The sequence below is a fragment of the Pontibacter anaerobius genome (assembly GCF_026241195.1).
GTDB lineage: Bacteria > Bacteroidota > Bacteroidia > Cytophagales > Hymenobacteraceae > Pontibacter > Pontibacter anaerobius.
In genome coordinates this window covers 115,344-173,014 of sequence record NZ_JAPFQO010000008.1, presented here as the reverse complement: position 1 = coordinate 173,014, position 57,671 = coordinate 115,344, and the positions used below count along the sequence as shown (strand labels likewise).

Annotated in this window: 46 protein-coding genes (2 of these 46 cut by a window edge); 36 read left to right on the top strand and 10 right to left on the bottom strand. The window is 48.1% G+C overall.

The features are described from left to right. Positions 1–188, top strand: partial view of an MBL fold metallo-hydrolase gene (locus OO017_RS12975; protein WP_266052927.1) — the 3' portion only. It extends 643 nt beyond the left edge of the window; 188 of the gene's 831 nt are visible here — the last part of the coding sequence; the start codon falls outside the window, past its left edge; it ends in the stop codon at positions 186–188. Positions 189–363: 175 nt separating this feature from the next. Further along, entirely contained in the window at positions 364–963 is a 600-nt protein-coding gene (locus OO017_RS12970; RefSeq protein ID WP_266052926.1) for a hypothetical protein, read from the top strand. A gap of 249 nt (positions 964–1,212) precedes the next feature. On the opposite strand, the gene OO017_RS12965 is transcribed toward OO017_RS12970, so the two are convergent. Both OO017_RS12965 and OO017_RS12960 read right to left on the bottom strand, forming a co-directional pair. Then, entirely contained in the window at positions 1,213–3,399 is a 2,187-nt protein-coding gene (locus tag OO017_RS12965) for a glycoside hydrolase family 97 protein (protein ID WP_439651312.1), read from the bottom strand. Positions 3,400–3,632: 233 nt separating this feature from the next. Next, positions 3,633–4,589, bottom strand: a complete 957-nt coding sequence (locus tag OO017_RS12960; protein WP_266052925.1) for a phosphatase PAP2 family protein — start codon at positions 4,587–4,589, stop codon at positions 3,633–3,635. 172 nt (positions 4,590–4,761) lie between these two features. Here OO017_RS12960 and OO017_RS12955 point away from each other — a divergent pair, with 172 nt between their 5' ends. The 7 genes from OO017_RS12955 to OO017_RS12925 all read left to right on the top strand — a co-directional run bounded on the left by OO017_RS12955 (position 4,762) and on the right by OO017_RS12925 (position 10,686). Then, positions 4,762–4,944, top strand: a complete 183-nt coding sequence (locus tag OO017_RS12955; RefSeq protein WP_266052924.1) for a hypothetical protein — start codon at positions 4,762–4,764, stop codon at positions 4,942–4,944. Between the two features lie 27 nt (positions 4,945–4,971). Then, positions 4,972–5,535: a Crp/Fnr family transcriptional regulator gene (locus OO017_RS12950; protein WP_266052923.1), complete on the top strand. Its 564-nt coding sequence runs from the start codon at positions 4,972–4,974 to the stop codon at positions 5,533–5,535. 71 nt (positions 5,536–5,606) lie between these two features. Then, positions 5,607–6,890, top strand: coding sequence for an MFS transporter (locus OO017_RS12945; RefSeq protein WP_266052922.1), 1,284 nt, complete (start codon positions 5,607–5,609; stop codon positions 6,888–6,890). Positions 6,891–7,110: 220 nt separating this feature from the next. Beyond that, entirely contained in the window at positions 7,111–8,037 is a 927-nt protein-coding gene (locus tag OO017_RS12940; RefSeq protein WP_266052921.1) for a hypothetical protein, read from the top strand. 387 nt (positions 8,038–8,424) lie between these two features. After that, a complete protein-coding gene (locus OO017_RS12935; protein ID WP_266052920.1) occupies positions 8,425–9,294 on the top strand; it encodes a TIGR02587 family membrane protein in 870 nt (289 codons plus the stop codon). Positions 9,295–9,306: 12 nt separating this feature from the next. After that, positions 9,307–9,756 carry a hypothetical protein gene (locus OO017_RS12930; protein ID WP_266052919.1) on the top strand — a complete coding sequence of 150 codons (450 nt, stop codon included), beginning with the start codon at positions 9,307–9,309 and terminating at the stop codon, positions 9,754–9,756. Between the two features lie 33 nt (positions 9,757–9,789). Then, positions 9,790–10,686 (top strand): cyanophycinase, encoded by an 897-nt coding sequence (locus OO017_RS12925; RefSeq protein ID WP_266052918.1) that lies wholly within the window; start codon positions 9,790–9,792, stop codon positions 10,684–10,686. A 164-nt stretch (positions 10,687–10,850) separates the two neighbouring features. Here the strand turns inward: OO017_RS12925 and OO017_RS12920 are convergent, their stop codons facing one another. Next, complete coding sequence (locus OO017_RS12920; RefSeq protein WP_266052917.1) at positions 10,851–12,968, bottom strand: copper-translocating P-type ATPase; 2,118 nt, start codon at positions 12,966–12,968, stop codon at positions 10,851–10,853. A 513-nt stretch (positions 12,969–13,481) separates the two neighbouring features. Between OO017_RS12920 and OO017_RS12915 the strand changes: the two genes are divergently transcribed. The 11 genes from OO017_RS12915 (at position 13,482) to OO017_RS12865 (ending at position 25,046) form a co-directional block, all read left to right on the top strand. Further along, positions 13,482–14,408: a cation diffusion facilitator family transporter gene (locus OO017_RS12915; RefSeq protein ID WP_266052916.1), complete on the top strand. Its 927-nt coding sequence runs from the start codon at positions 13,482–13,484 to the stop codon at positions 14,406–14,408. A 156-nt stretch (positions 14,409–14,564) separates the two neighbouring features. Continuing rightward, positions 14,565–15,509, top strand: a complete 945-nt coding sequence (locus tag OO017_RS12910) for a manganese catalase family protein (RefSeq protein WP_266052915.1) — start codon at positions 14,565–14,567, stop codon at positions 15,507–15,509. Between the two features lie 20 nt (positions 15,510–15,529). After that, complete coding sequence (locus tag OO017_RS12905; RefSeq protein WP_266052914.1) at positions 15,530–16,342, top strand: DsbA family oxidoreductase; 813 nt, start codon at positions 15,530–15,532, stop codon at positions 16,340–16,342. Positions 16,343–16,353: 11 nt separating this feature from the next. After that, complete coding sequence (locus OO017_RS12900; RefSeq protein ID WP_266052913.1) at positions 16,354–16,659, top strand: hypothetical protein; 306 nt, start codon at positions 16,354–16,356, stop codon at positions 16,657–16,659. Positions 16,660–17,225: 566 nt separating this feature from the next. Further along, a complete protein-coding gene (locus OO017_RS12895) occupies positions 17,226–18,581 on the top strand; it encodes a PQQ-dependent sugar dehydrogenase (RefSeq protein ID WP_266052912.1) in 1,356 nt (451 codons plus the stop codon). A gap of 153 nt (positions 18,582–18,734) precedes the next feature. Further along, the gene (locus tag OO017_RS12890) at positions 18,735–20,357 is read left to right on the top strand and encodes a PQQ-dependent sugar dehydrogenase family protein (protein WP_266052911.1); all 1,623 of its coding nucleotides are present in this window, start codon (positions 18,735–18,737) and stop codon (positions 20,355–20,357) included. Between the two features lie 325 nt (positions 20,358–20,682). Then, positions 20,683–21,024, top strand: coding sequence for a hypothetical protein (locus tag OO017_RS12885; RefSeq protein ID WP_266052910.1), 342 nt, complete (start codon positions 20,683–20,685; stop codon positions 21,022–21,024). An 11-nt stretch (positions 21,025–21,035) separates the two neighbouring features. Then, the gene (locus tag OO017_RS12880) at positions 21,036–22,661 is read left to right on the top strand and encodes a DUF4396 domain-containing protein (RefSeq protein WP_266052909.1); all 1,626 of its coding nucleotides are present in this window, start codon (positions 21,036–21,038) and stop codon (positions 22,659–22,661) included. Next, complete coding sequence (locus OO017_RS12875; protein WP_266052908.1) at positions 22,658–23,896, top strand: hypothetical protein; 1,239 nt, start codon at positions 22,658–22,660, stop codon at positions 23,894–23,896. The genes OO017_RS12880 and OO017_RS12875 overlap by 4 nt, the downstream gene beginning before the upstream one ends. Continuing rightward, the gene (locus tag OO017_RS12870; RefSeq protein WP_266052907.1) at positions 23,893–24,210 is read left to right on the top strand and encodes a hypothetical protein; all 318 of its coding nucleotides are present in this window, start codon (positions 23,893–23,895) and stop codon (positions 24,208–24,210) included. The genes OO017_RS12875 and OO017_RS12870 overlap by 4 nt, the downstream gene beginning before the upstream one ends. Positions 24,211–24,212: 2 nt before the next feature. After that, positions 24,213–25,046 (top strand): formate/nitrite transporter family protein, encoded by an 834-nt coding sequence (locus tag OO017_RS12865; protein ID WP_266052906.1) that lies wholly within the window; start codon positions 24,213–24,215, stop codon positions 25,044–25,046. On the opposite strand, the gene OO017_RS12860 is transcribed toward OO017_RS12865, so the two are convergent. Together OO017_RS12860 and OO017_RS12855 are read right to left on the bottom strand one after the other, a co-directional pair. Next, the gene (locus OO017_RS12860) at positions 25,043–25,282 is read right to left on the bottom strand and encodes an SHOCT domain-containing protein (RefSeq protein WP_266052905.1); all 240 of its coding nucleotides are present in this window, start codon (positions 25,280–25,282) and stop codon (positions 25,043–25,045) included. The two genes, OO017_RS12865 and OO017_RS12860, sit on opposite strands and share 4 nt — an antisense overlap. 416 nt (positions 25,283–25,698) lie before the next feature. Then, the gene (locus OO017_RS12855) at positions 25,699–26,685 is read right to left on the bottom strand and encodes a potassium channel family protein (RefSeq protein WP_266052904.1); all 987 of its coding nucleotides are present in this window, start codon (positions 26,683–26,685) and stop codon (positions 25,699–25,701) included. A 477-nt stretch (positions 26,686–27,162) separates the two neighbouring features. On the opposite strand from OO017_RS12855, the gene OO017_RS12850 reads away from it, so the two are divergent. The 3 genes from OO017_RS12850 (at position 27,163) to OO017_RS12840 (ending at position 31,193) form a co-directional block, all read left to right on the top strand. Next, on the top strand, positions 27,163–29,646 hold the full coding sequence (locus OO017_RS12850) for a multicopper oxidase domain-containing protein (protein ID WP_266052903.1): 2,484 nt from the start codon (positions 27,163–27,165) through the stop codon (positions 29,644–29,646). 91 nt (positions 29,647–29,737) lie between these two features. Next, positions 29,738–30,544 (top strand): PepSY domain-containing protein, encoded by an 807-nt coding sequence (locus OO017_RS12845; RefSeq protein ID WP_266052902.1) that lies wholly within the window; start codon positions 29,738–29,740, stop codon positions 30,542–30,544. A 40-nt stretch (positions 30,545–30,584) separates the two neighbouring features. Continuing rightward, positions 30,585–31,193, top strand: a complete 609-nt coding sequence (locus OO017_RS12840) for a DUF2911 domain-containing protein (protein ID WP_266052901.1) — start codon at positions 30,585–30,587, stop codon at positions 31,191–31,193. A 365-nt stretch (positions 31,194–31,558) separates the two neighbouring features. Here the strand turns inward: OO017_RS12840 and OO017_RS12835 are convergent, their stop codons facing one another. After that, on the bottom strand, positions 31,559–32,050 hold the full coding sequence (locus OO017_RS12835; RefSeq protein WP_266052900.1) for a hypothetical protein: 492 nt from the start codon (positions 32,048–32,050) through the stop codon (positions 31,559–31,561). A gap of 480 nt (positions 32,051–32,530) precedes the next feature. On the opposite strand from OO017_RS12835, the gene OO017_RS12830 reads away from it, so the two are divergent. Continuing rightward, a complete protein-coding gene (locus OO017_RS12830) occupies positions 32,531–33,649 on the top strand; it encodes a serine hydrolase domain-containing protein (RefSeq protein ID WP_266052899.1) in 1,119 nt (372 codons plus the stop codon). A 225-nt stretch (positions 33,650–33,874) separates the two neighbouring features. Here OO017_RS12830 and OO017_RS12825 read toward each other — a convergent pair whose 3' ends face one another. Further along, positions 33,875–34,804, bottom strand: coding sequence for a DUF808 domain-containing protein (locus tag OO017_RS12825; protein ID WP_266052898.1), 930 nt, complete (start codon positions 34,802–34,804; stop codon positions 33,875–33,877). A gap of 918 nt (positions 34,805–35,722) precedes the next feature. Beyond that, on the bottom strand, positions 35,723–36,676 hold the full coding sequence (locus tag OO017_RS12820; protein ID WP_266052897.1) for a calcium/sodium antiporter: 954 nt from the start codon (positions 36,674–36,676) through the stop codon (positions 35,723–35,725). 1,089 nt (positions 36,677–37,765) lie between these two features. On the opposite strand from OO017_RS12820, the gene OO017_RS12815 reads away from it, so the two are divergent. The 6 genes from OO017_RS12815 (at position 37,766) to OO017_RS12790 (ending at position 47,236) form a co-directional block, all read left to right on the top strand. Next, complete coding sequence (locus OO017_RS12815) at positions 37,766–38,638, top strand: CREC-EF hand family protein (RefSeq protein ID WP_266052896.1); 873 nt, start codon at positions 37,766–37,768, stop codon at positions 38,636–38,638. Between the two features lie 540 nt (positions 38,639–39,178). Next, the gene (locus OO017_RS12810; protein ID WP_266052895.1) at positions 39,179–40,093 is read left to right on the top strand and encodes an Ig-like domain-containing protein; all 915 of its coding nucleotides are present in this window, start codon (positions 39,179–39,181) and stop codon (positions 40,091–40,093) included. Positions 40,094–40,552: 459 nt separating this feature from the next. Continuing rightward, positions 40,553–41,992 carry a TolC family protein gene (locus OO017_RS12805; protein WP_266052894.1) on the top strand — a complete coding sequence of 480 codons (1,440 nt, stop codon included), beginning with the start codon at positions 40,553–40,555 and terminating at the stop codon, positions 41,990–41,992. Positions 41,993–42,022: 30 nt separating this feature from the next. Continuing rightward, entirely contained in the window at positions 42,023–43,222 is a 1,200-nt protein-coding gene (locus OO017_RS12800; protein ID WP_266052893.1) for an efflux RND transporter periplasmic adaptor subunit, read from the top strand. Between the two features lie 4 nt (positions 43,223–43,226). Further along, positions 43,227–46,355, top strand: a complete 3,129-nt coding sequence (locus OO017_RS12795; RefSeq protein ID WP_266052892.1) for an efflux RND transporter permease subunit — start codon at positions 43,227–43,229, stop codon at positions 46,353–46,355. A 437-nt stretch (positions 46,356–46,792) separates the two neighbouring features. Beyond that, a complete protein-coding gene (locus tag OO017_RS12790; RefSeq protein WP_266052891.1) occupies positions 46,793–47,236 on the top strand; it encodes a cupin domain-containing protein in 444 nt (147 codons plus the stop codon). A gap of 179 nt (positions 47,237–47,415) precedes the next feature. Here the strand turns inward: OO017_RS12790 and purL are convergent, their stop codons facing one another. Then, complete coding sequence (gene purL, locus OO017_RS12785) at positions 47,416–51,099, bottom strand: phosphoribosylformylglycinamidine synthase (RefSeq protein ID WP_266052890.1); 3,684 nt, start codon at positions 51,097–51,099, stop codon at positions 47,416–47,418. 840 nt (positions 51,100–51,939) lie between these two features. On the opposite strand from purL, the gene OO017_RS12780 reads away from it, so the two are divergent. The 3 genes from OO017_RS12780 (at position 51,940) to OO017_RS12770 (ending at position 54,281) form a co-directional block, all read left to right on the top strand. Then, positions 51,940–53,046 (top strand): NAD(P)-dependent alcohol dehydrogenase, encoded by a 1,107-nt coding sequence (locus tag OO017_RS12780; protein WP_266052889.1) that lies wholly within the window; start codon positions 51,940–51,942, stop codon positions 53,044–53,046. Between the two features lie 47 nt (positions 53,047–53,093). After that, positions 53,094–53,828, top strand: coding sequence for an SDR family NAD(P)-dependent oxidoreductase (locus OO017_RS12775; protein WP_266052888.1), 735 nt, complete (start codon positions 53,094–53,096; stop codon positions 53,826–53,828). Positions 53,829–53,951: 123 nt separating this feature from the next. Beyond that, complete coding sequence (locus OO017_RS12770; protein ID WP_439651311.1) at positions 53,952–54,281, top strand: (R)-mandelonitrile lyase; 330 nt, start codon at positions 53,952–53,954, stop codon at positions 54,279–54,281. Between the two features lie 201 nt (positions 54,282–54,482). Here the strand turns inward: OO017_RS12770 and OO017_RS12765 are convergent, their stop codons facing one another. Continuing rightward, positions 54,483–55,373 (bottom strand): helix-turn-helix domain-containing protein, encoded by an 891-nt coding sequence (locus OO017_RS12765; protein WP_266052886.1) that lies wholly within the window; start codon positions 55,371–55,373, stop codon positions 54,483–54,485. 161 nt (positions 55,374–55,534) lie between these two features. Here OO017_RS12765 and OO017_RS12760 point away from each other — a divergent pair, with 161 nt between their 5' ends. The 3 genes from OO017_RS12760 to OO017_RS12750 all read left to right on the top strand — a co-directional run. Next, positions 55,535–55,936: a DUF983 domain-containing protein gene (locus tag OO017_RS12760; protein ID WP_369426431.1), complete on the top strand. Its 402-nt coding sequence runs from the start codon at positions 55,535–55,537 to the stop codon at positions 55,934–55,936. 444 nt (positions 55,937–56,380) lie between these two features. Further along, positions 56,381–57,211, top strand: a complete 831-nt coding sequence (locus tag OO017_RS12755; RefSeq protein ID WP_266053062.1) for a helix-turn-helix domain-containing protein — start codon at positions 56,381–56,383, stop codon at positions 57,209–57,211. Positions 57,212–57,307: 96 nt separating this feature from the next. Beyond that, positions 57,308–57,671, top strand: partial view of a nuclear transport factor 2 family protein gene (locus tag OO017_RS12750; RefSeq protein WP_266052885.1) — the 5' portion only. Its footprint extends 503 nt past the window's final position; the window shows 364 of its 867 coding nt (coding positions 1–364); it begins with the start codon at positions 57,308–57,310; its stop codon lies beyond the right edge, outside the window.

Genomic DNA, 57,671 nt, shown 5'->3' with positions numbered 1-57,671 from the left:
ACCTGTCTAAAGACAATAACTGTCCGAAACTGGTCGAGGCGCTTTTCAGGCTGCACGCAGACGGAGCAGAGGTAGTGGTGGCATCCCGCTTTGAGGAGACACCGGTTTATACTATCAGTAATTTACCAGTTGCCCCAAAAAGAAGTATAGGCCGGCAGATCAGCCTGTTTGATGCTGTCGTTGAATAATCCTCTTCCGATAGGTTTATCGTATAGTTGCTTAATAACGCAAGTAGCTACTGCAGGTATTTATACTTCAAAAATACTATCTTTAAATCAGGAAGTACGTTAGGTAACGTATGGCCTGGTAGGGTTAGCCTACTGCAGGCCGCATGTTTAATCTTCACTTAAACCACTTACTGATATGAATGTAACTCTCTCGATTGCACTACTTGCACTATTTGGTTTCAGCGCCCAGGCCCAGACGAGCTCACAGGCAGCTCCGTCTGCCGATGCCCAGATAAAGGCCGCTGTACTGGCCGCACCCACTGATATGCGCGACGGTGCCGCCGTGTATGGCTATGACCGCAACGGTAAGTTTGTTATGCTGCGGAAGGGTACGAATGAGATGATCTGTCTGGCGGATGACCCTGCCCAGGAGGGACTTTCGGTGTCCTGTTACCACAAAGACCTGGAGCCGTTTATGGCGCGTGGGCGGGAACTGAGAAAGGCCGGAAAAGAGTCGAAGGAGATTTTTGAAATGAGAGAGCAGGAGGCTAAAAGTGGGAAGCTGAAAATGCCGAAACAGCCGACCACACTTTTCGTGTATACTGCCGATGCCAATAATTTTAATGCCGCCTCCGGCGAGGTAAAGGATGGCTACCTGCGCTATGTGGTTTACATCCCATATGCTACCTCCGAAAGCACCGGGCTACCCCTGAAACCAAGCGGCCCGGCCATGCCCTGGATCATGTACCCCGGTACGCACGGCGCCCACATCATGATCAACCCGCCCCGCGACTAAGTATAAAGTATAAAATAAAAAAGGCCGGCTTCTCTGAACAACAGAGAAGCCGGCCTTTTTTATTGGTTGAAGTATGAGAGGAAGCCTGCTTAGGCTTTGGTAGTTGCCTCCGTGTTATGCATTACTAAGGCGAGGCATTCTTAGCTGTAGATACGGCAACGCAATGTATAAGTGGTGGCAACTACCTCAAACAAAAAAGCGCGATGCATTGCTGCACCGCGCTTTTCTATACTTCAGAATCATCCCAGGCTATAGTTTTTTCAAGCCTTTCATGTCCTGCTTGCTGCCTTCGTGCACGCTTACGGCTACACCGCCTCCTGGCGCCATGGCCTGCTTCAGCACACTTTTCGAGTTAACGAGCACCTTGCGGATGGTGTATTTCTGCGGGTTCTTGTTCCAGCTGGCATCCTTTGCATCGGCGTAAATTGTGGCGATGTAATTTTTGCCTTTTGGCAGGAAGTCGAAGCGTACGGTGGCGGTGCGGGCGTTCTCATCGGTAACACCACCCACATACCACTCGTTTTTCCCTTTGGCCTTACGGGCGATGGTTACATAATCGCCTGGCTCAGCTTCCTGCACCCAGGTGTTGTCCCAGTCCAAGGCTACATCCTTAATGAACTGGAACGCGTCTGGGAAGCGCTCGTAGTTCTCTGGCAGGTCGGCGGCCATTTGCAGTGGGCTGTACATGGTTACGTAATAAGCCAGTTGCTTCACAAGGGTTGTATTTACACGCTGGTTGCTGCCGGTGCCATAGAAAGAAAGGTCTGTCTGGAAAATACCAGGAGTATAGTCCATTGGGCCACCCATCAGGCGGGTGAATGGTAGAATGGTGGTATGGTCCGGGGCCAGGCCGCCCATAGACTCAAACTCAGTGCCACGTGCCGACTCCTGCGCGATCCAGTTCGGATAGGTGCGGTGCACACCCGTAGGGCGAACAGCCTCATGGCTGTTGATCATAATTTTATACTTTGCGGCAGTTTCAGCAACGTGTATGTAGTGGTTTACCATCCATTGGCTGTCGTGGTGCTCACCGCGGGGAATGATCTTGCCCACATAACCCGTCTTCACGGCGCTGTAGCCATGGTCCTGCATAAACTGGAAAGCCTCGTTCAGGCGGCGCTCATAGTTGGTGGCAGAGCCCGATGTCTCGTGGTGCATCATAATCTCCACACCTTTGTCAGCGGCATATTGCTGCAGCTCCTTTACATCAAAGTCAGGGTATGGCGTTTTGAAATCGAACACGTTCTCTTTCCAGTTACCGAACCAGTCTTCCCAGCCAATGTTCCAGCCCTCTACCAGCACCGCGTCAAAACCGTGCTTGGCGGCAAAGTCGATGTGCTTCTTCACGTTTTCGGTAGTAGCCCCGTGGCGGTTGTTTGGCGTCAGCTCGTTAAAGTCGTCGCTCAGTTTTACGTTCGTCTCTGTGCCGTAAGCCCAGGTGCTCTTGCCTGCCACAAAGTACTCCCACCATACACCGATATACTTTACAGGCCTGATCCAGGAGGTGTCCTCGTATTTGGTTGGCTCGTTCAGGTTCAGGATCAGCCTTGACTCCAGGATGTCAGTGGCTTTGTCGCTTACCACAATGGTACGCCAAGGCGTGTGGGCATCGGTTTGCACATAGCCTTTGTTGCCCACAGCGTCAGGTGTCAGGTGCGAACTCATTTTATAGTTCTTAGGGTCCACGTTCAGGTGCATGGCCGGGTAATTTACAAGCGCCGCTTCGTGGATGTTGATGTACAGGCCATCAGCCGTTTTCATCATGGACGGTGTCTGTACCGACAGGGTGTCAATCGGGTACTGGGCGTGCACATCGTGCGTGGCTTTCTCGATCAACTGCGGGATCTCAGAGATGTTCGAAGTAGTATAGGCATACTCGTTTGTGTCGTAGTCGCCCCTGATCCAGAAGATCTTGTGGTCACCGGCAAGATTAAACTCCGTTTTTTCCTCCTTTATGATGAAATAGCTCAGCTCCGGCTGCTCCGGGAACTCGTAACGGAAGCCCAGGCCATCGTTGAACAGGCGGAAACGGATGTTGATGTGGCGGCCTTTCTGGTCTTTCTGGGCCAGGGTAACAAGCAGTTCGTTGTAATGATTGCGGATGGTTTTCTCCTCACCCATAATTGGCTCCCAGGTATTGTTTACAGTGGTCTGCTTTGTGTCTGTCACTGTAAAACCTTCCATAAAAGAAGAAACGTCCTGTGTCTCCAGGCCCAGTTTACTTTGCTTGATAACCGGCTTCTTCTTGTAAGTCAGTTGGTAGGTCGGCTCACCGTTTTTGGTCAGCTCAAACTTCATTGTAAAGTTTGTGTCGGGGGAGGTGATAACCTGTGCCTGTACCAGCGCGGTGAAAGTACAGAGAAATAGGACTAAAAACATCCTGCGCACCGAGTGGCGTGTCCGCCTTGCGCGTGTTGTGGCTTGTTTAAGGTTCATGTTATACGTAGTGTTCATTGATTTTACACTTGGTTCAGGAAAGGGCGTTCCGCTGTGGGCTTGTATCTGTTGCCCTTTTCCCTTCGCAAATTACGCTAAAAATCGGGTTTTTTCATGTCCCAATTTCCATGCAGGTTGCTGCTGTTGCCGTTTCTACGTAGCGTCAAGGCTTTAAGCGAAGTATAAAGTCAAAAAGCTCCCCTGTTTTGCAGGAGAGCTTTTAAGGCAGGCGGTCAGCAGGTCAAATTAGACTGCAAGTGTAGGGTTTTGTAAAGTATAAAACGGCTGCTATTATATTTACAAGTACGAAGTGCAGTGGCGTTGGCTTCCCATTCTGCAACAGCAGCTTTCAGGTCGGCCTTAAACTGTTTGTTGTTGAAGTAGGCGATGAGCATGCGGTGGGCCAGCAGGCGCGCAGTCTCGTTATCGCTTGGGTAGTGTATGCCCATTATCTCGCGCGATTTGCGGATCTCGTCAGCTACTGCCAGGAACGCCCCGCGCTTTTCAGGGTTTATCTCGCTCCAGATGTACGCCTGTAGGTAAGCCCACAGCGTATGGCCGCTTGCAAAGGCCGGTGAGCTCATCTTAGCCATCGCGTTCAGCTGTGGCTCCAGGTGGTAGGGGCGCGGGCGCAACTGCTGGTACTTCACGGTAAACTCCATCAGACGCATGTCCTGCATGGCACCCTGCAGTAATTTAGAGATGGCCGGGAAATTGGCCGCTGTAACCCCGTCGCCATGCACCTCCCGGCTCACGAAGAACAGGTGTTTCAGGTTCTCCTGGTAAAAAGGGTGGTTCGGCAGGAGGTTAACTTGTGGCCAATACCCGATTTCTCCCAGCATGGCAACACGCTTCTCCTGTTCGGGTGTGCGTCTCTGTTGCAGTTCCAGCAGGTAATTCAGTTCAGAACGTGTCTGGTCGGAGCTGTTGGCCGGGGCCTTAACGCTTTGGCTTATCTGCCGGAACTGCTGATCGGTAAGGTAATGCGGCTTTGCCAGCAGAAAAGTAATGGAGCTGCCGTAATCCGCTCCCGGGTACTGTACCGTATCCATCCAGCTCCGCGCCGGGTTTATACTTGTGCTGTGCGCTTGCAGGGTTTTGTAGTGTTCCGCTGCGGGTTCTTGTTTATGTTGCGCCTCAACGGCAATCCAGGCGAACAGCAGGGGCAGTAAAAGTAATTTTTTCATCATGGTTAGTTTGCTTAAATTTGATTACAAACCGATGACGGAGCGCGGGCCATAAAGACGCAGCTCGGAAAAAATATTTCAAAGTACAACCGGCCCTACCGGTAGCGCATTGACCCGGTATGAAATTAAAAAGCTACTGCTAAGGTTATCAGGCTGAGTTTATACTTAAAGAGGTATGGAAATGACGGAAGAGGAGTTTAAGGCGAAGTATAAGGAGGCGCTGGATGCCGTGATCGCAGCTATGGCCGAGGAACAGGAGATAGACCCAGGTAAGTTTTACAGTATGGTTTGTGTGCTGGAGAACCTGAGTTTTTTCAGCCCGGTGCTGTACGGCGCCCTCCGTAGCAAAAAAGATTAAAACATGGGGCATCGTTGCCCTCAACGTATGGACGAGTTATTTCAGTTTTTCAAGGCCTTTTACCCCATCTCTCCGGCGGCGCAGGAAGCCATTACCGCCATTTCCACCGAAATCTCCATGGCCCGCAACAAGGACCTCCAACCGATCGGCCACTCCTGCAAAACAATCTACTTCCTGAAAAAGGGCATCGCCCGTATCTACTACTACAAAGATGGCATTGACGTCACGGAGAGCTTTGAGTTTGAACATTCCATTGTAGCTCGGGTGGAGAGCCTATTTAGCGGCAGGCCCTCTCGCAAAGGCATTCAGATTGTAGAAGATGCCGAGCTGATCGCTATAGACGCTAACAAGCTTTTCAAACTTTACGATGCATTTCCGGAGATTGAGCGGCTGTTCCGGAAGATCTTTGAGGCGGCACACGTTAACCTGGTGAACCGCCTGGAAAGCCTGCAGTTCCATACTGCCGAGGAGCGCTACAACGACCTCATCAAGGAGTCGCCCGAGATCCTACAGCGTGTCCCCCTCAAGCACATTGCCTCTTATTTGGGCATTACACAGGTGAGCCTGAGCAGGATCAGGGCGAAGCGGTGATTATTTAACATATGTAAAAAGAATCGGGTAATGTGCTGGTTATCTTTGCTATGAGTATAAATAGCAGCGATATGGAGCACATTAAACTTGGGTTAAAGGAAAACTGGCGGCAGTTCGCGCTGCTGGTTCTCATCAACGGCTTTGTGGGAGGCATGGTAGGCCTGGAGCGGTCCATACTTCCGCAGATCGCGGAGCAGGAGTTCGCCATCGCGGCCAAAACGGCTATCCTTTCCTTCATCATTGTTTTCGGTATTGTAAAGGCCCTTACCAATTACTACGCGGGTGCACTGGCTAACCGCTACGGCCGGAAAAACCTGCTGGTGGCCGGTTGGGTGATTGGTATTCCCATTCCCTTTATACTGATGTTTGCCCCCGACTGGAGCTGGATTATTGCGGCAAATGTGCTGCTCGGCATCAACCAGGGCCTTACGTGGTCGAGTACGGTGGTGATGAAGATTGACCTGGTGGGGGAGAAGCAGCGCGGTTTTGCCATGGGCCTGAATGAGTTTGCCGGCTACCTGGCGGTGGCCGTCGTCGCTTTCCTCACAGGCTGGATTGCGGGGGAGTACGGCATCCGCCCTTATCCTTTTTACCTGGGTATCGGCCTGGTCTTTTTCGGACTGATCGGGAGTTGGTTCTGGGTGAAGGACACACGCCACCATGTTGCCAAAGAAACGACCTCAAGCATTATTCCAAGGCTGCAAAGTGTCTTCTGGGACACCACCTGGAAAAACCGCAACCTGGGCTCCGTTACGCAGGCAGGCCTTATTAACAACCTGAACGACGGCATGGCCTGGGGTATCTTCCCGATCATGCTGGCCGGCAAAGGCTTTACGCTGGAGCAGATCGGCATCGTAACCGCTGTTTACCCTGCGGTTTGGGGCATCGGGCAGCTTTTCACCGGAAAAATGGCTGACACGTTCTGTAAGAAGAACATGCTGTTTATTGGTATGCTGCTGCAGGCGGTGGCACTTCTCGCCCTTGTCTGGGCAAGCTCTATGCTGCACTTTGTGGCTTTGTCTACTATACTTGGCTGGGGCACAGCCATGGTTTACCCTACTTTTTTGGCTACTGTGGCAGAAAACACAAACCCGCAGGACAGGGCACAAAGCATCGGTATCTTCAGGCTGTGGCGCGACCTGGGCTATGCCATCGGGGCCATACTGACAGGCGTCATCGCAGACCTGCTAAGTATAAATGCCTCTATTCTGTTCATTGCTGCACTTACGTTTTTATCAGCAGGAATCATCTTTTACAGGATGAGGTGCTATGGCACACGCAGCGCAAACCAATGTTCGGAGAAAGATAGAACGAAAGCAGTGTTTAATCAGGCAAGTATAAAAATGCTTAGCTAACAAAGCTGAGCAGTACTCCCGATGAGGCTCTTTAAGTAATCTGAAGGATGGTTTAGCAACCTCATCGTGGCATGTACTCTATCAATCAAGGCAATACGCTTAAGTATAACACGAACTCCCCGGGCAAACATTTTACAGTAAGCTTGTGTATGATTTGTAAAAGTATGGGGTCCGCTAGAGGAAGTATGCAGTTGCAGCGGCTCCTGGAAAAACAGATTGTATGCATGTAATAACTGTAAAAGCCCCTGAAGGGCAAGGCGAGAATATTGCAGCGGTTGCGTTTCGTTCGGGTGTAAGCCAGGTGTCCGTTCAACAGGCCAGGCAGCAAAGCCCTGACCGTGCTGCAAGGATGCTGGATGTGGTAGAGATTGAAGCAGCCACGCCTAAAACTAAAAAGTTTATAGAAGACCTGATGGCTGCGCCTTACTTTGATCCTCAGACATTTTCCTTCTCCATTCTAAAGTCAGAATCTCAATTCGCGTCTGAGTCGCCCGGCAAAGAAACACATCCGATAGCAAGGCCCAGCACCGATGTGTATGAAGAGCTTTGGCAGTTTGTGAAAGTAACGGTCAGCCTGGCGGGCCGCGTTTTCCTGTCTTCTGTATTGCTGGCGTATGGCATGGTGGAAAACATGCTGCCCCTGATCATAGCCGGCTTGTTGTTTCTGCCCTATCATCATCACATGCTGGCGGTTGGGCTGGGCGCTTGTCTTAAAGAGTGGCGCTTTTTTAGGCAAGGCATACTTGCGCTGTGTGTTTCTACGCTCCTGATTTTTCTAGCTGGTGCCTGTGTGGCGTTTTTCACCGAACCTCCTATCGGTTTCCAGGAGTTGGGCACACCGCTTTCCGGGTTTATACTTGCAATGGTTATCGGGGTGGCAGCGGCCTTAGGTGCTATGGTTGATGCAGGGCGAAGGGAGCTGATCGGGCTTGCAGCAACCGCACACATTTCCATTTTCCCAGTCTGGTTCGGCCTGAAAGCCGTATTTGGTTTTGCTGCCTCTGACAAAGTATGGGAACACCTGGTAACATTCGGCGCAAACATTACATCCCTCACTGTAGCCGCAGCAATAACCTTCGCCGTGATAGGCATGCGGGGAGATGGCATTCGTAGGTTTATCAAGGGCGTTAGCAAGGCCAGGCTTTAACCAGACCATTAGCCCAGACGCCCCTTTCCCTTTAAGTGCTAAAGCCAGTGATTCAATACTGCGGAGTTGTTTTATACTTCTCCCCCTACACTTTTATTGCTAAGCCACCACTGCATCTAAGTATAAAACAGGCACGCTGGGGAGCTAACTTCTTACGTGTAAAATATCAGTGTATGCGATTTATACTTATAAGTGTTGCCTATCTCCTAAAAAACAGCCAGCATGTAGCCTTTCCTTTTTCAATTCGTATTTAGAGCGCTGAACCTTACAAATATTATTAGTCTATCAATTATTTTTTGGCGTAGACGGTAGCAACTTCAAAGGCACAGCTCAGATACAAAGCAAAAAGGCTGGAGGAATCCTTAATTAAAATTAAAAAAGCAACACGTGACTGATAGTGAGCAGGATAAAAACGAAAGGCCTGTCCGGAAATCTCTGAAGGAGTATGCCCGCGGTATTGCAGGAGGGCTGCTGTTCAGCTTTCCGCTGCTGTACACCATGGAGGTATGGTGGGCCGGCTTTATTGCAAAACCCGTGGACCTGATCGTGCTGGTAATCGTTACCTACCTGCTCTTGCTTGGCTATAACCGTTTTGCCGGCATGCACCCGGACGCTTCCTGGGAAAGTGTTTTTATAGATTCTGTGGAAGAGATGGGCATCGGCTTGTTGCTCTCATTCGCCGTGCTCCTGACCCTGAATAGGATACAGCTAACCGGCATGAGTACCGATGAACTGATGGGAAAAGTTATTATTGAGGCTATGGCCGTTTCTATCGGGGTGTCTATCGGTACAGCTCAGCTAGGGGCCGAGGAGCAGGAGGAAAAGGAGGAAAAAGAGAAACAGGAGCGGGAATCCAGGGGGCGCGGCTCTAAGCTGGGCCTTTTCGTGCTGGGCCTTTGCGGGGCCATCATCATCGGGGGCAACGTAGCGCCTACCGAAGAGGTTATCCTGATAGCTGTGGAGGCTAAGCCATCCCATATATTAGCCATGGCTATACTTTCGCTTTTACTTAGTGTGGTGGTGGTGTTCTTCAGTAATTTTAAGGGAACCGCAGGGCCATCTTCCAATAACCTTCTCTACGATATTACCTTCGATACATGCATGAGCTATCTTACGGCCCTAGGCGCTTCTGCTTTTGTACTGTGGTTTTTCGGGCGCTTTGATGGCGTAAGTTTCTGGGTAGCTTTTTCGCAGGTAATCGTGCTGGGCGTACTTTCGTCCCTCGGTGCCTCTGCAGGCCGCCTCTTGATCAAGTAAATATGCTTTGAAATGGAAAAGAACAATGAAATGCAGGAACAGTCAGGAAATAACCAGAAACTGGCTGTAGAAAACCGGCATGAGGAGAAAAAGAACTGGCTGGAGTGGTCTGTTTTTGCTTTAAGCATTGTGCTTGTACTTGGAATATTGGTTTACCTGGCTTATCAGGCTTTTACGCATAAAGCATCAACACCTGATTTGTATGTACAGGTTTGGTCTGATCCATCGGCCAACGCGCCTAACCGTTATCATATCCTGCTGGAGAATAAAGGTGGGGCAACGGCTGAAGAAGTAACTATTGAGTTGGTGCTGGTGCAGGGCGGGAAAGAAGTGGAGAAAGCCCAGTTGCAGATTCCTTTTGCTCCCCAGGAGTCGAAGCGGGAAGGGTGGGTGAACTTTACAAATAACCCCATCAAGGCAGATACAATAGTATCCAGGGTAGTGAGTTATAAGAAACCCTGACTTACATGTTTAAGTGATTATCAGAAGCTGGAAATGGCAAAACAAAAAGTATCGGGCAAGTATAAACAGCGCAAAGGGGCACCAATGCCAAAGGGGCGCCTACTAGCCATTGGCGGCCACGAAAACAAAGGGAATGGCGAAGCGCTAAAAGATGAGCAATCCCGGAACATAGACTTTGAGAGTGAGGAAATCCTGAAGTTTTTTATATCAGAGATAAAAGGCGATAACCCGCTAGTGGCTGTTATCCCCACTGCCTCTTCTATTCCTGAAGAAATGGGCAGGGAGTATATAAAGGTATTTAAAAACCTGGGAATAAAACGTGTGGAGGTATTGGATATTCGCTCCCGCGACGATGCCAATGACCCCAGCCATTATGATGTGATTAAGCGAGCTGCGGCGATCTTTTTTACAGGTGGCGACCAACTGCGACTGACATCCATTTTAGGTGGTACCCCGTTGCTGCAACTGATGAAAGAACGCTTCACGTACGACGATATCCTGATAGCCGGTACCAGTGCCGGAGCCACTGCTTTATCTACGCCCATGATCTATGAAGTGATGACGCATGGTGGTTTTCTGAAAGGGGATGTGCGCATTACCACGGGTCTGGAGTTTCTGAAAAATGTGGCTGTTGATACCCACTTTATAGAACGGGGGCGCATTGTGCGCATGAGTCAATGCATCGTAACTAACCCGGGTTGCATCGGCATGGGTTTGGAAGAAGACACGGCAGCTTACATAACCGAGGGAAAGGAAGTAGAGGTAGTTGGCAGCGGACTGATGACCATAGTGGATGGCATGGATATGACCTGCACAGATATATACAAGATAGGTACTGGTGAGCCTTTCTCTGTGCGCGGCCTGCGCGTGCACCTGCTCTCAGGCGGCGAGAAGTACACCATCCCTACCTACGACCAACTGCACCTTTAAGCGAAAGCGGTGGCCTTTAATTGTCAGGCAAATTTCGTATACCCGGTGTAAGAACTCATACTTTAAAGAACTAAGCTATCGCTTTATGGTGCGCAGTTATATAAACGTTAAAATAAGGAGATTACATTTTGCCTGATTCCTGATAGGAGCATACTTGCAGTGCGCTACTTAATTTCTTTCCGCAGCAGCTGTGCGTTTATGGCCACGATCACCGTACTTAAACTCATCAAAGCGGCTCCCACGGCTGGCGAAACCATAATCCCTTGGCTATAGAGCACACCGGCGGCAAGTGGCAACGCGATCACGTTATAGCCTGTGGCCCAGATCAGGTTCTGTATCATCTTTCGGTAAGTGGCTTTCCCAAACAATATTAGCGATGCAATGTCCTGCGGATTGCTATTCACAAGTATAATATCGGCTGTCTCGGCGGCTACGTCTGTGCCTGAACCAACGGCAATGCCTACATCGGCCTGTGCAAGGGCAGGGGCATCGTTCACACCATCGCCGGTCATGGCTATGAATTCCCCTTTCTCCTGGAGTTCCTTTACCTTCTCCTGCTTTTGGTGCGGCAGCACATTGGCCAGGTAGCCGTCCATCCCCAGCTTGTCGCTCACGCTTTTGGCAACACGTTCATTATCGCCGGTAAGCAGCAGGTTTTTGATGCCGTTCTCCTTCAGCACCCTTATCGCTTCGGCAGATTCTTCCCGTATCTGGTCGCGCATGGTGATGTAGCCCACAGGCTCTTTGTTAAGAAGCACATAAACCACAGTTTCCACGCCTTCCTCTGCAGTACTGGCCGGCACCTCAATCTCAAATTCTTTGATGTAGTTTGGCCCCACCACCTTAACGTCTTTGCCTTCTACCGTACCTTCCAGTCCTTTCCCGGGCAGGTAGTTAAAGGTTTGGGAAGGGGGTACGATTACACCTTCTTCTTTCGCTTTCCTAAGTATCGCCTGTGAGATAAAATGCTCAGAGTTCTGCTCTATACCGGAGGCCAGGCGCAACATCTCCCGTTTCTCCATAACACCATTAAAAGTTTCAACTGACGCGATTTCGTGGGAACCGCGGGTAAGCGTGCCTGTTTTATCGAAAATAACGGTGGTGATTTTTCGTGAGTTCTCGAAGGCGGTGCGGTTACGGATGAGCAACCCGTTGTTTGCTGAGACAGCCGTTGAAATTGCCACCACCAGCGGCACGGCCAAGCCTAAGGCGTGGGGGCAGGAAATAACCATCACGGTAACCATGCGCTCCAGGGCAAAGGAGAACTCCTGGCCTAAAATTAACCATACGGTTAACGTTCCGAAGCCTGCAGTAAGGGCAATGTAGGTAAGCCATTTGGCAGCACGGTCGGCCAGGCGCTGTGTCTCTGACTTTGTTTTCTGCGCCTCCTGCACCAGATTAATCACCTTGTTTAGGTAACTCTCTTTTCCGGTATGCTCTACCCGTACCCGCAGCGAGCCGTTACCGTTAATGGATCCGCCTATCACATTGTTGCCTTGCATTTTCTTTACCGGCTTGCTCTCACCGGTTAGCATACTTTCGTTCAGGTGACTTTCTCCGTCTTCAACCACTCCGTCGGCGGGTACTTTCTCGCCTGGCTTCACCAGTATAAGGTCGTTTCTTTTAAGATCCTCAATGCGGACTCTTACTGTTTCCCCATCCCTTATCAGCATGGCTTCTGCGGGCATCATACTTACCAGCAACTCCAAAGCTTTTGAGGCACCGAGTACCGAGCGCATTTCAATCCAATGGCCCAGCAGCATGATCACGATCAGGGTGGCCAGTTCCCAGAAAAAATCCATGCCCTCCAGGCCAAACACGGTTGCGGTGCTGTAAACATAGGCCACTGTTATAGCCACCCCGATCAGGGTCATCATGCCGGGAGCCCCTTTCTTTACCTCATCTGCCAAACCCGTTAAGAAAGGCCAGCCACCATAAAAGTAAATGATCGAGGAGAGTGCAAAGGCAATATACATGCTGTAGGGTATGTCCAGCGAGAAGCCCAGGATATGCTGCACCATCGGGCTAAGTATGATCACAGGCACGGCCAGCACCAGCGACACCCAAAAACGCTTCTTAAAATCTTCGATCATCATGCGGTGATGGTCGTGCCCGTGTTCTCCGTGCGGTGGGTGCCAGGTAGTATCCTTGTGCATGGCGTGCTCGTGGCCGTGCAGTGTTTTTTCCTGCAACTTTTCCTCCGTGCGGTCAATTTTTGCATCTGCATTTGCTTTGGGGCTATGTTGCTGGTGCAGATTATGCTTATGGTCGTGTTCCTTCATGTTTTAGAGAAATACCTTCTGTTACTGCCGTTTCTATAACTTCCTTAATCCTAAAACCCTAAACGATAATTGGGTAAATAAGGATTACCGCCCCGAATTATGCAAAACAAGGTAGGGCATCAATGTCTGAAATAAATACTCAGCCTTTGTTATGCACTTACAGCTAAACAAATTATATGAACTACAGCAAAAGACCATAACAGCCGAGGGTACGGCCTGGGTGTTTCTCCAAGAGTCAGGGAAGCAGCGTTTTGTTAGTTGGGCGATGTATGAAGTATAGCAGAAGCAAACCCGCCCGGCCAGCAAGGTATTTAAGTAAGAAGTTCTCAAACCACGTAAGCTATACCACAGCCTGATTGGGCATGGCAGGTAGTCCTTTACAGCGCCTTGCAACGTTAAACAGGGTGCTATAATCTTTCATTTTTAGCCATGCAGGAGCAGCTGCTGTAAATCTTCCTGCCTTATAACCGTAGGCTAGGGAGAAATTATGTTTGATCAAAAGTATAAAGCTATATGAATGTTAAACCGTCAAAGCTTCCGCTTTATGGTGCGCTGGCTGCCAACCTGGCTATCGCCATCATGAAGTTTATCGCAGCTGGCTTCAGCGGAAGCTCCGCAATGCTCTCCGAAGGAATCCACTCTTTAGTTGATACCGGAAATGCACTGTTACTACTATTAGGGTTAAAGAAAAGTCAGAAACCTGCCGATGCCTCGCATCCCTTCGGGCATGGCAAAGAGTTATACTTCTGGTCACTGATTGTAGCTATCCTGATCTTTGCCGTTGGTGGGGGCATGTCTATTTACGAAGGCATCGCTCATTTAAACCACCCGAGCCCGTTGCAGGACCCGACGCTGAGTTACATCATACTTGGAGCGGCGATGGTTTTTGAAGGTATAGCCTGGGCCGTAGCCTATAAAAGCTTCTCCAAAACAAGGGTAGATAAGAATTTCGTTCGTGCCTTACGAGCCAGTAAAGATCCCGCCACTTTCACCGTGTTGTTCGAGGATTCAGCTGCCATCATGGGTTTGGCCGTCGCATTCCTTGGTGTGTTTCTGAGTCATCAGTTCAACAACCCATATTTTGATGGTATCGCTTCCATTGCGATCGGATTAATACTGGCTAGTGTGGCTGTGTTCCTGGTGGTAGAAAGCAAAGGTCTTTTAATAGGGGAAGGAGCAAATAAACTGACTGTAGAAAGTATAAGTAACATCGCCAACGCAGACCCAGCCGTGGAAAGGATCGCACCACCGCTAACCATGCACTTGGGGCCATTCGAAATTCTCTTGGCTATGGACATAAAGTTTAAAAGCCAACTTGCCTCTGGGGAGGTTGAGGCCGCCATAGTGCGCCTGGAAAAGAGATTACTGGAGCAGCACCCGGAGGTGAAGCGCATTTTTATTGAGGCAAGGTCCATCACATCGAAGGAGCCAAATGCTTAAGGCATAGGATACTACAGTGGCAGCGCTTGTTGCACTTCAAATAAAAGGCCTGGCCGCAGATTTTATCATTGTTTGCCCTATATAGGAAACTGCTATTTAGGCACTCCGTTTTAAAGAGTTCTTGAATAAATGTTTAAACTAAAGAAAGGAGGACAAATGTTCTATCACGTAAAGGAGCTACAGTTCAACGCACGCGTGTCCGGACCTGACCCAGCTTTTGCCAGCCTGCTGCTGGAGCAGTTTGGTGGGCCAAACGGGGAGCTTAAGGCAGCGATGCAGTACTTTACACAAGCCTTTGCCATGCGGCAGCCCCATCCCGACAAGTATGATTTGCTGATGGATATTGCCACAGAGGAGTTCAGCCACCTGGAAATTGTGGGTGCTACTATTCAGATGCTGCTCGGAGGCATAAACGGAGAACTGAAAAACGCAGCCGATCAGGCCGAAATTATGCAGCTGTTGGATGGTAAGGCAACGAAAGAAGACTTCATCCATAACGCCATGCTCAATCCGCAGTTCCTGGTAGTAAGCGGCGGAGGCCCTACTGTTACCAACAGCCAGGGAGTGCCGTGGTCAGGCTCGTACGTTACAGCCAACGGAGACCCAACCGTAGACCTGCGCTCCAACATTGCGGCGGAGTCAAGGGCCAAGATCGTGTACGAGTACCTGATGAAGTTCACTGACGATCCTTATGTAAAAGAGACGCTGAACTTCCTGATGACGCGCGAGGTGGCGCACTTCCAGATGTTTGAAGCGGCTCTGGAAACCATACAGCCAAACTTCCCGCCAGGCATCCTGCAAAGCGACCCGCGCTACAGCAACAGTTACTTTAACATGAGTAACGGTGCCGATGCCAAAGGCCCCTGGAACGAAGGCAAGAGCCCAGGGCTTGGGGAAACCTGGCAGTACATCCATGAGCCATTTGAACATGTGGTGGAAACCAACGGTATGCTAAACCATGGTTCTAGAGGCACAGACCGAACAAAAGAAAGTGTGGCACGAAAAGACAAAGAATTAAGCCAGGAACGTAGCAAAAAAGTAAAAGCTGCCGTACCAAGTGGAGAAAACCAATGGTGCGAATATCCTCAGAACAGCATGTAAGCTGGGGGTAAAAAAGGCTTATGACTAACAAAGAGAGCAAACTAAAAACGAAAAATGAAGCAGGGTCGGTAGAGATTGAGTTCTATACCGACCCTCTTTGTTGCTGGAGCTGGGCGCTGGAGCCGCAGTGGCGCAAGCTGCGCTTTATGTACCGAGGCAAAATAAAATGGCGCTACCGCATGGGTGGCCTCATTCCTAACTGGAACAGCTTTCAGGACCCGATCAATAGTATAAGCCGCCCGCTGCAGATGGGGCCTTTGTGGTTGGAGGCAAAGTATAAATCCGGCATGCCCATACAAGACAGGGTGTGGTATGAAAATCCTCCAAAATCATCTTACCCGGGCTGTATTGCGGTAAAGGCAGCAGCACTGCAATCACCAGTGGCGGCAGAGGCTTACCTAAGGAGGGTGCGGGAGGCGGTAATGCTGCACGGTAAAGACGTGTCAGACTGGGAGGTGCTGCAGCAAATAGGAGAGGAGCTGAGCCAGGAAAACAGTGATCTACTAGATTTTGAAAGGCTGCAACAGGGCATGGGAAGCCAGGAAGCACGCAAAGCTTTTGAGGAAGACCTGTTGCAGGTGCGGCTGCACAACATAAGCAGGTTCCCGGCCCTGACGATGAAGCGTGAAGGAGAAGGCAAGGGCGTATTGATTGTGGGCTACAGACCTTACGAAGCGCTGGAAGCCGCCCTGTTAGAGGTGGCTCCTGAACTAGAACCTATTCAGCATACAACCGACGAGGTGGAGTACAGAAGGTACTGGGGCAGCATTACAGAGCGCGAACTAAAGGAAGCATTAAAGCAAGAAACGAAAGAGCACCCCATGTCCGATTAAATATTAGAAGTATGAAATCTATACAACTTACCGAAGCAAACGCCACATTACGCCTGGAAGGAGACGAAGCCACCAGAAGTATGGACATCAGAAACGTAGAGGTCAAAGAATGGCCATCCTCAGGTGGCGGTATCAAATTAACCGTGTTTGACGAAAAGGACATTCCCATTTACAACCAGGTTATGAAGCAGGGGAAAGCGAAGGATGATGGAGCCATTACGGTTGACAAACGCTTTGTCTTCTATGACCATTTGGCCGTTCGTTTCGAAGCCGAAAAGCCTGAGAGTAAATTTACGCTGGTTATCAATTTTGATTAAGCAAGTTTAAACCGCCGGCTCCAGGAATGTTATTGCCTCAGGCTATACTTAAAACATGGTATGGTAACTATAACGTACTGATAGCTGTAAGTATAGCTATCAGTGCAATTTGAGAAGTATTAACTTGCTTTCGAATTTGCATTCCGAAAGCAAGTTAATACCAGGATTTGCAGTCTTTACACCCTGCCGGCTGTTAGGTTGGGGCTTAAAGTAAAGAGTTCAGGTTGCCGTTGCTTAAATATCCTGGAATAGAGGCAAATTCCCTCTTCAGAAGGTGCAAAGTCCGTCTCGCAAAGGGCAATTTCCCCTCCTCGGAGGGGTTAGGGGTGGGTTTATACCTTAGTAGGCAAAGGTAGAGAACCAATGCCGTTGACATAATTAAAAAACTATCTGTGGTGTCATTTCGAACTGGGGGTAGGGACCCTCATCTAGTGAGAAATCTATCCAGAACTAATGCAGAAAGTATTCTAGAAAGATCTCTCCTGTCGTCGAGATGACAGTTTTAGCTAAAGTTGAGAGCACTGGGTTCAGGGGATGGGTTAACACGAATACATAAAGTATAAACTATGAAAAAGAACTTACTCTATGCCATGGCAGGTGTGCTGCTTTTCTATTCCTGCACATCAACGCCTACCACCGAAGAAACAACCGAAACAGCTACCACTGAACAGGCTTCTGTGGATTCTGTCGGGCTGCAACTGATCGCCTCCGACCTTGTCTCACCTGTTTTCCTGACCCAGCCGTCCAATGACGACAGGCTGTTTATACTTGACCAGGTAGGGGAGGTGCGTGTGGTGAAGGACGGTAAACTACAGCCAGAGCCTTTTCTTGATCTGAAAAGTAAGATCGTAAAGTTAAAGCCTGAACATGAGGAGCGCGGACTGCTGGGGTTGGCTTTCCACCCGGAGTTTAAAAGCAACGGCAGGTTCTTTGTCTACTATAGCGCACCGCTGCGAAAAGGAGCTCCTAACGACTTCAACCACACCAGCGTGATCGCCCAGTATACAGCTTCAGGTAGCAACCGCGAAAAGGCAGATCCGAACTCCGAAAAGGTGATCATGTACGTGGACCAGCCGCAGGATAACCATAATGCTGGTACATTAATGTTTGGTCCTGATGGTTACCTGTACATCAGCCTGGGGGACGGCGGCAACAAAAACGATATCGGCACCGGCCATGTGAGTGACTGGTATAAGGAGAACGACGGTGGCAACGGGCAGGACGTGAAGCAGAACCTGCTGGGCAGTATCCTGCGCATCGACGTGAACAGCGGTGCTTCGTACGGCATTCCTTCCGATAATCCGTTTGCCGATGGCAACAACGGCATGAAAGAAATTTACGCTTACGGCCTTCGTAATCCATACCGTTTTTCCATTGATCAGGAAACAGGAATGATCATAGCCGGTGATGCGGGGCAGGTACTGTATGAAGAGATGAACGTGATCAAGAAAGGCGCCAACTATGGCTGGAATGTAAAGGAAGGAACCAGCTGCTTCAACGCCGCCGACAACAAGAACCCCTTACCGGACTGCCCTGACGAGGATAGTCTGGGCACGAAGTTCACAGACCCCGTGATAGAGTTTAAGAACAGCATGAGTTTCCCGCAGGAAGGCCTGGGCATCGTGGGAGTGGGCGGTTACGTGTACAGGGGGCAGAAGTATGAAGGGCTTGATGGAAACTACCTGTTCGGCGTCTGGACACAGCACCATGGCAAACCGGACGGTGCCATTTTCGCGGCACAAGTATCCGGTGAAAACGGGCCGTGGCAGCACCGCAAGCTGCACTTCAGGAACAGGCCAGATAATGCTTTCGGGCACTACCTGTTAAGCTTCGGTCAGGACAATAGCGGAGAGGTGTATCTGCTTGGAAATGAGAAAGAAGGGCCAACCGGAAAAACGGGTAAAGTATACCGTATTGAGTAACCATGCCTGGTGTTGGGTGTACCTATGATATAGACATATGTAACATTAACCATATGTGCTAAGTATACCTTTGAACATCGTGATAATGGTGCAAAAAATATATGTACCCAGGCGCAAAGGTGATTGGTGAGTTGAAAACACAAATTTTATCAGATGAAAAAAAATGAGGTTTCCGGTTTAAAGTATCTGACTTACGTTTTGGCGCTGCCTGCTGTGCTGCTGTTCTCTTGTTCGGGAAAAGAAGAGACACGCGGTGATGAGGAAGCGGAGGCGGTGCAGGAGGTACACCAGGAAAGCCGGAGAAAAATAGACCCGTCGGCCATTGCCTTGCCGGCAGGTATGAAGATAGAAGCCGTTGCCGAAGGCCTGAGCTACCCCGTGGACGTAACCTTCGACGACAAGGGCAACACATACATAGCCGAGGCAGGCGGCCATACGTACGGTACCAAACCGGATCGGGCACCGGAGGCACGTATACTTCAGCTGTTGCCCGACGGTACTACCAAAGTGCTCTACGACAAGGTAGTGCCCATGAACATCATCAAAAGCAAGGATTCTTCCGAAGACATGGAAGAGGGCCTGATACCGCCGCTGACCGGCGTAACCTACTACAACGGTAAACTGTACATCTCCCACCGCAGCCGCTATTCCACCTACGACCTCGAGTCGGGGGAGTTTGAGACCATCATCAACGGCCTGCCATCCTGGGGCGAATTCCTGAATGCCAAGCCGATTTTCAAAGACAACAAAATGTACTTCTTCCTGTCCACACAAGGCAATACAGGCGTACAGGAGAAACATTGGGTAGAGGTGATCAACGATTTTAATAAACCTGAGGCTAAGGAAATTCCCGGGGAAGACATTATCCTGACAGGCAAGAACTTCTGGGTGCCCACCGATAAAATGACCATTGTGGACGCGGACTCTTTGGAGACGGGCGTGTACGTAAAGCTCGGTGAAAAGACAACCGCAGGGCAGGTGATAAAAGGGCAGGAGATCTGCAACGGCGCCTTCTTCAGCTGCGACCTGGATGGCAAAAATATCAAGCGCATTGCCTGGGGATTACGCTCCAGCTTCGGCTACCGTTTTTCACCGGATGGCAAACTCATCACTACCATGAACAGCGCCAACCCCATGCCGCCGCGCGGTTTATACTTCGACTACGAGCCGGTGTATGAAGTGGTGCAGGGCGAATGGTACGGCTGGCCAGATTTCTTCAGCGGCATACCTATTACAGACGAACGCTTTAGTGGCAAAGATAAGATATGGGATTTTGTACTGACTGAGGAAACGCACCGCAAGCTGCTGAAGGGAAAAGACAAACCGCGCCAGCCCATCGCGTTACTGCCGGTGCATAGCGCGGCCCAGGGCATGGTGTTCGGTAACAGCGCTTTCGGCGTGCCGGAGCAGGACATACTGGTGGCGGAGTTCGGTACCATCGTGCCGGAGTTCAAAGGCAAAGAATATCACCCGAAACTACCCAAAGGAATGCCTGAGGAAGAAAACGCACCACCCGGCGTAAAGTATAACTGGCCCGGCTTTAAGGTGCAGCAGGTAAACCTGAAAACCGGCGAGGCAAAAGATTTTATCTATAACAAGAACAGCCTTCCGTCTTCAGTAAAAAACACCGGCGGCCTGGAACGCCCCCTGCAAATGGAGTGGGGCAAAGATGGCTCATTATACATTGTTGATTTTGGTGTGGTAGAGTTTGATGACACAGGCATGAACGCCATGCCTTTTACTGGTGTGCTCTGGAAGGTGAGTAAGGGGAAGTAATAGCTCGTAGCTGTAAATCATCCCCCTACCCCCTTCAAAGGGGGAAAGTCAGCACGAGTATTCTTGAACTGAACTTTATACCTGTAGCAACTGAACTTTATACCTGTAGCTCAATGCTCCGACGAAGCATAAAAGTTAAAAGCTTAGGTAGTAGAGAAAAGTCCCCCTTTGAAGGTGGAAGGGGGATGACAAGCATTGCGGATTAAGCTTTGCATGAAACGGGGACAAGGAAGTCCCCTTCAGACAGCTTCCGGACAAGGATGTCCGGAAGAGCAGTAGATAGACTGACAAATTATTAAACAAGTATAAACCTAACCTATAAACTATGGCTGTTGCCGCTACAATATTCTTCTTTGTTGCCATGCTGGTGGGGGCCTTGCTGTTGTCGCATGTGCTGCAGGGGAAGATGGCTCCGAAAAAGCTGCTGATGCTGCATGCCGGGAGCTTTGCTCTGGGGCTGTTGCTCCTGATCCTGTTTGCCATCATCACCGATAAACCTGAAAAGCAGATTGCCACCATCGTGATTTTTGCGGTGGCTGCCCTGGTTGGTTTTATGCTCTTTTCGCAGAAGAAAAAGCACCAGCATATGCAGAAGTGGCTGGCCATTGTGTACCAGGCAATAGGTATGGGCGGCCTGATCTGGCTGCTCATTTTTGTGTTGAACTAAAAAGATAAACTATGAAGTGGACATATCCGGTCCTGACTTTTTTGGTGGTGCTCATACTTGGGTTTGGCCTTCTGAATGTGCTGAAGGAGGACCTGGAAGTTGCTCCCTGGGCTGAGAAAGGGGCCATGGAAGGGCGCATGATCGCCCACACCAAAAACGTGACCCGTGTAGTGGCCCAGAATGCCACTGACCTGCACGAATACCTGAAAACAGCCATCCCCTACGAGGAGGCAAAAGTGGCCGACATGGCGCCATCCGAAAAGAACTGGCAGGAGTTTGTAACGCAAAGTATAAAAGTAGCCGATAACCCGCGCCACGTGCTGGTGCTGCCAGGCGGTGGCAAAGAGGCCTTACAATGGGCCCTGCCCGCTATCTACTATGCCTTTTACTATGGCTCCCCGGTGCTGTTTGCTGAGAACGGACAATTGACCGGGCAGAACGCAGCGCAGTACCGTAACCTGAAAGCTTTTATCATCGGCCCGGATGAGTTTATACCTTCTGACATAGAAGATAATTTTGAGGGAGCCGAACGGATAGTGGGCAAAGATCTTACGGACCATGCCATAAAAATTGCAGAGTTGCGCGATGAGGAGCACGAGTTTGGCTGGGGCCGCGTACGTAACCGCCGCACCGGTTACTTTCATTATGTAGTTACCACACCCAAACACACTCTGGAAGGACTGGCCGCTTTGCCGTATGCCGTGAGCAACAACGCCACGCTGCTGTATGCCGGAGACGAAGGCGGATTGCCAGCTGCGTTGGACCGCTACGTCTGGAGCCAGCGCACCGACTGGATGGTATCGCCTTCCGAAGGACCTTTTAAACATTTCTGGCTGGTGAGCAATGATGTGAGTTATGCTGCCCAGAGCCGCCTGGATTTCTCCATTGAGAAAGCTGAGTATGCAAGTATGGGTCCGGTTGCGATGGGCTATATGGAGGCCTTGGCCATCATGCTCATTGTGCTGGGTATCGCTTCAGCTATTTTCGTGATGATACACAGCACCTATACCTTGCACATGGTGCACATGCCTATCAAAATTGCCTGGTCCATGACCTCGCTGGTGCTTCCTGTACTTGGTCCTATACTTTACCTGAACGCTTACCGCCGCCCGGCTTACAAAGATGAAAAGGGCATGTGGCATTGGCTTCGTCCGCAGAACATACAAAGCGCCGCCGCTACGGCCATGGGCTTTGGCTACGGAGCGCCTACCATGATCGCGGTCGGCTTCCTGTTCGTATGGTTCGGTTTCCCGATCTTCTTCCCGGAGTGGATTGAAGGGCCTTTCTTCTGGCTCGGGGCCGGTATGCCGATCATGATGATTGCCATGTACGTGCTGACGGTGCTGATCGTAGTGCCGATGGTGCAGTACCCGATGAAAGAAATGATGATGGACATGCCAAAGAAAAAGCTGGCAATGATGGCTTTGAAAACTACCGCATTAAGTATGGCCGCCGTGAGTTTAGGCATGATGACAACCGCCTGGTGGACGATGATGTACCACATCCCGATGATGCCGAAGGAAGACGACATACTTTGGTTCGGGGTAATGTGGCTGGCTTCTTTTGCCGGTTTTCTGGTGGCATGGCCGCTGAACTGGCTCATGATCCGTTCTCACTTAAAACCCGGAAACGTATGATTGGATTACGCTATATATACACGCTTGCTATACTTACTGTGTTCAGTTCATGTGGCAAAACCGAAGGTCCGGCTGGTGCCGGTAGCCTGCCTTTGCAGAACGAGGCCAGCTTTACAGCCTACACGGTAAGGTTGCCTGGCAAATCGCCTGAAGAGCAGGCCATACTTTTAACCCAGACAGTTTACCCGGCTACCCGCGAAGACAACGCGGTGGGGGCTATTATACTTGTTCCGCAGGACGAGATCATTGCCTTTACGGCTATGCACCGCATTACGCACATGCCCGTGAACGCGCCCATGATGTACCTGACCAAAGATGGCCATGTATCCGAAGCCACCTTGCGCGAGATGAAGCGACTGAAACCGGACGGTGTGCTGAACGACAAACGGATAGATGTATACGCCGTGAACGTGCCGGAGGCAGAAGTGAACAAGGTAAAGGAAATCCTGGGCTACAAGGTTAGGTCTTTTTATGCCGACAACCCGGTGCAGTTAGCCGAGGTACTGGACCGCTGGCAAGCTGCCCTGAAGTCTGACCACCCCGATGAAGTGATCATCTCCGTACTTGACCACCCGGATGGGCTGAAGCATGGCATCGGGGCCATGGGCTGGAACGCGCACATGGGCAAGGGCTTCGCCTGGGTGTACAAAGACTCTATACCGGAGGCAACCAAACGCATACTGGAAAGGCGCTCCGGCGACCACGGTTCTTACATTTACCTGACCGGCGGCCCGGACGTGATATCGAATAAGGTTGCCAAGGAGCTGGGGCGCTACGGTTTGGTAAGGAGAATCTTTGGCGAAAACGTGTACGCTTCGAACACCGTGAATGCTGGCTACAAAGACTATGGCCGCAACTATGGCTGGTGGTGGAACTGGGAGCAGCGAGCCCTGGGCTGGGGCATTGCGCAGGCAGGCCACAACTTCATCATCGGCAACGCCGATAACATGCTGGGCATGATTCCGGCGGCTGTGCTGGGGCACATGGGCAAACATGGTCCTATACTGCTGGTGGCGCAGGACAGCGTGCCGCAGGCCGTAAATAAATACCTGACCATGGTGAAGCCTTTCCCGACAGGGCCGCAGGAAACCATTCTGAACTACGCCTGGATCATCGGCGACACAGGCACCGTATCAGAGGCTACGCAGCGGGAAGTGGATTTCCTGTTGTCGCCGTTCAAGAATCCAAAGGCAGCTAAACCGCTTTCAGAAGCAGACACACTACAGAAAAAATGAACAACCATACCGATAAAAAAGACGCAGACTTAATTGTAGGCTACACCAACTATGACCCGGAGGGGCAGGCGGTGTACCATCCTGCCATCATGAAAATGGCCATCATTTGGGCTATCGTTTTAGGAGTTATACTTGGCTATGTGGGCTACATGGTTTCTTCCGGTGCCTGGCCCATACGCGACCTGGGGCAGTATGCTACTTCGGGTACTGCCGTGAGTTTTTTTGTGGGAGCCGTTACAGGTATAGCATTAGGAGGGCTGATCGGCGCCCTGATAGGCATGGGTAAGATGAAGCACAAGAGCCGGGACATGTAAGTATGGCGGAAGAAAAAGACTATACTGCCTATGAGCAGGTAAAAGAGATCGGCAATTCTCCTTCTGCCAAGGCCATTCACGACGCCATCTACAAAGAGGCGGAATCGGAACTGGAACGTCCCTCGTCAAACCTTTTCTGGTCTGGCTTGGCGGCTGGCTTATCTATGAGTTTGTCCCTGATCGTAGAAGGTGTGCTGGGGGCTTACCTGCCAGATGCGGAATGGACGGTGTTAGTGTCGAGCTTTGGTTATACCATCGGCTTTGTTATCGTTATACTTGGCAAGCAGCAACTGTTCACGGAGAATACACTCACACCCATTTTACCGCTCCTGCACCATAAAACGCTGGAGAAATTCCGGAACGTGATGCGCCTTTGGGGAGTGGCGCTGTTTGCCAACCTGTTGGGTACTTTATTTGTCGCCTTAGTTGTAGCGCATACGTCGGCCTTTGACCCGCATGTACTGGAAACCTTTGCCAAGCTAGGCCATGAGGCGATGCAACCAGACTTCGGAACGGTGCTGCTGCGGGGCGTGTTTGCCGGCTGGCTTATTGCGCTGATGGTCTGGCTGTTGCCTTATGCCGGTACGGCTCGGGTATGGATCATCATACTTATTACCTACGTGGTAGCCATCGGGCACTTCAGCCACGTCATCGCCGGCTCCATGGAAACCTTTACGATTGCTGCTATGGGTGAAACAACATGGGGGAACGTGCTGCTAAATTATACTTTACCTGCCCTGATCGGGAATATACTTGGCGGTGTGGTACTGGTAGCAGCCATCAACCACGCGCAGATACAGTCCGGTGATAAAGAAAAGTCGCACACGCAGGCTTAACTGCCTTTTTCCAGTTCCCTTTTCCTTAGCTCATACTCTGCTGTGTCTATTTCACCGGAGGCATATCTTCTTTTAAGTATGTCAAGGGGTGTTTCCCTGCCTCCTTGTTGAAACGTTCTTTGGTTTTTGCCTACGCTAATTAAATAACCGAAAAAAAACAAAGCGGCTATAACCCAGAATATCCACCAAAACATATGCATTCCCCAATAATGCCAGTCACCATCCATGTGCCACATGACTCATTTGTATTGTTTTATAGTTGTTTTTACGGTTTTAGAGCAAGGATGTGGGTGAAATAGTTGAGCCAATGAACAATTAATGACTTTTTCAAGTAAATACCGCCAGTTTAAGCGCAGCGGGAACTTGTGGTTGGGTATGATTGCCAGTTTGTAACTGGCGATCATATAAGTATGACGAAAGCCAGTTAAAATCTAGCGCTATGTGAAGCCACAAGTTGCGCTGACGCTAAACTTGCGGCATCTGCATTGCAAACCCGCGTCAACCAGATTACTGTTTGATGCAAATTGACAGGTTAAGCACAGAAGTGTATAATTACCGCTGGCCATCACCGCTGATTCGGATTTGCAATCCGAATCAGCAAAATGAAGCAATAGCAACGATATTAGCTACAGAAAATCTTACCAAGTATAACCTAACCCCCAGAACTATACACCTGTTCCCACGACCATCCGTCTTTCTCCAGCAGTGCCGTTAGAAGTTGCCGACGGTCTTTCTGCTCCTGCTGAAAAACCCGCTTTACCTGTTCCGTACTTTCTGTGAGCAACCCCTGCTTTTGTAGTTGCGCCAGGTCTGGCGTTGGGGCGTTTGAATGGGCTGTAGCGTTTTTGAGAAAGCTCTCCTGCATTGTTTCAAGGTAGGTATCCAGCGAAGTCTGCAACATTTCCATCTTCAGCTCATCCTTTGCAGTAGTATGTTTAAGCAGGTGGTACGCTTCGTCGAGCAGCACGATGGCAGGAGCAATGGCCAGCTTCACCTGGTTGTTGTGGAAGTAGTGAATAACAGGGTAGGAGTGGTGATTCATAGTGTGTTGCATCAGCATCTGGCACAGGTCCGAAACATTGTCAAAAAAGTTTGAAAAATCTTTCCCGTTCCAGCTGTTAAGCAATAGCTGCTGTGGTGTTTTGCCCATGCCACTGATGTATAAGCTGAGCTTGCTTTGCAGGCCTACCGCGGAGAGCACAGGCACAAAGTAGGTGATAGACGCGGTAATAAAGGCCAGCCCGGAAAAAGCCGCCAGACTGGTAATGATGCGCCAGGCATCGGTAGTGGCTTTGTAATCCCCAACGCCCAATGTAGAGAGCGTGAAGCCGGCGTAGTATAATTTCTCCAATGGAGTGGTAACGGCAAGGGTGCTGCTGTTCACAATGGAGTTTTTATCAGAGAGCAACATCAGAAACAGGCCGCTCCAAAGCCCGATGATCCAGACCAGAAGTACGGAAATCAACACGGCTGGCCCTGCATAACTGAGCAGTCCCGACTTTCCGTTCTTTCCTGAAGCAGCGAAGAACAACTTCCAGACACCCTTGGAGACCGCATTGGTTATTTTACCGCCACCGTTGGAGGAGAAGGTGGTCTTGATCAGGTCCATCACCGTCAGTACAAAAAGCAGTATTCCCAAAACTAAGTATAGGTAGTTCATAATTTCAACATTGTTTCTGTCAGCTAAACGGGAGGAAGGGTGTAGGAGTTGAGAGAACCAACCTGGGTGCTTTGCTGCAGACGTCAAAAACTTCTGGTGCGAATCTCAAGTTTCTTGATTAACAATGACTATTTACTCTGAAGTCTAACACCTCTGCAGTCTCTTCAAGGATAGGGCCGTTTCATTATAGCAAAAGGTGCGAACGTCCTCGCTCGTGACTAACTATGGTGTGGGCCTCTGGCCCAGTAGGATTACAAACTGACCCCATGAGTAGGACACGGGTTACAAACCCACGCCAGCGAGAGCAACAAAACATGGAATGAAACGGCCCTGAATTATAACATGGTCTTAACGTAACAAGTATAACAGTACAAGCTGATCCTGCCGCTTCATGAGGTTGCCTAAATGCTTACATTATAAGAGATTGATACAATTACATCATAGGAGATAAACACTGTGAAAAGTCCATACGCTTACATACTAATACTATTTCTTTCCGCACTTTTTTCATACTCCCCCAAAGTTGCTGCAGCACAACCCGATACCGTTGTTTACAACCTGACCATAGATAAGGAGCAGGTGAAGATAGCCGGGAAGAAAAGTATGGGCATGACCATTAACGGTACCATTCCGGGTCCGACCCTGCGGTTTAAGTTAGGTGATTATGCGGTGATCAATGTGACGAATAAAATGGATAAAGAGACCTCTATTCATTGGCACGGCATCTTGCTGCCTAACTTTTTTGACGGCGTTCCTTACCTGACCACGCCACCCGTGGAGCCGGGTACTACCTTTACGTATGAGTTTGAGCTAAAACACACCGGCACCTACTGGTACCACTCTCACACTGGTTTGCAGGAGCAGATGGGGGTGTACGGATCTATTGTGATCGAGGACCGGGAGCAGAAGCTCGACTATGACTCAGACCTGGTGGTCGTGCTGTCTGACTGGACCTACGAAAAACCTACAAACGTGCTGAAGACCCTGAAACGGGGGCTGGAGATTTACGACATCCAAAAGGGTACTTCTGTACCGCTGAACAGGGTGATAGCCAGGGGAGCCTTGAGTGCACAGCTCAACTTCTGGAAGCAGCGCATGGAAGGTGCCGACATCGCCGATATTTACTACCCGGCTTTTCTGAGTAATGGGCAGCCTGTGCGGGAGTACCCGGAGTATAAACCGGGGCAAAAGGTCAGGCTGCGTGTCATCAACTCGGCGGCTTCCAGCCAGTTCTGGCTAACCTTTGGCGGTGACACGCCCTTGCTGGTAGCCGCCGATGGTCCGGATGTTGTACCTGTAAAGCGAGGCAAAACCTTTATCGCGGTAGCCGAGACGTATGATTTTATAGTGACCATTCCGCAGAACGGGAAGCTGGAGATGAAAGCCACCGTGCAGGACGGCTCCGGCCATACTTCTACCTTGCTTGGCCAGGGAGCTGTTATACCTGCCCCCGACGTGCCCCGACCTGACAAGATCGCCATGATGCAGCAGATGGCCGCTATGGATATGAAGATGGGTGCACCGGCTACCAAGTTCAACCCCAGCGAAGAAGAGCCTTATGAGATGATGAAGGAGTGGGGAATGGACATGGAAGAGGACATGCACATGGACCACGGAAATAGTATGAAAAGAAAGCCCAAACCTGAAGAGCCACAGAAACCAATGCATCAGCATGAGATGGAGATGAAGCAGGATACGGCGGGTGCTAAAATGATGGATCATTCTAAAATGGACCACTCTAAGATGGATCACGCCAAAACAGAGCACCATAAAACACAAAAAGACACTACCGTTGCAATGGATATGGATCATGCTAAAATGGAACACAGCATGCACGGTAAAACGCAGATGAACCAGAAAGAGGCCAGAAAAGGGATTGGGATGCAGCATGAGGGAATGCCCGGTATGGATATGTTTGCAGAGTATAACTATGACTACCTGAAAGCCCCCGAGCCAACTGACTTTGCAGAAGATAAACCTGTTCAGGAAATTCTCCTGAACCTTACTGGGAACATGGTGCGCTACATCTGGAGCATGAATGGTGTTCCGCTTAAAGAAGCAGATAAGATCAAGATCAGACAAGGGGAGGTGGCCCGAATTACGCTCAACAACCTGACCATGATGCACCACCCCATGCACCTGCACGGACACTTTTTCCGGGTGATAAACGAGCACGGAGAATACTCGCCGCTGAAGCACACGGTAAATGTGGCCCCGATGCAGAAAGTGGTGATCGAGTTTGATGCCAACGAGTACGGCGACTGGTTTTTCCATTGCCACATTTTATACCACCTGGATGCCGGTATGGCCCGTGTTTTCAGTTACGATACGCCCCGTGACCCACGTTTGAAAATGTACCCGCTCCGGATCCTTACAAACAAAAGCAACCATTTCTTCTTCTGGGGAGCCGCGGATGCCGCTTCGCATATGGGTGAGACGAGGATGTTGCTGTCGAACCTGCGCAACCAGTTTACCTTGTCGGCAGAGTATGGCTGGAACAAGAACCTAGAGGCAGAGTTTACCTACGGCAGGTTCCTGTATGACTACCTGAATGTTTTCGTCGGGGTGAACGTGGAGAATGAGGAAGAGGACAGTATGGATGAGATCGAAACGACTGCCATTGCTGGAATCAGATACCTCACGCCCTATATGTTCAACCTGGACCTGCGCATGGATAACAAGTTGCGCCCTCAGATCAGCCTTGGGCGGGAAGTGCTTATTTTCCCGCGCACCTTTTTGTTTGGCGAGTATGAGTACCAGGCAGACTTTGGTTGGGTAAACGATTTTGAGCCGGAGGAAGGCACGGGCAAAGTTGACAACTACAGAAGCGAGACAACTTGGAACGTGGGACTGGAATACCTGGTGTCCAAAACCTTTTCGTTGATGGGCAGCTACGACAACCGCTTTGGGGCAGGTGGAGGTTTGACGGTGAGGTTCTGATGTTGCCCTGCGCGATAGTAGGTTAGTAATGCTCGGGGATTAGCACTTAATATTTTTGAGCCAATTGTGGATTTAGTCTTATATTAGCCACATGAAGCTAAAAAGTAATCAGTATTATATCCGTAAGTCTCACCGTTACCTGGGGCTTATACTTGGCGTACAATTCCTTTTCTGGACTCTTGGCGGACTATACTTTAGTTGGAATGATATAGACGAAGTACACGGAGACCATCTCAGAAGCGAAAAGCAATATTTTTCGTCTACTATGCAAATGGTGTCGCCGCAGGTGGTACTGGAGAAGTTAGAGGCTAACAGCGCGGTAGATTCTGTGCTGTCGGTGCAGCTAATCGAAATTGCCGGCGAGCCTACTTACCAGGTGCGCTATTTTTCTGGTGCCATGGACCACTCTGAGCATGAAGCTGGAGGGCATATGCCAAGCCATACTTCCAACGTAAAAGTGCAACTGGCAAATGCCGGCACCGGCGAGTTTGTCTCACCGCTTTCTGAGGATGAGGCGGTAGTGGTTGCCAAACGCCAAATGGCAGACCCTGTAAAAGTAGAGAAGGTGGAGTACCTGACAGAAGTAGGCTCGCACCATGAGTACCGCGAAAAGCCGCTGCCGGCATGGGCTGTTTCGTTTAGCCAGCCGGACAAATGTACTGTGTACGTTTCGGCAGAGTTAGGTACCTTCCAGGCTATCCGCCACGACCAATGGCGCGTATTCGATTTCCTTTGGATGCTACACACCATGGACTATGCCGGCAGAGATAACTTTGGTAATGTGCTGCTTAAAGCATTCTCTATCTTTGGCTTGCTTACCATACTTTCCGGCTTCGTTCTCTACTATATGTCGTCACCGTCGGTAAGGAAAGGTAAAAAACGAATGCAGAGAGCTTAAGTATTCCCACAACTCACCAAAAGAACATTACATAAACAAGATGAAAAAATCATTTATCTTATGCGCTGGTATGGCAGCCTGTTTAGCATATTTTTCTAGCTGCACCAGCACAACTCAGGAAGAGCAGCCGCAGGAAACCGTTGCTGCTGAAGTGGAAGAAACACCTGAAGTCGAAGTTGCACAGCAAGACACGATTAAAGGCAGCATACCTTCCGAAGCGACAGGAAGTATAGGAGATGCCAAGCTAAAGATAAAGTACCATGCACCAGGCGTGAAAGGGCGAATTGTCTGGGGTGGGCTAGTGCCTTACAATCAGGTGTGGGTTACAGGTGCGCACATGGCCACCTCTTTTGAAACGGATAAAGCGCTGGTTGTTGGTGGCAAAGAAGTACCTGCCGGTAAGTATGCCCTGTTTACAATTCCGGGAGAAAATGAGTGGACAGTGATCATCAACAAAAACTGGGAGCAGCACCTGGCCGATAAGTATAACGAGAAAGAGGATGTGTTGCGGGTTCAGGTTAAACCAGAGGAACTGCAGCAGCACCAGGAAAGACTAAAGTATGAAGTCATGGAACAGTCAGGCAATGAAGGTGCCATCAAAATATCGTGGGAGAAAAAGGGCGTGACAGTACCTGTCCAGGTTAAGTAGGTTCGACGTAAAATACAGAGAGTGATAAGCAAAAGCCAGGGGAACTGCAGTTCCCCTGGCTTTTGCTTATCATATCAGATGCTGATAGCGGCTTCCAATACAACAACTTTAAACTTGGCCCCGGCATACTTTGTTCCGGCCCAACCTGCGCCTTCATGCTGCTGATGTAAATATTCCGCTTTGGTAACGATGTTATCGCTCAGGAACCAGGCCCCCACCATTCCTCAGTCCGTAGCTCCAGTTAAGGTTTAAAAATGTCATAAAAGCATCTCAGCTGGTGCGACATTTCCCCGATAGAAAAGGCTATTAACTGCGTGAAGTGCTTGCAAACTATATACAGGTTTACAGGTTCCGAGGATTTTCAGTTACTTCTTCATGCTACTCATGTTCTGCATCATCTGCTGATAGCACTCCTTGTTCATCATGTTTTGCTGCTGCATCTGCCGCATCATGTGCTGCATCATCTGGCGGTTGCCCATCATCATCTGCGACATCATGTCGCAATTGGCCGAGTCCTGAGCGCAGGCGTCCATCATCTGCTGCATCATATTACGCATTTGTGCCTGGTTCATGTGGCCCATACCGCCCATCATGGTGGTGTCGCTCATCATCATCGTGGTGTCTCCCATCATGTTGCCTCTACGCATCATACCACCACCCATCATCATGCCTCCCTCAGGATGTTCGCGCATGGTCTGCATCATTTCCTGTCGCATTTCTGGGTTATCCATTATTGTGGCGTAAACTTCCTTGCGCTGCTCCTCTGTATCCATCACCTCCTGAACGGTTGCTTCGCGCTGGCAGCCTGAAGCAACTACCAACAAAATAAAGAGTAGGGGTAAAATAAAGTTTTTCATAGCTAATGGTTTAAGTGTTTGAGATTCTATTTAATATTTATTTGTACGCGATATGTATAAGATTGATTATTAATTCGTTATGTTATGTCTTTGCTGGATAATAACCCGTTGTTATTAAAGTTATTGACATTCAGCTTCTTAAGTTTTAGGCAAAGACGTATAAGTCTTAGTCTTTTTGATAGTTGACTTTGCTGGATGTAATACCTGTGCGCTATAACCGTTAAAGAGACACATCAGCCACTTTTATACATTTTAGGGGTGGCAAGTGCTGTTTTACCTGAAGCGGCGTCTTTTATAATGCGCATTTTTATCCTAAGGATGATCAGGTAATTTTGCAATTGGTTTTTTGAGTTGGTAGTTTGTAGTATGGCTTTTTCTAGAATACAATTCCCATTGTCTGCTTGCATCGTTGCATCTTTAATAAGTTTGTCCCTGCTTAGTTGTCAGGAAACAAAACAAGATAAGCCAGTTAAAAAAGTTTTGCCTGAGAAAGAGGACAGCCGGCAGCGGGTGTCTGTACCTCCATACTTTACCCCGGACAGTGCCCGACAATTAGGGAGCCACTTAGACTCTATTTTCACGTTTTTACATAAACGAAAGGGATTTAACGGTACTGTGTTGGTTACCAAGTATGATCAGGTAGTCTACAAAGGTGCTTTTGGGTATACCGATTTTCGCAGCAAAGATACCTTGAGCACCGAAACAGCTTTTCAACTGGCCTCCGTATCTAAACAATTTACGGCCATGGCGATTATGATGCTTAAAGAGCAGGGCAAGCTTCGTTATGAAGACAGCGTGCAGCAGTATATTCCGGATTTTCCTTACGAGGGCATCACGATTCGCCAGTTACTCACACACCGGTCAGGTTTATCAAATTATACTTATTTTAGTGATGAGCTTTGGTCGGACCGTAACAAACCCATCACCAACGACGATGTACTGAACCTGATGGCAGCGCATAGGCCTGCTGTTTACTACCAACCAGACACACACTTCGACTACAGCAACACGGGCTACATGTTACTGGCTTCTATTGCTGAAAAAGCTTCCGGAATGCCCTTTGCCTTGTTCATGTACAAGCACATTTTTGAGCCGCTGGAGATGAAACACACCTTTATGTTTAGTAAGGATGTGATTACGCAGACAGGAAGTATAGCCACAGGCCACACCGGTGGCAGACGAAAAAGATCGCCTGATTACCTGGACACAGTTTTGGGTGATAAAGGAATGTATTCGACCGTGGAAGATCTTTATAAGTGGGACCAGGCCCTGTACACCGAAAAACTGGTAAAAAGAGAAACGTTGGAGGAGGCGTTTACCGGTTCGCGGCAGAAAAAGAGAATAGAAGAAGACTATGGTTTTGGCTGGCGCATCCGCCCAGTTGCAAGCGGCGATACCGTAGTGTATCATGCCGGATTGTGGCACGGCTATACTTCCTACCTGCTCCGAAACCCCAAAGACCACAGCGCCATTATTGTGTTAAGTAATGTGCCCAACGGTAGCCTTAGGTATTTAAAGGATTTGAGGGAGTTCCTGTACCCGTTACAGGCAAGTGAAGCTAAAAGTGAAGGAGGCAAACCTTTAAATGCCCGTTTGTAACCCAATATGGCTGCAGCCTTTTGTGTAGGATCTCGTGTAAGTATAACTTCAGTAACTAATCTTAGAAAGACAACAAAGAAGTCCTCGTCAAGGATAGTTGGGCAGTAGGGGGCTCCAGTTTCGAGAGAGTAATCGACTTTATAAAAAAGCCGCTGCAGTTTAGCTGCAGCGGCTTTTCAGTTTCCAAGTAGGGAAGCCTGACCTCCTTTTACTTTAAACGCTTCTTTATTTTTTGTTTGCAAAAACCTTGCGAAACAGTAACACGATCTTTTCAATCAATGCACCTAAGATCAAACCTCCTATGGCGCTCACGACTACCTTTGCAAGCCAGGCAAGGGCAGGCACATCAGCCAGCGAATGTTCCAGGTTATCCAAAGCATGACTCGTGAAAGGTATACCATGCGCAATGATCTCTGCACCCACCCAAAGCATGGCCGCAGTTCCGACATAGCTCAGGATTTTTAGAAATACCGGCATAAACTTTACAATACCATGTCCGATTTTCCTTACCTGCGGGTGATGCTCGTCTTTTGCCATGTGCACCCCAATATCGTCTGCCTTCACGATTAAGCCAACAAAACCGTAAACGGCAATGGTGATGAAAACTGCCACGGCCAGCATTACGGCAATCTGGGTTAGTAGCGGCTTTTCGGCCACAGTGGCATACGTGATAGCCACAATTTCGGCAGAAAGGATTAAGTCGGTGCGGATTGCCCCTTTTATTCTTTCCTTTTCCAGTTCCTGGGGTGTGATTACCTCCAGATTATCCCCTGAATCGTCGCCGGCGTCTGCATGTGATTTGCTAAACATGGAGTGCACCTTCTCATAACCTTCAAAGCAAAGGTATGCCCCACCCAGCATCAGGATTGGGGGAATGGCCCAAGGCGCAAAGAATCCGAGGATCAGCGCTGCCGGGCTAAGCAGGATTAATTTGTTTATTAATGACTTTTTAGCGATCTGGTAAATAATCGAAAGTTCGCGGGACGGATCCAGGCCCACTACATACTTGGGCGTAACGGCGGTATCATCAATTACAATACCGGATACCTTACTTGTCGTTTTCGCCACTTGGGTCGGCACATCGTCCAAGCTTGCAGCGCTCACTTTCACCAGCGCTGAAATATCATCCAGAAGAGCGAGAAGTCCAGTAGCCATTAGTTATGTTTCATTTTAAAAGGTAACAATTGAGTGATCTGCACATAAATCTGATCCGGTGATATTCATTTTGAAACGGAACAGGAGTTTATTGTCTGGTAAATAACGTGATTTTGCCTGCTCCTTTGCAAATGTATATGTTGTTTTATCTATACTACCTCTCCGCCGGGGTTATTTCATGCTGAATGGGTTTAAAACTAATGGTGTTAACCTGCTCTACTGAACAGGCTAACACCATTATCAGATTAACTTAGTCTTAAAAAATTTACTATCGCCGAAATTGCTTTGAGTTTAAGGGCAGCTTTGGCACCCATGCAAGGATATTCAGTGTCACTTATTTTATCGGGGAGTTAAAAATAGCCTTGAGAAGAAAGTCTTCTACTGATTCTGTTTCCGCAGGCGTATAGTATGTCTTATTTCTAAAGTTGCTCATGCGTTAAAGTATAAAGGGTGGCCGGAACCCCTGTGCTATAGCGGGAGCGGTAACAACACGACATGCCATTTACAACAGTTTTATGAGCAGTAGCAGGCAGAAAGTTGTACCGAAAAGCTGGCTTTCTAAGATATTCTGAATAAAACGGGTAAGCTTTACAAACGGCTTAGTATGCCGCTTTTAACTGGGCATAGGTACTTCCGGTGATAAGGGTTTATACTTTAATCAGCTAAAAAGGGTGCAATTTTCTTCATCCAGGGAAATTGTTTTTCTTCCCTGAGTCATTTGCCATGAAGAGCGAAATTATCCTGTTAAACTGCTGCACTGTAATTGGGTATACATGGACAGGAAAGTTACTTACGAAAACTATTTCACGCGAACTTTTAGTAACCAGGATTGAGTCTTACTAATGTGAGCGAGATAACTTCCAGGTACTGTATTGTAACTCTTTAAAAGAACCGATTAATGGCTATCGATTTGCTCAACTACTGTGTTATAAGTATAGCCAGATAAACTACGTACAACCCCAGGAATACAGCGCCTTCCCACCGGGCCAGTTGTCTTCCTTTGCCTGTGAAGATGAAGATGAAAAGTAAAAGGCCAGCCATAATGTTTACCAAAATGTCTAAAAGCGAACCGGGGTTAACTGTGAGGGGATTAGCTACTGTTGAGATACCAAGTATAAAGAAGATATTGAAGAGGTTGGACCCAACCACATTTCCAATAGCAATGTCAACGTTCCGTTTTCGGACTGCCACCACTGACGTGGCAAGCTCTGGAAGTGAGGTGCCAATGGATACCACCGTTAGCCCGATAACGCGCTCCGACAAACCGAGAAGCTGTGCAATATTCACAGCGCTCGTGACGATGAGCCTTCCGCCAATGATCAGGCCTGCCAGGCCGAGGAACAAGTATAGTCCTGCCTTTAGCAAGGTGTATTGATTGGTGGGTGTCTCTTCTTCGCTTGTGCCGCCAACCGCCAATGTAATGTTATAAACCAGGAAAATGGAAAAGAAGAGCAGCAACACTATGCCGTCTGTTCTGGAGATAATGTTGAAGGCTGACTTGTCCAGGAATGTATCATTGGCAACAACAAGTACAACAACGGCCGCCAGCAGGCTCAGGGGAATCTCAAGCCATGTGGTGTTTGACTTGACGGAGAGCGGATAGATGAGTGCCGATATGCCCAATATCCCGAGTACATTAAAGATATTGCTTCCCAGTACATTTCCCAGCACCATTTCTGTGCTGCCGCTAAGAGAGGCAAACAGGTTAACTACCAGTTCCGGGGCCGATGTGCCAAAAGCCACGATAGTAAGACCGATAACAATGTTTGGTACACCAAACCTGGAGGCAAGGCTGGAGGCGCCGTCCACCAGCTTATCGGCACCGAAAATGAGGGCAACAAAACCAGCTATAAGAAGAAGGATATCTAACATGCTACAGTAACCTTGAAAAGAATGCAAAGTTATCCTTAAAACAGGATTCTCCAACCCGTGTGCCTTTCTCTTAGGATTTTAGGGATACTATAACTTACTTGCCAGGATGTCGGGTAACTTGGTTGAAGGCTTTTCGCTTTCCAGGTTCATCCAACACTATTCAATTCAGGAGGAGAATGTAAGCAGTTTAGGTAACTTTCAAGGGACTTGTCGCTGCTGCTATATTTAATGTTAAAAGTTCATGCTAAGGGCGTTGGTGATTGTGTTTATTGTACTGGGTTTCCTGTACTTTCTCTTTTATCCATGGCTGAAGCACGCAATTGGCAGAAAGAAGCTCTTCAGGTTGTTCCTGTTACTCTACTGTGCCGTTGCCGCTGCATCCACGGTGGGTACATATCTGCTTGACTGAATCACCTTTTGAGAGCTTTTAAAATTCATCTTAAGTCTCTGCATGATCATTTTATACGTTTGAGTCTACTGCACACTCTTTCAGGTATAATCTCTGATTCTTTTTTATCAGATAAGTATAAAGTCTAAAACTATACTTACCAATCGGGAGGAAATAAGCCACAACCAGCCCGAATCGTTCCCGGATAATTCGTTTGGATCAGGGTTGTGGGATTTATAGATGCATAGGATTTTACTTGTAACGCTTACAGCACAAGCAGATAATTGCGCCATAATAGGTTAGCACAACATACTTACCCTGATTATAAGTAAGCCTATACCCTGTAGTTCAGATGCTTTCCTAAATATTTTGGTTACAAGTTGATCTATAGCACTTTATGATAATGCAATTATCGTATAAGTTATTATAATCTAAGTGCTATTTGTTCCTGTCTAGATTTGGTTTTGTTCTTCTTGATAGATGGCACAGAATCAGCGGGAACTATACTTCTATTAAATTTCGAAACCATCTCGGAATTCCTATCCGTACAGGATACCTGATTTGAGGGCTTCAACTATCTGTACTACGAGGCTTTGCATCCCGCATCAGAATACTTTCCACCACTTTTCGGCGTTGTCGCCACCCCATGCCAAAGGCTGTCTGAGCGTTATGCGCTCCCTCGGTTTTATTATTATATGACTATGAAAATAATTTATTTGGCTTCCCTCTTTCTCCTCTCCGTCACCTTTGTATCATGCGACGGTGATGGTGATGATGATGACCCTACTCCCGTTATACTTGATACTGTTGCACCAGAAGTAACCATGAATGAACCGACAGCCGATGATTCTGTTGTGGTGATAGATATGCTTGTAATATTTGCTGAAATAACCGACAACTGGCGACTTGATAATGTGCGGGTTGTATTGACTGAGCCAGGTGGTGCCAGTCGGGTGCTATCAGACGTTTCGGTTACTAGTTTTCAGTACGAACTAATTGAACTGCATCAGATACCCAAAAACGCAGCTACCGGCGATTACACACTCACAGTTGAAGCAAAAGACAAAGAACTGAATGTGACAAAAGAATCAGTCACTTTTGTCTTGCATGCATCGGACATAAATAATGCAGCATTTGCTAATGCTTTCCACAATGCGTTGTTTTATTCAAAGTTCACTGAAGGACTTAATGAGTTCGGTTATAGTCCATGGGATTACGGGTATTCGTACGATGAACTTTGGCTTAGCACAGTTGTGCATTTTATGGTAAGCACGGATGAAGAGTTCAGTATTTCTGAAGCTGAATGGAACAGGTTTATTGCAGACTTCAATGTGCAGAACCAATCCTGGGCAAAGTGGGATGAAAACAGTGATGCAAGTCTGGATGATATAGAGTTCCGAAAAGGACTGAGCAGCCTTAACTTTTTTGATGATTGGGATAAGGATCAGGATAGCATATTTAGTCCTGATGAAATGGCAGACGGAATTTTCTCTCGTTGGGATCTTAATAACGATGATATGTTGAGCAGGCAAGAGTACCAGGAGAAGTTCTATACTTACCTGTATCGCGAGTAGGTAATTCCCAACAGTTATACTTCCATGCTACTTGTACTTGAGGAAAGAAAGCACCGGTACAGCCGGTGCTTTTGCTATTTGTGAACTTTTGTAAAAACCTGCAGGAAACCTGTTTTAATACCAAAAGTTTAGGTGCCTTTGCTGAAGACTTACTCTAGCGTTAACGAACAGAAAATAACAGGCTAGAAGTAGATAAGTAACTCCTGCTAAGTATAATTATCATATTAAACCATTTCTTTTACTCAGGTTTCAATTAGCATCAGCCCCTATAAGGATACATTTACAAAATTATCTGTAAGGTTATGATTGTTAGTTAATTGTGTTTTGATGGCCATCGTATATGAACATACACTTCACCAATTTTGAACTATTCAGAATTCTTATCCGTCAGGATACCTGATTTGCAACAGTCGTCTAGTGTTCTATGCGTCAGGTGCGAGTCTCATTTAAGAACTCCTTCTTTTTAGCTGTGCTAAAGCAGCAACCAAAGCAAGAGGCATCTTTTAAAGACATCTTTCCTGATGCTTTAAGTCTTGTGCTATGAAAAAGAGTTATTTACTTTTAGTTTTTCTTGTCGCCTTAGCCACCGTGGCATGTGACGACGATGAAGTGAGCCCTACTGCACACCCTCTACCTGTTAATCCAACTACTCCAGTCCCTCCTGCAGGACCCGACACTAGCAAACCTGTAATTGAATTTACTGAACCGGCAGCTAACACTTCTTTTGTCATAATTGAAAATGTTATGATTAGAGTGAAGGTAGTAGACAATGGAGGACTCGAGGAAGTACGCGTATACCTGGAGGATTCTACCAGTAATAAGGAGCTAATTGCAAGTTTTAAAACTGCTGACTATGCCAGTGAGAGCGATAAAAGCTTTGATGTAATGATGTACTTATACAGAAAACAGATTCCATTGCCTCAGGGTGCAGGCATTGCTAGGTATAGGATGATAGTTGAAGCAGAGGACAAAAGTAAAAACGTATCACAAAACTCATTTGATTTCAACTTACATGCACCGGACCTTAGCAAGGAGGAGTTTGTAGAAATCGGAAGTAGACTTAAAATGGGAGAGTATATGGATTGGATGGTTTATACTGTTCCTAAAGAACCCGATGCATCATTCGGTTTTGCCTTGTTTCTCATGGTTGATAAAGACTATGACTTTAAGATATCTGATGCAGAATGGAAGAAATTTGCTGCAGATTTCGATTTAAAAGACCAGGCTTTGGCTACATGGGATGGGGACAGTGATGGGAAATTGACCGATAGTGAATTCATCAAAGGGATAATTAAATTAAACTTTTACTCTGATTGGGATGTGAATAAGGATTCTATCATTGACTCATCCGAATTTGTGGGTGGTATTTTTGATCGTTGGGATCATAATAAAGACGGCTTGTTAGCTAGGAGCGAGTACGAAGAAAGATACTTTACTTACTTTCTTTTTGAGTAGCGGAAAAGAAGGTTACTTTAACTAATTACTTGATCATAGAAGTTTTGATGTAAAATTTTCCCTTATCTGAAGCTGCCTTAGCGTATAACATTTCTGTTTATCCCTTCCCTAAATTCTGTATGCTTGCAATCATTCTTGCTACTTGACTAAAAAGATCAGCATAGTATAAGCTGCACCTAAAATTTTGCTTTTCTATAGCAGATGTTGCTCGCTTACTTTTTAGAATGTGTTACAAAGCCCCGTACACATCTGCCCAGGATTATAAGTGTACTGAAATCTACTGCGCATCAGCAACACTAAAACTGATTTATTTTATACTTCAAAACCTGTTCTTATACTTTAACTGCCCCTGCCAGGTATAACCTTAAACTGCCGCTTCTGGTTAAATGACTTATGCAAGTATAAATTGGGCTAAGATGTACCACCTGCCCAATCTAAGAATACAAAAGTATAAGCAATTTGAAAAGCGGCGGTTTCCTTAGCGGATTTGTTAAAGGCAGGTCATACTTTACACCTGGCCAGTACGTGCTGTGCTGCTTTATACTACTTTGCTTCTCGGGCTGCAACCGTAAAATGGCTGATGTGCAGCTCCCCTACGAATCCCCACAAACTTTCTCATTACCCGGCGAAGAGGTGGCCCCAGACAGGTGGTGGCAAGCTTTTGAAGACCCTACGTTAAACATACTTGTTGACTCCGCCTTAGAATCTAACCTGCCGTTGAAGGTTTTTTGGTACCAGTTCGAAGAGTCGAAAGCCATACTTACCATAACCTCAGCGGCCAGAGTGCCAGATGTATTTCTGCAACTCAGGAGTGGTATAAGTCGTCCGGAACCTGATTTTGCCGGGGGAGAAAACACGCAGCTTGGGTTAGGGGCGAGTTATGAAGCAGACCTTTGGGGACGCATCAGGTATAGCATAGCTGCAGAAGAGTATAGGTTTAGGGCCAGCTACTACGACTACAAAACGGCAGCCGTCACGCTAACAGCTGAGGTGGCCTTAGCCTGGTTCAGGCTAAAAGCGAACAACATTCAACTGCAGCTGGTGGACGATCAGTTGGAGACAAATGAGCAGGTACTGGCGCTTATCCGCAACCGCTTTGCCAGCGGACAGGTAAGAGGCGTTGATGTTCTGCGGCAGCGGCAACTCATCGAAAGTACAAAGCAGCAACGGATAACGCTTGAGCTGCAAAAAGAGCTGCTGGAGAATCAGCTATCGATACTGCTTGGGCAACCACCTGGCGAAGTTGTAGAGGCTTCTGCTAAGATGCCAGAATTGCCGCCATTGCCTCAAACAGGAATCCCGCTGCAACTTGTAAACCGAAGGCCCGATGTGCAGCGGTCGTTCAGTATACTTCAGGCATCAGACAGAGAAGTAGCTGCCGCTATCAGCAACCGTTATCCGCGACTGACATTCTCGCTCAATGCTGCACTCAGGTCAAATGATCTGATCGGGTTATTCGAATCGCAGGCAATTTCGTTGGGCAGTAGCTTGTTGGCACCTATTTTTAACGGAGGCAGGTTAAAAGCGCAGGTAGATCAGGCAGAGGCCATACGGCAGCAACAACTAAATGATTATGGACAAACTGTACTCGTGGCTTTCCAGGAAATAGAAAACGCGCTGATACAGGAAACAAAGCAAGTCCAGCAAATTGAAGTAATAGCAAAGCAGGTGGAGCTGGCTGAAAAAACCTTTGGGCAACTCAGAATAGAGTACCTGAATGGCTTTATACCTTACCTGGATGTGCTGGTTACGTTAAACCAATTACAACAGCTCCGCCTTGATTTAGTTAATGCAAGGCTTGACCTGCTGGAAATAAGAGTAGGCCTTTACCGTGCCCTGGCAGGAGGTTTTGAAACGGAAAGGGAATTGCTTTTACAGGAAGAGATCGAGGGTTTATAGCGTAGAGGCTATCATCAAAATAGCATCAGGATGACCAAAAAGAAGACATTCTTAATTAGTGCAGCTATACTTCTGGCAAGTATCATCGTCACCGTTGTTGTGTTTATGACGGAGCCGGAAGCACAGCGGGAAGGGGCAAGTATAAAAACTGCCATGCTGGTAGATGTGGTGCAGGTGGAACGAGGTAATTATACTCCTAACGTAGTGGCAACCGGAACCGTGCAGGCGGCAAAAGACATTACCTTTAGTACGCAGGTAGGCGGGGAGGTGATCCGCATCTCCGATAACTTCACACCAGGCTCTTTTGTTAAAAAAGGAGAGGTGCTGCTACAGATAAATCCTGCTGATTACCGGAACACGCTGCAGCTCAGAAGAAGCGATCTGGAGCTGGCCAAATCAGACCTGAGTGTGGAGATGGGCAGGCAGGAAGTGGCCCGTAAAGATTATGAGCTGATTGGAGAAGACCTGCCCACGAAAAACCAAGACCTTGTGCTGCGCAAACCACAGTTGGATGCAGCAAAGGCGAATGTGGCTGCAGCACAGGCTGCAGTAGACCAGGCCCGGCTCAACCTGCAGCGCACCACCATCCGGGCACCCTTCGATGCACACATTATCACCCGAAACGCTAACACAGGCACCCAACTGGCTCCCGGAGCTGACATCGGAAGGTTGGTAGGAATGGAAGAATACTGGGTGGCAGCGGATGTGCCTGTCTCGAAGGTGAACTGGCTTACGTTTGCTGAAAATGACCCTGGGGCTGGGGCAGACGTAAAAGTGATAGATGCCAACAGCTGGCCGGAAGGGCAGTACAGAAAGGGCTATCTATATAAACTGGTAGGAGCACTTGATACGCAGACACGGCTGGCAAGGGTACTTATCTCTGTGCCGGACCCGCTGGCGCGGAGAACGAACGCGGATACAATCCCACCCCTGCTTATAGGTACGTTCGTGGAGGCGCACATACAGGCAAAACAATTGAAAGATGTTATCCGCCTTAGCCGCGACTACCTCAGGCAGGACAACACGGTGTGGGTAATGAAAGACGGCAAGCTCAATATCCGGAAGGTAGAGGTGTTGTTCGAAGATCCTGATTTTGCTTACATCAGCAAAGGTCTTTCTGACGGAGAAATGGTCGTAACAACAGACCTGTCAACGGTGGTGGAAGGCTCTGAGCTACGTACAGAAGGAAGCAAAGCCAGACCAGATACAGCAAGGAAAGAAGGGAAATAGTAGTATGACTAAACCAGATAAACCGGCTGAAGACACACACAAGGGGCCTATTGCCTTTATGGCCCGCAACCGCGTGATCACGAATCTGCTGATGTTTATACTGATCGGTGGCGGCATCTGGACGATGTATAACGTGCAGAAAGAAGTATACCCGCAGTTTCAGCTGGATTATGTGGAGATAAGCGTGGTGTACCCGGGAGCAGCCCCAACGGAGACAGAGCAGGGAATTGTGCTGCCCGTGGAGGAAGCCATTAAGGGCGTACAAGGTATAAAAGAAGTCACTTCTGTGGCCTATGAGGGATCCGGAAGGGTGACGGTGGAACTGGTGCCCGGCACCGACAGGATGAAGGCCTTTCAGGATATAGACCAGGCCGTGGGCCGCATCCAAACTTTCCCGGATGATATTGAACAACCACAGGTAAGGCTGCTGGACCAGCGGCGGGACGTGATGCAGATTGGCCTGTACGGGGATGTGGATGTCTGGACGCTGCGTATATTGGCCGAACGGCTCCGTAACCGGCTGCTGGCAAACGATGAGATCACGCAGGTAGAGATCGGCAACGTGCCCGACTTTGTGACGCATGTGGAGATACCCGAGCATACCTTGCGCGAGTATAATATGACGCTGGGGCAGGTGGCCAGTATCATCCGCAATTCCAGCGAAGACGTACCGGCGGGCTCTATCGAAACACAGGCCGGAGAGGTGCTGCTCCGGATGCAGGAGCGGAAACTGTGGGCCGAAGAACTCTCCAAAATAGACGTGATTTCTTCTGAATCGGGTGCCACGGTAAAACTCGGCGATATTGCCAAAATTACCGATGGGTTTGAGGAAACAGGTTTTCACGGACAGTTTAACCAGCAGAACACCGTAGACTTGGAAATCTTCCGGACAGGTAAGCAGTCGCCGCTGGAGATAGAGGAGCTGGTGAAGCAGATAATGGCTGATTTTGAGAAGGCCTTACCTCCCGGCGTAAGCATCCGGATCGACAGTAACCGGGCAGAAGACTTTCGGGAGCGCCTGGCGCTTTTAACTGAGAATGGTCTGTTGGCTATTGTCATCGTAATGGTGATTTTGGGGCTGTTCCTGGAGTACCGTTTGGCGTTCTGGGTGATGATGGGCATGATCATTTCCTTTATTGGAGCGATGGTGCTTTTGCCCGTTATGGATATAAGTATAAACATGATCTCGATGTTCGGTTTCCTGATCGTGATGGGGATTGTGGTGGATGATGCTATTGTAGTGGGGGAGAACATCTATGCATACAGGCAAAAAGGCTATGGGTACATGGAGGCTGCTATACTTGGTGCCAAAGACGTTTCCAAACCCGTCATCTTCAGTATACTTACTACCATCATCGCCTTTGTGCCGCTCCTGTTCATGCCCGGCGAAACCGGTAAATACTGGTGGCCGCTGCCGGTGGTAGTAATCGCGGTGTTGGCGGTGTCACTTTTCGAGGCGCTCTTTATACTTCCTTCGCATGTGGCGCACAAGCCGAAGAAGAACAAGTCTAAAGCCCTACAGAAGCTGGAGAGCTGGCAGAATTCCGTCGCTGAGGCCTTCGGGAAGTTTATAGATCGCCGCTACCAACCTTTCCTGAACCTGTGCCTGCGCAACAGATATATTACGCTTACTTCTGCGGTGGCTTTGTTACTGGTTGTTGGCGGCTTTGGTTACAGCGGCCATATGGGCATGGTGCTGATGCCCGAGGAAGCTGCCGATGAGATTGAGTGCGCGGTAAGGTTACCCGTTGGAACTACCACCGATCAGGCTGCCAAAGTAGCCATCCAGATCACCGAGTCTACACAGCGCATGTTCGAGGAACACAACCTGTATGAGGTAGCCGAAGGCATCAAAACCAACGTGCGCGGCAAAGATTTTATCGATGTGGAGATCGTGATGAAACCGCCCGATGAGATTGATATAACCGCCAAGGAAGTAATCGAATTGTGGCGAGAAGAGATCGGTGACATTGAAGGCGTAGACCAGATCACGTTTGAGGCAGAGCGTGGTCCAGGTGGTGCGCGCCAGGATATAAGTATAGATTTGAGTCACACCGATATAAAAGTGTTGGAGCGTGCCAGTCAGGCCTTTGTGGAGCGGGTGGAAGCCTTTGAAGAAACCCGCGACATCAGCGATAACTACAACATGGGCAAACTACAGCTGGGCTTTGAGCTGTTGCCGGAAGGCAGAAGCCTTGGTTTAACACCTTCCGCCGTTGGGCAGCAGGTACGCGATGCATTCTTTGGAGCCCTGGCCATGCGCCAGCTACGCGGCATCAACGAAACCGAGATCCGTGTAAAGCTACCGGAGGAAGAGCGGAAGGACATGTATAACCTGGAGGAGTTTATCATTCGCACACCAGACGGTACCGCAGTTCCCTTGCTCAACGTGGTAAAAGTCACATCCGGGGAAACCTTTACCAATATTAACAGGCGCGACGGACGCAGGATAGTAAATGTAAGTATGGATGTGGAGCCGGCCAATGCCCAGACGCGTGTGCTTAAATCTTTAAACGAAGAGGTACTTCCACAACTGCAAGCTGACTTCCCCGGCATCACCTGGACCTTTGAGGGGAGTCAGGCTGAGATGCGGGAGTCTACGCAGGCCCTGTGGTCTGGTTTTATCATTGCCATGCTGTTGATCTTTTCATTATTAGCAGTGGCGCTGAACAGCTACATTCAACCTATTATTGTGATGCTGGCTATACCTTTCGGCGTGGTGGGAGCGGTAATCGGTCACATCTTACTAGGCTATGATCTGTCGTTGGTGAGCCTGATGGGTATTATCGCGCTATCAGGTGTAGTAGTGAACGATTCGCTGATCATGATCGACTATGCCAACCGGCAAAAGGGAGATGTCTCTGCCTACGATGCCATACATGAAGCCGGCATCCGCAGGTTCAGGCCCATCATCCTTACCACGCTTACCACCTTCGGCGGCTTAACGCCAATCATACTTGAGACGTCCAGGCAAGCATTTCAACTTATACCCATGGCTATTTCGCTAGGCTTCGGGATTGTTTTCGCTACAGCCATTATACTTGTGATCGTGCCTTGCCTTTATATGATAATGGATGATGTGGTGAAGATGATGAAGAAAGAGAAAGGCTCAAAGCAGTTGCAGCGTTCGTAGTTGCTTCTGTCAGTTATACTTTATCACTGCTCTTTAAAAAATCCCGATACCAAAGTCCAGAGTCTTTAATAGTTCGCTGCTGCGTTTTGTTCTAGCCCGAACATAGAGACTATATGCTTCTGTCCATCTATAATTATAGTCGGGAAAGACCACTTGTAGTAAGCATGCTCAAATTTTGAACTTTAATCAAGTACAAGTCTAAAGTACAACTAATTAATCGGTGAGAGTCGTTAAATAAAAGAAGGATGTACCTATGTATGAGTTCATTGGATGTAGTTAGGTGAAACAGAAATATTAATTAATAGATCAGAGCTATGAAAACAAGAGTTATAATGAATAATATGCTTCTCAATTCTGCAATATATAGCTGTACACTATTCCTGTTATCAGGCTGCGGAGAAAGTACGGCTACTAGCGTAACAGATGCTGAAGGGGCAATGGCAGAGAAGGTAGAAGGTAATGTGCAGGATGCAGACATGGGCATGAAGCCATGGGCACTGAACATTGAGGAAGCCACAGTGAACAACCCTGATTATCGGGCAGTAAAGTGGACTAGTGCACACATGCAGATGGTGCTGATGTCTCTAAAACCAGGCGAGGAAATAGACCTGGAAGTACATAACAAAACAGACCAGTTTATCCGGATCGAACAAGGGGAGGCTCGTGTACGAATGGGCAAGGAATCAGGTAAGCTAACCTACGACAAAACGATATCAGATGATTGGGCTGTGTTGATCCCTGCCGGATACTATCACCACATCAAGAACACAGGTACAACGGACCTGAAACTTTATACTATCTATGCACCAGCTGAGCATCCTAAAGGCATTACTCATAAAACATATGCTGAAGCCAAAGAAAGTCATCATGACCATGAATAAGAAGCGTAGCAATTAGCCGCGCAGGTAGATCATTCTTAATTTCCGGCTATTACTGTTTAGCAGATCAGAATAGTACCTATACAGAAAACCCTCCTGCTTTAGAAATTATATCTCTAAAACAGGAGGGTTTAGCTATTATAAATTATCTCAAATGCTGGGACAAAATAGCTTTATATTCACTATTTTCCGTTAGTCTCCAACCACTTTCTGGCATTCACGAAAGCCTCCATCCATGGCGATACTTCGTCGTGGCGGCCTTTCGGATAGTGTGCCCATTGCCACTGCAGAAGCGAGCGCTCAATGTGCGGCATCATCACCAGGTGGCGACCCGTTTCGTCACAGATCATGGCGGTGTTGTAGTCAGAACCGTTCGGGCAGGCTGGGTAAGTTTCATAGCCATACTTGCCAACGATCTGGTATTTATCTTCTAAGTGTGGCAGGCAGAAACGACCTTCTCCGTGTGATACCCACACTCCCAGCGTACTTCCGGCCAGGCTCGAAAGCATTACCGATTTATTTTCCCGGATAGTTAAAGACGTGAAGATGCTTTCGTGTTTATGGCTTACGTTATGCAGCATTTTCGCCGGCTCTTCATGGCCCTTGGTAATGAGGCCTAACTCCACGAATAGCTGACAGCCGTTGCAAATGCCTACTGATAGGGTGTCTTCGCGGTTAAAGAAGTTCTCCAGCGCTGTCTTTGCTTTTTCGTTGTACATAAAGGCTCCGGCCCAACCTTTGGCCGACCCAAGAACATCTGAGTTAGAGAAGCCACCCACGGCACCGATGAAACGGATATCCTCCAGGGTTTCCCTACCGGAGATCAGATCCGTCATGTGCACGTCCTTCACGTCGAAGCCCGCAAGGTACATGGCATTGGCCATTTCACGCTCAGAGTTACTTCCTTTCTCACGAATGATGGCAGCTTTTATTCTTGGTTTAGAGTTGTCTATAACCGGCTTCTTACCGTCAAATCCTTCCGGAAATTTGTAGATCAGGTCGTGCTTTTTATAGTTGTCGAAACGCTCTTTCGCACTTACCGGACCACTTTGCTTGATGTCGAGTAAGTATGAAGTTTTAAACCAGGTATCACGTAGCTGAGCAACATCAAAGCTGTAAGCGTCTTCACCGTTTTTCAGTTCTAACGTTGCAGTAGAAGTGCTTGTACCTATTTTGTGGAAAGGCACGTTGTTCGCTTTTAAGGTCTCTTCCACGTCTGCTGATGCCTGGAATACTACGCCAATGTTCTCAGCAAAAAGCACTTTGATGCTGTCCGCTTCACCCAGAGATGTCAGGTCAATGGATGCACCCAAGTTATTATCTGCAAAGCACATCTCAAGCAGGGTCGTGATCAAACCACCGCTGCCAATATCATGACCTGCTTCAATCTTACCTTCTTTAATTAATCCCTGCAGGGTATTAAATGCACTCTTAAACAACGAAGCATCAGTGATATCCGGTGTTTCATTGCCGATTTTATTCACGATCTGCGCAAACGAAGAACCGCCTAACTTGTAGGCATCGTTTGAAAGGTTGATGTAGTAAATATTACCACCATCTCGTTGCAGAACTGGCTCCACAACCTGGCGTACGTTGCAGCAGTTTCCCGCTGCTGAGATGATCACTGTACCAGGTGCGATAACTTCCTCGTCTTTATACTTCTGCTTCATGGAAAGCGAGTCTTTACCTGTCGGGATGTTGATGCCCAACGCGATGGCAAAATCAGAACAGGCTTCTACGGCTTTGTATAAACGAGCATCTTCGCCTTCGTTTTTAGATGCCCACATCCAGTTGGCAGAAAGCGAAACACTTTTCAAACCATCCTTTAAAGGAGCCCAAACGATGTTTGATAATGACTCACCGATAGCATTGCGGCTACCTGCAGCCGGGTTAATCAGGGCTGAAACAGGAGCATGACCCACAGAAGTAGCAACACCCTCTTTACCCTGGAAGTCTAAAGCCATCACGCCACAGTTGTTCAGCGGCAATTGCAATGGACCGGCACACTGTTGTTTCGCCACACGGCCACCAACGCAACGGTCAACTTTATTGGTTAGCCAATCCTTACAGGCTACGGCTTCTAACTGCAGCACCTGCTCCAGGTAAGTATAAAGTTGGTTCTTGTCGTAGCTTACAGGCTGGTAGTTTCTTTCAACAGATTTGTCAGCCATCACCATTTTCGGCGAACTTCCGAACATGTCGCTTAGCTCCAGGTCCATCGGTTTTTCGCCAGTAGTGCAGGATTCGAAAGTAAAGCGGTGGTCGCCGGTAACGTCACCTACAGTATACATAGGTGCTCGTTCACGCTCTGCTATCTTTTGCAGGGTATCAATATCCTTTTCGCCAATCACCAGTCCCATTCGCTCCTGCGACTCGTTACCGATGATTTCTTTGGCAGATAGGGTAGGGTCGCCTACGGGCAGTTTATCCAAATCTATTTTACCACCGGTTTCTTCAACTAACTCCGAAAGGCAGTTTAAGTGACCACCTGCACCGTGGTCGTGAATAGAAACGATTGGGTTGTGCTCACTTTCCACCATGCCGCGGATAGCGTTAGCGGCACGTTTCTGCATCTCCGGGTTAGAGCGCTGGATGGCATTTAATTCGATGCCTGTGCCATGCTCACCTGTATCGGCAGAAGATACAGCGGCGCCGCCCATACCAATGCGGTAGTTCTCACCGCCAAGTATAACAATCTTATCACCAGTTTTCGGATGCCCCTTCTGCGCCTGGCTTGCTTTGCCGTAGCCAACGCCACCAGCCAGCATGATCACTTTGTCGTAACCTAGTTTTCTTGGTGCCTCAACTTCGTCAGACTTTTCGTCGTGTTCGAATGTCAAAACAGAACCTGTGATCAAAGGCTGTCCGAATTTATTTCCAAAGTCGCTGGCTCCGTTCGAGGCCTTGATCAGTATGTCCATTGGCGTTTGGTACAGCCACTTTCTTTCCTGCGTCGCCTTTTCCCATGGGCGGTCTTTTTCCAGGCGCGACAACGCCGTCATATATACTGCTGTTCCGGCAAGTGGAAGCGCTCCCTGTCCACCAGCCAACCTGTCTCTGATTTCACCTCCGGAACCGGTTGCCGCACCGTTAAATGGTTCTACTGTAGTCGGGAAGTTATGGGTTTCTGCTTTGATAGAGATAACGGATTCGAAGTCGCTTACTTTGTAAAAGTCAGGTACATCGGCGCGTTTTGGCGCAAACTGCTGTACCACCGGCCCTTTTACAAAGGCTACGTTATCTTTGTAAGCCGAAACAATATCGTTCGGATTGGCTTCTGATGTTTTGCGAATCAGCTTGAACAGCGAAACAGGTTTCTCTTCGCCATCAATCACAAACTTGCCATTGAAGATCTTATGACGGCAGTGCTCCGAGTTCACCTGCGAAAAGCCGAAAACTTCTGAGTCGGTAAGTGGTCTGCCCAGCCTTTCGGAAAGCTGGTTTAAATACTCAACTTCTTCGTCGCTAAGCGAAAGCCCTTCCTGTTTGTTGTAAGCGGCAATATCCGTAACCGGCTGCACAGGCTCCGGCTGAATATGGATATCATAGATATCCTGATCAAGACCATTATACTTTTGAGAAAGCATTGGGTCAAAGTCAGTGAAATCTTCTGCTACTATTTTAAACTCCTCTATCCGGATGATTCCCTCAATGCCCATGTTTTGGGTAATTTCGACGGCGTTGGTGCTCCATGGGGTGATCATGGCAGCGCGAGGGCCAACAAAAAAGCCACTCAGCACAGTTTCCTGTTTTAGAGTGGCGTTGCCGAATAACCATTCAAGCTTTTGAATGTCTGTGGAGGTTAGTTCCCGCGCAGTTTGCAGCGCGTAAACCGTATCAGGTTGATTAAAAAAGAAGTGAAGCATGCTCGTTTTTATTTCAAGTCACAAAGTTACAGTTTAAATTTTAATTTTTGGATAGTTGGAGTTTAGGTGTAGAGACAATTTATATTTGTTTTGAAACAATAATAAGTTCAAAATAGGTTTAAATCCTTTTTCCTATTCCTAACTGGAAGTTGGAAATCTCTGAATTTATTCGGTAGTACCTTACCTAAACAAAGTCTCGGCAATTAGGCATTTATTCTGCCAGGTCTGAAAATGCTGTTGTGCTCGAAAAGATACAGTCAGTTAGGCCGGAGAAGATCTGCCCCAGGGCATTAAACGGATTCCGGTGGGGGGGCAAGCGACGGTGTTCCCCGATGGGGTGCAGTATGACCGGGAAAAGGAGGCTTACCGAACCACGCGGGTGAACTCGTTTTTCGTCGTTTCCAGGGAGCTGGCGCAGCTTTCAACGGAAAAAGAAAGAGGGAAAAGCGATTCTGAAAATCCCTTTTCCCTCCTGGTAGACCGTGGGATGGAATTATCGAACCTTTTCCACAGGGATTTGGCTGCTTTAGAAGAATTTTTGGACTAGGAGAGGAGCTGGCTTAAGGTTCACTGTTATCAACACAGGTGATAAAGTTTATATCAACAACTCTTTACCCGTAATTCAATGTCTAGCCTTCTCTATAGCCTCTAGTAAACTGGTGCCAAGAGAGTAGCATAGGGCTTCTGAGCCAACAGAAAAGGTGGTTGCACCGGGGCTAGTGCATGCAAATTTGTACGACCAAACAGAAGTTATTCCGTTTGATAAACTGGAATCGTACTTTAAAGAGAATTTAAAATAGGAAAGTATACTTTTTACCTAATTGAAAGACAGCATACATTATGGAAACAGTAAAAGCAACAGCAGAGGGAGCCGTTCCTGTTAAAACGAAAGAAGTGAAAGCATTTGGAACTGAAGCAGCCGATGCGGCTTTGGAGCAATTGAACATACAGAGAAGGAACCCCACGCCACAAGATGTGGAGATCGAAATCTTGTATTGCGGGGTTTGCCATTCTGATCTCCACACAGCCCGGAATGAGTGGCATAGCACCGTATATCCTTGTGTACCCGGGCACGAGATAGTGGGCAAAGTTACGAGGGTTGGCAGCCATGTAACTAAATTCAAAGAGGGCGACCTGGCAGCGGTGGGCTGTATGGTGGATAGCTGCCGTGAATGTGACTATTGCAACGAGGGTCTGGAGCAGTATTGTTCGGAAGGCAATACGGGAACCTATAACTCACCCGATACCCACTTGGGCACCCATACCTTTGGCGGATATTCCGAGGGCATCGTGGTGAATGAAGGTTATGTGCTGCGGGTGCCCGACAACCTGGAGCTGGCAGCTACTGCGCCATTACTATGCGCCGGCATCACCACGTATTCGCCACTAAAGAAGTGGAACGTGGGGCCCGGCCAGAAAGTAGGCATTGTTGGCTTGGGTGGCCTGGGGCACATGGCAGTGAAACTGGCCAAGGCCATGGGGGCAGAGGTAATCGTGTATACTACTTCCCTGTCGAAGGTGGAGGATGCCAAGCGCCTTGGAGCCGATGATGTGGTGCTGTCGAAAGACGCAGAGCAAATGGCAAAGTATACCGGCAAGCTCCACTTTGTGTTGGATGCTGTTTCGGCACAGCACGACATCAATGCCTACCTGAACCTGCTGCGGGTAGACGGTTCGCTGGTATTAGTGGGGGCTCCGGAGCAACCACTTCCGACAGCAGCATTTAGCCTCATTCCGTTCCGCAGAAGCTTTGCCGGCTCCATGATCGGGGGCATTGCCGAAACACAGGAGATGTTGGACTTCTGTGGCAAACATAACATCGTCTCGGATATCGAGATGATAGACATGCAGCAGATCAATGAAGCCTATGAACGTTTGCTAAAAGGGGATGTCAAGTACAGGTTTGTGATTGATATGGCATCGCTGAAAAAAGAAAACGCCGGATAGAGAAGAGATGGAAGCTAGTTGAGGAATCGCTAAGCGGATAAGGTGATATGGCAAGGGTATTTATTACAGGGTCGGCTGAAGGCTTAGGGCAGCTAGCCGCGAAAGCGTTGATCGCGCAGGGACACAGGGTGGTGTTGCATGCACGCAATGCCGCACGTGCACGCGATGCGATGGACAAAAACCCGGGAGCGGAAGCCGTTGTAACAGGCGATCTGTCAAATAGGGAAGAAACAATACAGCTGGCTTCCGATGTGAACGCGCTGGGTGCCTTTGATGCCGTGATTCATAACGCTGGCGTTTACCAGGCCCCGGCAAAGCAAATCTTCGCGGTTAATACCTTAGCGCCCTACATCCTTACCTGCCTGATACAAAAGCCAAAGCGACTGATCTACCTGACCTCGGGTATGCATCTGCAGGGGCAGTTGCAGCCCGAGAGCTTGACTAGCGATAGTAGCCGCATAACCTACTCCGATTCTAAGTTGCATGTGCTGACGCTTTGCATGGCCGTAGCACGGAAGTGGGCGGAGGTGTATGCCAATGCCGTTAACCCGGGCTGGGTTCCGACCAAGATGGGTGGACGTGGCGCGCCGGATAGCTTGCAAAAAGGGTATGAGACACAGGTATGGCTTGCTGTCAACGACGATGAAAAGGCAACAGTAAGTGGCCGTTACTTTTTTCACCAGCAAGAAAGGCACCACCATCCTGATGCAGATAATGTCGGGTTACAGGAGCAATTTCTGGAGGTTTGCAAAAAACTGACAGGAGTTGCCTTTCCTCAGTAACATTGATTTTATAAACATTCATTCTGCCTCTTAGCCGGGGCGGATAAAAATAGTATTTATGGAAATAACAAGAATCGGCACACAGCCTTCCGGCAAAGGCTGGAAGATTGGTTCACCGGAGCCGTGCGTATAGACCCACTATTTGCAGCAAACGAGGCAAGACGCAGTGCAGCTGCAAGTGTCACCTTTGAGCCGGGGGCAAGAACTGCTTGGCACACGCATCCGCTCGGTCAAACTTTGATCATTACGGCCGGCTGCGGCCTCGTGCAGAAAGAAGGGAGTGCCATTGAAGAAGTACACCCTGGTGACGTTGTTTGGTTTGAGCCAAACGAAAGACATTGGCACGGTGCCACGCCTACAAACGGCATGACCCATATTGCCATACATGAAAACCTGAACGGCAAGGTCGTGGATTGGATGGAGAAAGTGTCGGACGAGCAGTATAAAAAGTAAGCTAAGCCAGCAGTTTCGCCGCAAGGTTTGATATCGGAAATATTTAAACCGAAGGGGAAATTTATCGAACCAAAAAAGCCGCTCCATTTGACGTGGTGCGGCTTTTGTACTATGGTAGACCGAAGGATGGAATTATCGAACCATTTCCACATGGATCTGACAATATTAGAAGAATGTCTGGACTTTTAATACTAGATCCTTTTAAGGTAATGACTTCTTATTTGTTACTCTGAACTGCTCGGGAGTAACACCTCTATGTTTTTTGAAAAACCGGAAGAAATAAGCGCTATCAAAATAGCCGAGCTCTGCAGCGATCTGAGAGCTAGTCAGCTCAGAATGAACCAATAGTCTTTGTGCTTCCAGCAGTGTACGTTGTTGCATCAGTTCTTTTGGTGTCTTGCTCAAATAATTTCTGCAGACGGTATTTAAGTGCTTTTTGGTTACATGCAAACGCTCAGCATAATAGGCTACAGGCTGGTGCTCCTTGTAATGCATGTCAATGAGTCGCTCCAGGTTTTGCAGGAGGGTTTGTTCTTTCCCTTGATGGCCTGCTCTGCCTGCATTAGGCCGGAAGATACGGGTCAACTCGATCAGAAGTACATCCAGGTACCTGCTGAGCATAACTTCTCGCATCAGCTTTGCTTGCTTGTGCTCGTGCTCTAGTTTATGGAAAATTGGGATGAGCACACTTTCATCTTCCTGTGTGACAGTCATAACCGGGTTGTAGAGCAAGGCATTGAAGAAGGGGTAATCAAGAAGCATTCTGCTTGGGTACTCCCTGGCATAATACTCTTGTGTGAAAAACATGACATAGCCATCGGCATCCTCAGACAACTCCCAACTGTGCACCTGTCCAGGCGTCATAAAAAAGAACATACCTGGCTTTACGTCATACTCCTTGAAATCTATGGTATGAACTCCTGTTCCCCGGTTTATGAAAAGTACAATGTAGAAATCGTGCTTATGAGGCTCACGTATAAAAAGGTGTTCCTGCAGGTGTGCTGCGAACGAACTAAAGTAGAAGTATTGGGCTTTTTGTTCCCGGGCCTTGAAATCCTGTATCTGGTAAATAGGTAAAAGTTCTTTCGGCATAAGAGTTCTTTACGCAGCTTAAGTTACGGATGGTTTATTAAGGTGTAGCCCGTTTCCTTTATGTATAAATGTAGTACAAAAGTACAGTAATTCGTCTCTTTTGTGCAGATACATAGCTCTGTTAGGGCTTTAACTTTGTAGAGTTAATAAGGAATAAAGTTATGAGCCAGAAAAATTCATTTTTATATAGTGCGCTTACTATTAAGTGCCCTCGCTGTCGTGAAGGAAACATGTTTCCAGAAGGCACCTTTTACAGCACCAAATTTGCAGACATGCACAAGTATTGCCCATGCTGCGGTCAAGCTTTTGAGCCTGAGACTGGCTATTACTATGGAGCCATGTATGTTAGCTTCGCTTTTAATGTGTCCATCTTCCTGGTATCCCTTTTTATACTCCACCAGTTCGTGGAAGAAGTAACGATGGCTATGATGATAGGAGTAGTGGCCATCACGGTTGTTGGGTTTCTTCCAGTTATCTTCCGAATCTCCAGGGTATTGTGGATCAATATTTTTGTCAGGTATGAAGGGCCTTGCAGTCTCATTCCCAAGAAAAGCATAAAATGATAATGTCATGAAGGATTGCTGCAAAACAGGCGACGAAATGCCTCCTAAAAAAGGACAGGTTTGGCTGAAAAGGTTTGTATATGCCATTGCTTTCATTTTTTTGGCAGTAGTGCTATTTCAGCAACTTATTTTCTGATTAGAAATGAAAAAACAACTGATTTATTTCACGGTAGCATTTGTATTGCTCTCAAGCCAGGCTCTGTAAATGGAGAAGTATTATATTTTGAATCTGAAGCAACTTATGAATCCTTCAATGGGCAGAATTAGCCATGTAGGCTTCAAACGGAAATACATTTGATTATATGATATGAAATGAGTTAAACTGTTGATTGGTTCTTGTAAATCAGGCAAAGCTGATACTCTTTGCCTGATTTATTTTGGCAATAATTTTATCAGGTTTTAAAATTGACGGAGCAAATCAGAAACTATGACTTTAAGGAGGGAATGCATGTAGAGTTTGAAATTGTATCCATCACTGACTTATACAAGAAAAGCAAGGAAATACTAACTTCTCCCCATAGAACGGCTTTCTATCATATTCTCTGGTTTCAAAAGGGTACCCCAACCCATTTGGTAGATTTCAATCCAATCGAAATCAAACCACAGACGCTGCTCTTTCTGAATAAAGATACGGTTCAACTCTTTGACCCTAAAGAGAGCTTTGAAGCCAAAGCTATTCTATTCACCGACAACTTCTTTTTCAGGACTGAGGCAGACATGAAGTTTCTCCGCAGTTCCATTCTGTTCAATGACCTGCTGGGCGTATCTCAAGTGCAGCTTGATAGCTCTACAGACAATTTTAAAGTCCTCTTCAGCTTAATGGAAGCAGAACTGGCAAACAAGCATGAAATTTACTACGCCGATACGCTAAGGAGCCTGCTGCATAGTTTTCTGTTGCTAGCTGAAAGAGAGCGTAGAAAGCAAGGTTTCACAGAGCTGAAGAAAGGGCCAGACCTGGACTATACTATCCTTTTCAGGGATTTGGTTGAAGCTGATTTCAGGCAGATGAAGCAAGTTAATGTATATGCCTCGAAGCTAAGTGTGACCGAGAAACGGCTAAACCAGGCAACATCAAAGATCCTCGGAAAATCCCCTAAAAGTATCATCGATGAAAGGGTAATGCTGGAGGCAAAAAGACTGCTGGCACATACCAATGACAGTATAAAAGAGATTGGCTATTCACTGGGCTTTCAGGAGCCGACCAACTTTATTAAGTTTTTCCGCAAGCACAACAGGAGCACACCTGTGGAGTTCAGAGAGCAGTTTACTACATAAGGCCTCTTCCCAAAAGTATCATCCAAAGGACCAAAACTACCTTTCGCAACGCGCTGATTCATTGCAACTTTGCATCATGAATTAACAAAGTAGTAAATGAAAAAGACAGTATTAAGTTTAGCGATGATGGCAGGTATAGGCATAGCCGGCTGCAGCACATCAGAAGTAAATTCATCAAAAGGTAAAGACAAGACAGAAATGGAAACATCAAACAAGCAAAAGGGAATGGCCTTATTGAAGGCTTTGGAAACAGGTGCAACAGAGCCTGCTAAAGTGATCAACCCTGACAAGTATATCCAGCACAACCTGAAAGTTGCGGATAGACTAGAAGGCTTTGCCGCCTTTTCGGATATTCTTCCGGAAGGCGAGACGAAGGTAAACACTGTGCGGGTATTTCAGGACGGGGACTATGTTTTTGCCCACAGTGAATACAATGTGTTTGGTCCTAAAATTGGCTTTG

Coding starts and splice junctions, on each gene's coding strand:
- OO017_RS12955 (WP_266052924.1), top strand. CDS start 4,762: ATGGAAATGACGGAAGAGGAGTTTAAGGCGAAGTATAAGGAGGCGCTG.
- OO017_RS12810 (WP_266052895.1), top strand. CDS start 39,179: ATGAAAAAGAGTTATTTACTTTTAGTTTTTCTTGTCGCCTTAGCCACC.
- OO017_RS12970 (WP_266052926.1), top strand. CDS start 364: ATGAATGTAACTCTCTCGATTGCACTACTTGCACTATTTGGTTTCAGC.
- OO017_RS12895 (WP_266052912.1), top strand. CDS start 17,226: ATGAAAAAGAACTTACTCTATGCCATGGCAGGTGTGCTGCTTTTCTAT.
- OO017_RS12940 (WP_266052921.1), top strand. CDS start 7,111: ATGCATGTAATAACTGTAAAAGCCCCTGAAGGGCAAGGCGAGAATATT.
- OO017_RS12870 (WP_266052907.1), top strand. CDS start 23,893: ATGAACAACCATACCGATAAAAAAGACGCAGACTTAATTGTAGGCTAC.
- OO017_RS12920 (WP_266052917.1), bottom strand. CDS start 12,968: ATGAAGGAACACGACCATAAGCATAATCTGCACCAGCAACATAGCCCC.
- OO017_RS12885 (WP_266052910.1), top strand. CDS start 20,683: ATGGCTGTTGCCGCTACAATATTCTTCTTTGTTGCCATGCTGGTGGGG.
- OO017_RS12825 (WP_266052898.1), bottom strand. CDS start 34,804: ATGGCTACTGGACTTCTCGCTCTTCTGGATGATATTTCAGCGCTGGTG.
- OO017_RS12815 (WP_266052896.1), top strand. CDS start 37,766: ATGAAAATAATTTATTTGGCTTCCCTCTTTCTCCTCTCCGTCACCTTT.
- OO017_RS12755 (WP_266053062.1), top strand. CDS start 56,381: ATGCATGTAGAGTTTGAAATTGTATCCATCACTGACTTATACAAGAAA.
- OO017_RS12765 (WP_266052886.1), bottom strand. CDS start 55,373: ATGCCGAAAGAACTTTTACCTATTTACCAGATACAGGATTTCAAGGCC.
- OO017_RS12760 (WP_369426431.1), top strand. CDS start 55,535: ATGAGCCAGAAAAATTCATTTTTATATAGTGCGCTTACTATTAAGTGC.
- OO017_RS12930 (WP_266052919.1), top strand. CDS start 9,307: ATGGAAAAGAACAATGAAATGCAGGAACAGTCAGGAAATAACCAGAAA.
- OO017_RS12790 (WP_266052891.1), top strand. CDS start 46,793: ATGGCAGAGAAGGTAGAAGGTAATGTGCAGGATGCAGACATGGGCATG.
- OO017_RS12840 (WP_266052901.1), top strand. CDS start 30,585: ATGAAAAAATCATTTATCTTATGCGCTGGTATGGCAGCCTGTTTAGCA.
- OO017_RS12820 (WP_266052897.1), bottom strand. CDS start 36,676: ATGTTAGATATCCTTCTTCTTATAGCTGGTTTTGTTGCCCTCATTTTC.
- OO017_RS12860 (WP_266052905.1), bottom strand. CDS start 25,282: ATGTGGCACATGGATGGTGACTGGCATTATTGGGGAATGCATATGTTT.
- purL (WP_266052890.1), bottom strand. CDS start 51,099: ATGCTTCACTTCTTTTTTAATCAACCTGATACGGTTTACGCGCTGCAA.
- OO017_RS12795 (WP_266052892.1), top strand. CDS start 43,227: ATGACTAAACCAGATAAACCGGCTGAAGACACACACAAGGGGCCTATT.
- OO017_RS12880 (WP_266052909.1), top strand. CDS start 21,036: ATGAAGTGGACATATCCGGTCCTGACTTTTTTGGTGGTGCTCATACTT.
- OO017_RS12835 (WP_266052900.1), bottom strand. CDS start 32,050: ATGAAAAACTTTATTTTACCCCTACTCTTTATTTTGTTGGTAGTTGCT.
- OO017_RS12950 (WP_266052923.1), top strand. CDS start 4,972: ATGGACGAGTTATTTCAGTTTTTCAAGGCCTTTTACCCCATCTCTCCG.
- OO017_RS12775 (WP_266052888.1), top strand. CDS start 53,094: ATGGCAAGGGTATTTATTACAGGGTCGGCTGAAGGCTTAGGGCAGCTA.
- OO017_RS12780 (WP_266052889.1), top strand. CDS start 51,940: ATGGAAACAGTAAAAGCAACAGCAGAGGGAGCCGTTCCTGTTAAAACG.
- OO017_RS12890 (WP_266052911.1), top strand. CDS start 18,735: ATGAAAAAAAATGAGGTTTCCGGTTTAAAGTATCTGACTTACGTTTTG.
- OO017_RS12945 (WP_266052922.1), top strand. CDS start 5,607: ATGGAGCACATTAAACTTGGGTTAAAGGAAAACTGGCGGCAGTTCGCG.
- OO017_RS12925 (WP_266052918.1), top strand. CDS start 9,790: ATGGCAAAACAAAAAGTATCGGGCAAGTATAAACAGCGCAAAGGGGCA.
- OO017_RS12960 (WP_266052925.1), bottom strand. CDS start 4,589: ATGATGAAAAAATTACTTTTACTGCCCCTGCTGTTCGCCTGGATTGCC.
- OO017_RS12910 (WP_266052915.1), top strand. CDS start 14,565: ATGTTCTATCACGTAAAGGAGCTACAGTTCAACGCACGCGTGTCCGGA.
- OO017_RS12965 (WP_439651312.1), bottom strand. CDS start 3,399: ATGAACCTTAAACAAGCCACAACACGCGCAAGGCGGACACGCCACTCG.
- OO017_RS12905 (WP_266052914.1), top strand. CDS start 15,530: ATGACTAACAAAGAGAGCAAACTAAAAACGAAAAATGAAGCAGGGTCG.
- OO017_RS12915 (WP_266052916.1), top strand. CDS start 13,482: ATGAATGTTAAACCGTCAAAGCTTCCGCTTTATGGTGCGCTGGCTGCC.
- OO017_RS12845 (WP_266052902.1), top strand. CDS start 29,738: ATGAAGCTAAAAAGTAATCAGTATTATATCCGTAAGTCTCACCGTTAC.
- OO017_RS12900 (WP_266052913.1), top strand. CDS start 16,354: ATGAAATCTATACAACTTACCGAAGCAAACGCCACATTACGCCTGGAA.
- OO017_RS12800 (WP_266052893.1), top strand. CDS start 42,023: ATGACCAAAAAGAAGACATTCTTAATTAGTGCAGCTATACTTCTGGCA.
- OO017_RS12865 (WP_266052906.1), top strand. CDS start 24,213: ATGGCGGAAGAAAAAGACTATACTGCCTATGAGCAGGTAAAAGAGATC.
- OO017_RS12875 (WP_266052908.1), top strand. CDS start 22,658: ATGATTGGATTACGCTATATATACACGCTTGCTATACTTACTGTGTTC.